At 41.2% G+C, this 55892-nt stretch carries 71 protein-coding genes and 1 pseudogene (1 of these 72 running past the window's edge); 56 read left to right on the forward strand and 16 right to left on the reverse strand.

All coding sequences use genetic code 11. The features are described 5' to 3' along the window. Nucleotides 1-888, reverse strand: the 5' portion of a protein-coding gene (locus BM415_RS01850; RefSeq protein WP_091153970.1) for a M24 family metallopeptidase. The gene continues 204 nt to the left of window position 1, outside the view; the window shows 888 of its 1092 coding nt (coding positions 1-888); its start codon is at nt 886-888; the stop codon falls past the left edge of the window. Between the two features lie 206 nt (nt 889-1094). Between BM415_RS01850 and BM415_RS01855 the strand changes: the two genes are divergently transcribed. From BM415_RS01855 to BM415_RS01865, 3 genes are all read left to right on the forward strand, one after another. Continuing rightward, a complete protein-coding gene (locus tag BM415_RS01855; protein ID WP_091153972.1) occupies nt 1095-2279 on the forward strand; it encodes a PQQ-dependent sugar dehydrogenase in 1185 nt (394 codons plus the stop codon). A 243-nt stretch (nt 2280-2522) separates the two neighbouring features. Continuing rightward, nucleotides 2523-3398 (forward strand): SDR family oxidoreductase, encoded by an 876-nt coding sequence (locus tag BM415_RS01860; RefSeq protein ID WP_091153973.1) that lies wholly within the window; start codon nt 2523-2525, stop codon nt 3396-3398. Between the two features lie 106 nt (nt 3399-3504). Continuing rightward, nucleotides 3505-4011, forward strand: coding sequence for a GNAT family N-acetyltransferase (locus tag BM415_RS01865; RefSeq protein ID WP_091153976.1), 507 nt, complete (start codon nt 3505-3507; stop codon nt 4009-4011). Nucleotides 4012-4146: 135 nt separating this feature from the next. Here BM415_RS01865 and BM415_RS01870 read toward each other — a convergent pair whose 3' ends face one another. The 3 genes from BM415_RS01870 to BM415_RS01880 all read right to left on the reverse strand — a co-directional run bounded on the left by BM415_RS01870 (nt 4147) and on the right by BM415_RS01880 (nt 6507). After that, on the reverse strand, nt 4147-4581 hold the full coding sequence (locus tag BM415_RS01870) for a threonine/serine exporter family protein (protein WP_170862339.1): 435 nt from the start codon (nt 4579-4581) through the stop codon (nt 4147-4149). A gap of 23 nt (nt 4582-4604) precedes the next feature. Continuing rightward, on the reverse strand, nt 4605-5375 hold the full coding sequence (locus BM415_RS01875; protein ID WP_091153979.1) for a threonine/serine exporter family protein: 771 nt from the start codon (nt 5373-5375) through the stop codon (nt 4605-4607). A gap of 214 nt (nt 5376-5589) precedes the next feature. Then, on the reverse strand, nt 5590-6507 hold the full coding sequence (locus tag BM415_RS01880; RefSeq protein ID WP_091153980.1) for an ArsR/SmtB family transcription factor: 918 nt from the start codon (nt 6505-6507) through the stop codon (nt 5590-5592). 372 nt (nt 6508-6879) lie between these two features. On the opposite strand from BM415_RS01880, the gene BM415_RS01885 reads away from it, so the two are divergent. After that, entirely contained in the window at nt 6880-7785 is a 906-nt protein-coding gene (locus BM415_RS01885; protein WP_244533244.1) for an arabinan endo-1,5-alpha-L-arabinosidase AbnA, read from the forward strand. Nucleotides 7786-8006: 221 nt separating this feature from the next. Here BM415_RS01885 and BM415_RS01890 read toward each other — a convergent pair whose 3' ends face one another. The 3 genes from BM415_RS01890 to BM415_RS01900 are packed head-to-tail and all read right to left on the reverse strand — an operon-like array spanning nt 8007 to nt 10667. Next, entirely contained in the window at nt 8007-8861 is an 855-nt protein-coding gene (locus BM415_RS01890) for an SDR family oxidoreductase (protein WP_091158994.1), read from the reverse strand. Nucleotides 8862-8866: 5 nt separating this feature from the next. Beyond that, nucleotides 8867-9964 (reverse strand): mannonate dehydratase, encoded by a 1098-nt coding sequence (gene uxuA, locus BM415_RS01895; RefSeq protein WP_091153985.1) that lies wholly within the window; start codon nt 9962-9964, stop codon nt 8867-8869. A gap of 22 nt (nt 9965-9986) precedes the next feature. Then, entirely contained in the window at nt 9987-10667 is a 681-nt protein-coding gene (locus BM415_RS01900) for a GntR family transcriptional regulator (RefSeq protein WP_091153987.1), read from the reverse strand. 228 nt (nt 10668-10895) lie between these two features. Between BM415_RS01900 and BM415_RS01905 the strand changes: the two genes are divergently transcribed. The 3 genes from BM415_RS01905 (at nt 10896) to BM415_RS01915 (ending at nt 13334) form a co-directional block, all read left to right on the forward strand. Next, nucleotides 10896-11960 (forward strand): NAD(P)-dependent alcohol dehydrogenase, encoded by a 1065-nt coding sequence (locus tag BM415_RS01905; RefSeq protein WP_091153990.1) that lies wholly within the window; start codon nt 10896-10898, stop codon nt 11958-11960. Nucleotides 11961-12102: 142 nt separating this feature from the next. After that, nucleotides 12103-12873, forward strand: coding sequence for a class I SAM-dependent methyltransferase (locus BM415_RS01910; protein WP_091153993.1), 771 nt, complete (start codon nt 12103-12105; stop codon nt 12871-12873). A 173-nt stretch (nt 12874-13046) separates the two neighbouring features. Further along, nucleotides 13047-13334 (forward strand): GNAT family N-acetyltransferase, encoded by a 288-nt coding sequence (locus BM415_RS01915; RefSeq protein ID WP_091153996.1) that lies wholly within the window; start codon nt 13047-13049, stop codon nt 13332-13334. A gap of 110 nt (nt 13335-13444) precedes the next feature. Here the strand turns inward: BM415_RS01915 and BM415_RS01920 are convergent, their stop codons facing one another. From BM415_RS01920 to BM415_RS01940, 5 genes are all read right to left on the reverse strand, one after another. Continuing rightward, nucleotides 13445-14005, reverse strand: a complete 561-nt coding sequence (locus BM415_RS01920; protein WP_091153997.1) for a GNAT family N-acetyltransferase — start codon at nt 14003-14005, stop codon at nt 13445-13447. A 149-nt stretch (nt 14006-14154) separates the two neighbouring features. After that, nucleotides 14155-14223 carry a hypothetical protein gene (locus tag BM415_RS25870; protein ID WP_348272319.1) on the reverse strand — a complete coding sequence of 23 codons (69 nt, stop codon included), beginning with the start codon at nt 14221-14223 and terminating at the stop codon, nt 14155-14157. A 91-nt stretch (nt 14224-14314) separates the two neighbouring features. Further along, nucleotides 14315-14449: an SDR family NAD(P)-dependent oxidoreductase gene (locus tag BM415_RS25320; RefSeq protein WP_211753646.1), complete on the reverse strand. Its 135-nt coding sequence runs from the start codon at nt 14447-14449 to the stop codon at nt 14315-14317. Nucleotides 14450-14474: 25 nt separating this feature from the next. After that, the gene (locus tag BM415_RS01935) at nt 14475-15227 is read right to left on the reverse strand and encodes an SDR family NAD(P)-dependent oxidoreductase (protein ID WP_091154000.1); all 753 of its coding nucleotides are present in this window, start codon (nt 15225-15227) and stop codon (nt 14475-14477) included. A gap of 42 nt (nt 15228-15269) precedes the next feature. Continuing rightward, nucleotides 15270-15725: a MarR family winged helix-turn-helix transcriptional regulator gene (locus BM415_RS01940; protein ID WP_244533113.1), complete on the reverse strand. Its 456-nt coding sequence runs from the start codon at nt 15723-15725 to the stop codon at nt 15270-15272. Between the two features lie 226 nt (nt 15726-15951). On the opposite strand from BM415_RS01940, the gene BM415_RS01945 reads away from it, so the two are divergent. Continuing rightward, nucleotides 15952-16272 (forward strand): hypothetical protein, encoded by a 321-nt coding sequence (locus BM415_RS01945; RefSeq protein WP_091154003.1) that lies wholly within the window; start codon nt 15952-15954, stop codon nt 16270-16272. Nucleotides 16273-16499: 227 nt separating this feature from the next. Here the strand turns inward: BM415_RS01945 and speD are convergent, their stop codons facing one another. Then, on the reverse strand, nt 16500-17372 hold the full coding sequence (speD, locus tag BM415_RS01950) for an adenosylmethionine decarboxylase (RefSeq protein ID WP_091154005.1): 873 nt from the start codon (nt 17370-17372) through the stop codon (nt 16500-16502). A 348-nt stretch (nt 17373-17720) separates the two neighbouring features. After that, nucleotides 17721-18755 (reverse strand): RluA family pseudouridine synthase, encoded by a 1035-nt coding sequence (locus BM415_RS01955; RefSeq protein ID WP_091154007.1) that lies wholly within the window; start codon nt 18753-18755, stop codon nt 17721-17723. A gap of 208 nt (nt 18756-18963) precedes the next feature. Here BM415_RS01955 and BM415_RS01960 point away from each other — a divergent pair, with 208 nt between their 5' ends. The 34 genes and pseudogenes from BM415_RS01960 to BM415_RS02130 all read left to right on the forward strand — a co-directional run bounded on the left by BM415_RS01960 (nt 18964) and on the right by BM415_RS02130 (nt 45912). Continuing rightward, nucleotides 18964-19794 carry a MetQ/NlpA family ABC transporter substrate-binding protein gene (locus BM415_RS01960; RefSeq protein ID WP_091154010.1) on the forward strand — a complete coding sequence of 277 codons (831 nt, stop codon included), beginning with the start codon at nt 18964-18966 and terminating at the stop codon, nt 19792-19794. 239 nt (nt 19795-20033) lie between these two features. Beyond that, the gene (gene recQ, locus BM415_RS01965; RefSeq protein WP_091154012.1) at nt 20034-21914 is read left to right on the forward strand and encodes a DNA helicase RecQ; all 1881 of its coding nucleotides are present in this window, start codon (nt 20034-20036) and stop codon (nt 21912-21914) included. Nucleotides 21915-21958: 44 nt separating this feature from the next. Next, nucleotides 21959-23728 (forward strand): B12-binding domain-containing radical SAM protein, encoded by a 1770-nt coding sequence (locus BM415_RS01970; RefSeq protein ID WP_091154014.1) that lies wholly within the window; start codon nt 21959-21961, stop codon nt 23726-23728. A gap of 232 nt (nt 23729-23960) precedes the next feature. Continuing rightward, nucleotides 23961-25469 carry a peptidase G2 autoproteolytic cleavage domain-containing protein gene (locus BM415_RS01975; RefSeq protein WP_091154016.1) on the forward strand — a complete coding sequence of 503 codons (1509 nt, stop codon included), beginning with the start codon at nt 23961-23963 and terminating at the stop codon, nt 25467-25469. A 202-nt stretch (nt 25470-25671) separates the two neighbouring features. Then, a complete protein-coding gene (locus BM415_RS01980; RefSeq protein WP_091158997.1) occupies nt 25672-26193 on the forward strand; it encodes an NUDIX hydrolase in 522 nt (173 codons plus the stop codon). A 96-nt stretch (nt 26194-26289) separates the two neighbouring features. Further along, nucleotides 26290-26535: a hypothetical protein gene (locus tag BM415_RS01985; RefSeq protein WP_091154019.1), complete on the forward strand. Its 246-nt coding sequence runs from the start codon at nt 26290-26292 to the stop codon at nt 26533-26535. Nucleotides 26536-27150: 615 nt separating this feature from the next. After that, the gene (locus BM415_RS01995; RefSeq protein ID WP_091154023.1) at nt 27151-28161 is read left to right on the forward strand and encodes an FtsX-like permease family protein; all 1011 of its coding nucleotides are present in this window, start codon (nt 27151-27153) and stop codon (nt 28159-28161) included. Nucleotides 28162-28172: 11 nt separating this feature from the next. Then, nucleotides 28173-29351: a hypothetical protein gene (locus BM415_RS02000; RefSeq protein ID WP_091154026.1), complete on the forward strand. Its 1179-nt coding sequence runs from the start codon at nt 28173-28175 to the stop codon at nt 29349-29351. Then, nucleotides 29341-30015, forward strand: coding sequence for an ABC transporter ATP-binding protein (locus BM415_RS02005; RefSeq protein ID WP_244533114.1), 675 nt, complete (start codon nt 29341-29343; stop codon nt 30013-30015). The genes BM415_RS02000 and BM415_RS02005 overlap by 11 nt, the downstream gene beginning before the upstream one ends. Before the next feature lie 363 nt (nt 30016-30378). Then, the gene (locus BM415_RS02010) at nt 30379-30855 is read left to right on the forward strand and encodes a hypothetical protein (RefSeq protein ID WP_091154029.1); all 477 of its coding nucleotides are present in this window, start codon (nt 30379-30381) and stop codon (nt 30853-30855) included. Nucleotides 30856-31084: 229 nt separating this feature from the next. Continuing rightward, the gene (locus tag BM415_RS02015; protein WP_211753647.1) at nt 31085-31447 is read left to right on the forward strand and encodes a GNAT family N-acetyltransferase; all 363 of its coding nucleotides are present in this window, start codon (nt 31085-31087) and stop codon (nt 31445-31447) included. 340 nt (nt 31448-31787) lie between these two features. After that, nucleotides 31788-32285: a hypothetical protein gene (locus BM415_RS02020; RefSeq protein ID WP_091154032.1), complete on the forward strand. Its 498-nt coding sequence runs from the start codon at nt 31788-31790 to the stop codon at nt 32283-32285. Nucleotides 32286-32540: 255 nt separating this feature from the next. Beyond that, the gene (locus BM415_RS02025) at nt 32541-33422 is read left to right on the forward strand and encodes a GNAT family N-acetyltransferase (protein WP_091154034.1); all 882 of its coding nucleotides are present in this window, start codon (nt 32541-32543) and stop codon (nt 33420-33422) included. Nucleotides 33423-33637: 215 nt separating this feature from the next. Next, nucleotides 33638-33979, forward strand: coding sequence for a hypothetical protein (locus BM415_RS02030; RefSeq protein WP_091159001.1), 342 nt, complete (start codon nt 33638-33640; stop codon nt 33977-33979). A 233-nt stretch (nt 33980-34212) separates the two neighbouring features. Further along, nucleotides 34213-34608, forward strand: a complete 396-nt coding sequence (locus BM415_RS02035; protein ID WP_091154036.1) for a barstar family protein — start codon at nt 34213-34215, stop codon at nt 34606-34608. 204 nt (nt 34609-34812) lie between these two features. Further along, nucleotides 34813-35181: a hypothetical protein gene (locus tag BM415_RS02040; protein ID WP_091154038.1), complete on the forward strand. Its 369-nt coding sequence runs from the start codon at nt 34813-34815 to the stop codon at nt 35179-35181. Nucleotides 35182-35492: 311 nt separating this feature from the next. Beyond that, complete coding sequence (locus BM415_RS02045; RefSeq protein ID WP_091154040.1) at nt 35493-35924, forward strand: hypothetical protein; 432 nt, start codon at nt 35493-35495, stop codon at nt 35922-35924. A 411-nt stretch (nt 35925-36335) separates the two neighbouring features. After that, nucleotides 36336-36884, forward strand: a complete 549-nt coding sequence (locus BM415_RS02050; RefSeq protein WP_091154042.1) for a DUF4303 domain-containing protein — start codon at nt 36336-36338, stop codon at nt 36882-36884. A gap of 128 nt (nt 36885-37012) precedes the next feature. Then, nucleotides 37013-37384, forward strand: a complete 372-nt coding sequence (locus tag BM415_RS02055; protein WP_091154044.1) for a hypothetical protein — start codon at nt 37013-37015, stop codon at nt 37382-37384. Between the two features lie 600 nt (nt 37385-37984). Then, nucleotides 37985-38221, forward strand: a complete 237-nt coding sequence (locus BM415_RS02060) for a hypothetical protein (RefSeq protein WP_091154046.1) — start codon at nt 37985-37987, stop codon at nt 38219-38221. A gap of 103 nt (nt 38222-38324) precedes the next feature. Continuing rightward, nucleotides 38325-38420, forward strand: a pseudogene (locus tag BM415_RS25395) (DUF4188 domain-containing protein); the annotation flags it as partial. Nucleotides 38421-38583: 163 nt separating this feature from the next. Beyond that, nucleotides 38584-38949 carry a DinB family protein gene (locus BM415_RS02070; protein WP_244533115.1) on the forward strand — a complete coding sequence of 122 codons (366 nt, stop codon included), beginning with the start codon at nt 38584-38586 and terminating at the stop codon, nt 38947-38949. Nucleotides 38950-39390: 441 nt separating this feature from the next. Continuing rightward, on the forward strand, nt 39391-39891 hold the full coding sequence (locus BM415_RS02075) for an arsenate reductase/protein-tyrosine-phosphatase family protein (RefSeq protein WP_170862340.1): 501 nt from the start codon (nt 39391-39393) through the stop codon (nt 39889-39891). A gap of 2 nt (nt 39892-39893) precedes the next feature. Next, on the forward strand, nt 39894-40415 hold the full coding sequence (locus BM415_RS02080; RefSeq protein ID WP_091154050.1) for a GNAT family N-acetyltransferase: 522 nt from the start codon (nt 39894-39896) through the stop codon (nt 40413-40415). A gap of 42 nt (nt 40416-40457) precedes the next feature. Further along, nucleotides 40458-40958 (forward strand): hypothetical protein, encoded by a 501-nt coding sequence (locus BM415_RS02085; RefSeq protein WP_091154053.1) that lies wholly within the window; start codon nt 40458-40460, stop codon nt 40956-40958. Between the two features lie 126 nt (nt 40959-41084). Beyond that, a complete protein-coding gene (locus tag BM415_RS02090; RefSeq protein WP_091154054.1) occupies nt 41085-41243 on the forward strand; it encodes a GNAT family N-acetyltransferase in 159 nt (52 codons plus the stop codon). A 163-nt stretch (nt 41244-41406) separates the two neighbouring features. Continuing rightward, on the forward strand, nt 41407-41832 hold the full coding sequence (locus tag BM415_RS02095; protein WP_091154057.1) for an NUDIX hydrolase: 426 nt from the start codon (nt 41407-41409) through the stop codon (nt 41830-41832). Nucleotides 41833-41850: 18 nt separating this feature from the next. Continuing rightward, nucleotides 41851-42315, forward strand: coding sequence for a hypothetical protein (locus BM415_RS02100; RefSeq protein ID WP_091154058.1), 465 nt, complete (start codon nt 41851-41853; stop codon nt 42313-42315). A gap of 91 nt (nt 42316-42406) precedes the next feature. Continuing rightward, nucleotides 42407-42952, forward strand: coding sequence for a GNAT family N-acetyltransferase (locus BM415_RS02105; RefSeq protein WP_091154061.1), 546 nt, complete (start codon nt 42407-42409; stop codon nt 42950-42952). 60 nt (nt 42953-43012) lie between these two features. Continuing rightward, a complete protein-coding gene (locus tag BM415_RS02110; RefSeq protein WP_091154063.1) occupies nt 43013-43366 on the forward strand; it encodes a hypothetical protein in 354 nt (117 codons plus the stop codon). Between the two features lie 51 nt (nt 43367-43417). Then, a complete protein-coding gene (locus BM415_RS02115; RefSeq protein WP_091154066.1) occupies nt 43418-43864 on the forward strand; it encodes a GNAT family N-acetyltransferase in 447 nt (148 codons plus the stop codon). 94 nt (nt 43865-43958) lie between these two features. Beyond that, nucleotides 43959-44456: a DinB family protein gene (locus BM415_RS02120; RefSeq protein WP_091154068.1), complete on the forward strand. Its 498-nt coding sequence runs from the start codon at nt 43959-43961 to the stop codon at nt 44454-44456. 36 nt (nt 44457-44492) lie between these two features. After that, nucleotides 44493-44948: a VOC family protein gene (locus tag BM415_RS02125; RefSeq protein ID WP_091159002.1), complete on the forward strand. Its 456-nt coding sequence runs from the start codon at nt 44493-44495 to the stop codon at nt 44946-44948. 568 nt (nt 44949-45516) lie between these two features. Next, nucleotides 45517-45912, forward strand: coding sequence for a VOC family protein (locus BM415_RS02130; protein ID WP_091154071.1), 396 nt, complete (start codon nt 45517-45519; stop codon nt 45910-45912). A gap of 36 nt (nt 45913-45948) precedes the next feature. Here the strand turns inward: BM415_RS02130 and BM415_RS02135 are convergent, their stop codons facing one another. Beyond that, nucleotides 45949-46182: an excalibur calcium-binding domain-containing protein gene (locus BM415_RS02135; protein ID WP_244533245.1), complete on the reverse strand. Its 234-nt coding sequence runs from the start codon at nt 46180-46182 to the stop codon at nt 45949-45951. A gap of 348 nt (nt 46183-46530) precedes the next feature. Here BM415_RS02135 and BM415_RS02140 point away from each other — a divergent pair, with 348 nt between their 5' ends. From BM415_RS02140 to BM415_RS02195, 14 genes are all read left to right on the forward strand, one after another. Further along, nucleotides 46531-47079, forward strand: coding sequence for a GNAT family N-acetyltransferase (locus tag BM415_RS02140; RefSeq protein ID WP_091154076.1), 549 nt, complete (start codon nt 46531-46533; stop codon nt 47077-47079). After that, nucleotides 47042-47587, forward strand: coding sequence for an 8-oxo-dGTP diphosphatase (locus BM415_RS02145; RefSeq protein ID WP_091154078.1), 546 nt, complete (start codon nt 47042-47044; stop codon nt 47585-47587). Before BM415_RS02140 ends, BM415_RS02145 begins: the two co-directional genes overlap by 38 nt. Nucleotides 47588-47980: 393 nt before the next feature. Next, nucleotides 47981-48379: a DUF5071 domain-containing protein gene (locus BM415_RS02150; RefSeq protein ID WP_091154081.1), complete on the forward strand. Its 399-nt coding sequence runs from the start codon at nt 47981-47983 to the stop codon at nt 48377-48379. Nucleotides 48380-48400: 21 nt separating this feature from the next. Further along, nucleotides 48401-48898 carry a GNAT family N-acetyltransferase gene (locus BM415_RS02155; protein ID WP_091154084.1) on the forward strand — a complete coding sequence of 166 codons (498 nt, stop codon included), beginning with the start codon at nt 48401-48403 and terminating at the stop codon, nt 48896-48898. A 458-nt stretch (nt 48899-49356) separates the two neighbouring features. Beyond that, nucleotides 49357-49671: an NIPSNAP family protein gene (locus BM415_RS02160; RefSeq protein WP_244533116.1), complete on the forward strand. Its 315-nt coding sequence runs from the start codon at nt 49357-49359 to the stop codon at nt 49669-49671. A gap of 19 nt (nt 49672-49690) precedes the next feature. Further along, nucleotides 49691-50188, forward strand: coding sequence for a GNAT family N-acetyltransferase (locus BM415_RS02165; RefSeq protein WP_091154086.1), 498 nt, complete (start codon nt 49691-49693; stop codon nt 50186-50188). A 22-nt stretch (nt 50189-50210) separates the two neighbouring features. Beyond that, entirely contained in the window at nt 50211-50486 is a 276-nt protein-coding gene (locus tag BM415_RS25740; RefSeq protein WP_280142838.1) for a GrpB family protein, read from the forward strand. A 59-nt stretch (nt 50487-50545) separates the two neighbouring features. Then, a complete protein-coding gene (locus tag BM415_RS25745; protein WP_280142839.1) occupies nt 50546-50635 on the forward strand; it encodes a hypothetical protein in 90 nt (29 codons plus the stop codon). Between the two features lie 10 nt (nt 50636-50645). Next, nucleotides 50646-50804, forward strand: coding sequence for a hypothetical protein (locus tag BM415_RS25750; protein WP_280142840.1), 159 nt, complete (start codon nt 50646-50648; stop codon nt 50802-50804). Between the two features lie 205 nt (nt 50805-51009). Then, nucleotides 51010-51783, forward strand: a complete 774-nt coding sequence (locus tag BM415_RS02175) for a class I SAM-dependent methyltransferase (RefSeq protein WP_091154088.1) — start codon at nt 51010-51012, stop codon at nt 51781-51783. 186 nt (nt 51784-51969) lie between these two features. Beyond that, complete coding sequence (locus BM415_RS02180) at nt 51970-52953, forward strand: phosphodiester glycosidase family protein (RefSeq protein ID WP_091154090.1); 984 nt, start codon at nt 51970-51972, stop codon at nt 52951-52953. Nucleotide 52954: 1 nt separating this feature from the next. Next, nucleotides 52955-53968: a bifunctional glycosyltransferase family 2/GtrA family protein gene (locus BM415_RS02185; protein WP_091154093.1), complete on the forward strand. Its 1014-nt coding sequence runs from the start codon at nt 52955-52957 to the stop codon at nt 53966-53968. A 136-nt stretch (nt 53969-54104) separates the two neighbouring features. Beyond that, complete coding sequence (locus BM415_RS02190; protein ID WP_091154095.1) at nt 54105-54470, forward strand: DUF4180 domain-containing protein; 366 nt, start codon at nt 54105-54107, stop codon at nt 54468-54470. 42 nt (nt 54471-54512) lie between these two features. Beyond that, entirely contained in the window at nt 54513-55064 is a 552-nt protein-coding gene (locus BM415_RS02195) for a GNAT family N-acetyltransferase (RefSeq protein ID WP_091154098.1), read from the forward strand. Between the two features lie 138 nt (nt 55065-55202). Here the strand turns inward: BM415_RS02195 and BM415_RS02200 are convergent, their stop codons facing one another. After that, a complete protein-coding gene (locus tag BM415_RS02200) occupies nt 55203-55667 on the reverse strand; it encodes a hypothetical protein (protein WP_091154099.1) in 465 nt (154 codons plus the stop codon). Between the last annotated feature and the right edge of the window lie 225 nt (nt 55668-55892).

The following is a 55892-nucleotide window of genomic DNA, read 5'->3' on the forward strand; positions in this document are numbered from 1 at the left end:
GTGACCGAGGCGATGGAGGAAGCGTTCGCCGTAACCTGCATCAATGGTCACTTGTCTTGCTGCCAAGTCGACTGAAGCAAGAGTAGCCCCTGGCTTAACGGCTTTAATCCCCTTCAGATTGGCTGCAAGAACCGTGTTATATATGTTCGTAAGCTCAGGTGACAGCTCGCCAAAAGCGAATGTACGGGTAATGTCAGAAGCATATCCATTCGCATATACCCCCATATCAAACATGAGCAGATCGCCGTATTGCAGCTTGCGGGTGCCTGGAACTCCATGAGGTAGAGCGGTATTCGGTCCTGTTAGCACCATAGTGTCAAAAGACGGACCGGAAGCGCCGAGCTTCTTCATTTGATATTCCATCTCTGCTACAAGCTCGATCTCCGTTACGCCTTCCTTCACATGGGACAAGCCTCTCCGCAGCACTTCCTCAATCATTTGGGCAGCGAACTTCATCCGGTCCACTTCGTGCGGAGCCTTGCGAACACGCAGCTTGCGCAGCAGTGGACCTGCATCGGCATAGCTCTTGGCATTGGCATATTGAACGAGCTCTTCGTAACGAGCGAGCGACAGATTTTCTTTTTCAACCCCCATCGTATCCAAGTGTTGAGGAAGAAACTTCTGCAAGATGAGATACGGATTGTCTGTATCTTGATGTGTCGCAATCTTCTTCACAGAGGAAGCTGCCGCTGCTGCGTCTTCATCGAGGCTAGGTACGATCAGAGTAGGTTCTTCTCCTTTTACCAGCAGTAGCCCAAGAAAGCGTTCGTGTGGATTGCTTGCAAATCCAGTTAAATAATAGACGTGCTTAGGATCTGTAATGAGCACACAGTCGTATCCTTGTTCTGAAATAGCCTGCTCCAGTATAGTAATAGTTTGATTTGTCATAATGGTCCCCCGCTTTTATATTTAGATTATGAGATACCCTTAAAATTTCGTCATCGCTATTTATTATAAAGCTTATGAGGCAAAAACCCAAAAACAAACAAGTGATTCCCATGAGGCAGGTTAAAGCCAGTCATCTGCAGTAAAGATTGGGGAAGTGCCCAACAGGGTAATATTTGAAAAAAATTGGAGAATAGGGAGAGTGAAGAATGAACAAGAAGTACTTGATGATGCCAGGGATCAGTCTCTTGTCGCTGGTAATTGCCGCTTGTTCTAATCAGACAGCTCAAGAGCCGGGTCCAAGCAATCCTGCACCGACTGCACCGGATACTCAGGTGGAACAGCCTGCTTCGGAGGAGGAGCAGGAAGACGGCAGTTCATTTCCTTATGAAATAACGACCTTGGCTGCCGGACTTCATGTGCCTTGGGAGCTTGATTTTTTGCCGGATGGTCGAATGCTGTTTACGGAAAGGCCCGGCACGCTGCGTATGATTGAGAACGGACAAGTGCTGAGTGAACCGGTGCTGGCATTTGACGCTCCTTTTGCAGATGAAGGAGAAGGCGGCCTGTTAGGACTCGCTGTGGATCCTGATTATGAGTCGAATCAATATGTATACGTATATCACTCTTACCGTGAGGGACAAGACATTCTCAACCGGGTGCTCAGACTTAAGCTGACGGATCAAGAGGCAGCGATAGACAAGGTGCTGCTGGATGACATACCAGGCGGTGTGAATCATAACGGTGGCCGTTTAAAGATAGGCCCAGACGGGATGCTGTACATCACGACCGGAGAACGCTATGAGCCCGACATGGCTCAGGATGAAACGATCCTTGGGGGCAAAATCCTTCGTATTCACCTTGATGGTTCGATTCCTGACGATAATCCGATGAAGGATTCGGAAGTATATAGTCTTGGACATCGTAATGCGCAGGGGCTTGCCTGGCATCCTGAAACAGGGCAGCTGTACAGCTCAGAGCACGGACAATCGAATTATGATGAGCTGAATCTTATAGAGAAGGGATCCAATTATGGGTGGCCGTTAATCGAGGGAGATGAGCGGGCGGAGGGGATGACCTCGCCGCTCGTTCACAGTGGAACCGATACATGGGCTCCTTCGGGAATGACGTTCATTACTCAGGGCCCTTGGCAGAACTCGCTCATTGTAGGCGGACTTCGGGGAGAGGCACTGCTCAGATTTGAACTGGATGAAGAAGGCAGGGCAAGTGAAGAGCCTCTACTAGAAGTGCTGTTCGAGAACGAATGGGGCCGGATTCGAAGTGTAAGTGAGGGTCCTGATGGCACGATTTATCTGCTGACGAACAACAGGGACGGAAGAGGAGATCCAGAGGAAGAGGATGATCGAATCATTGCTTTAAAACCTACTGAGTGATAGCTTTTTCCTATTTGATATTTATAAGTTGAATCAATTTCGTATACCCTGAGTTGCTTTTAATCAAGAGGATATATAGATCAAAATGGTACTGTTTGTCTATATATAGTTTCAAATTCTCCGTTTAATGATTTATGAAATAGATTCAGGTATGATATAGGAAGTCCGAATCAACCAACCTCATTATATAAGCTATAACATGAACAACAGCTGCATGTTTCCTGCTGAAAGGATGATTAGCAAATGAAATCAAAAACAGCCATCGTAACTGGAGCCAATTCCGGCATGGGCCTTGCGACGACAATTGAATTAGCACTGCAAGGATATCATGTCATCATGGCGTGCCGAAGCGAAGAGCGAGGACGTAAAGCGCTGAATGAAGCTATAGCCGCAACGGGCTCAAAGCAGATTGAGCTAATGCCACTTGATCTGGGTTCCTTGAACAGCATCCGCCGCTTTGCTGAACAATTCCAATCAGTCCATGAGAAGCTGGATGTGCTTATTAATAATGCAGGTGTGGTCTCACTGAAGAGAGAGGAAACATCGGATGGGTTCGAAATGGCAATTGGCGTGAATCATCTAGGCCATTATTTACTGACAAGACTGCTGCTTCCAAGTCTACTGCATGCGACAGAAGGAAGAGTAGTTAACGTGGCATCAGGTGCCTATAAATTTGGCAAGATCCATCAGGAAGATCCGCATCTAACCAAGGGGTTTAACGTGGTGAAGAGCTACGGTCAGTCCAAGCTGGCCAATGTGCTGTTCACTAGAGAACTGGCCTATCGGCTGGAAGGCACAGGCATCACAGTCAATGCACTTCATCCCGGGGCGGTAGGTACCAGTATCGGTGTTAATCGCAATACGGGCTTCGGTACGAAGATCATGGCCTTTTTAGGGAAGACACCTTTCTTCCTCTCGCCGGAGGAAGGGGCCAGAACCGCCATCTATCTAGCGATTCGTCCAGAAGTGAAAGGGGTTACAGGCGAGTATTTTTATGAGGAGAGGATTCAGGAGCTGAAGCCGCATGCGATGGATGAGGCGACATCCCAGTTCCTATGGAACTGGAGTGCAGAGCAGACTGGGCTGCCTTACGATCTGGAGCTATCCAGCAGGGCTTAAGCATTTTGATGAGGATTCTTTTCTGAAAATGAATCTCTATTGATCATCCTTGGGCTTCTCTGTTATTCTAATCTTTAAAAAATGATTTTAGTGGGGGATAACAGCAGTGAAGGAACCGAACATTACATTCAGCTATGCACAACTAGAGGATTTGCCTGCTATTGTTGCGATCTACAATTCAACCGTTGCAGGGAGAATGGTTACGGCTGACCTCGAACCGGTCACAGTTGAGAGCCGTATACCTTGGTTTGAGGAGCATACACCGGATAAGCGTCCCCTATGGGTGATGAAGTATGATGAACAGATAGCAGGCTGGGTCAGCTTAAGCTCCTTCTATGGAAGACCTGCTTACGACGGTACGGCAGAGGTCAGCATCTACGTTGACGAAGCCTTCAGAGGAACCGGAGCGGGAAGCCGACTCATTGAAAAAGTAATTGAGGAAAGTCCGCGGCTGGGCGTTACGACCATGCTGGGCTTTGTATTCGGACATAATGAACCAAGCCTTCGCTTACTGAAGAAATACGGCTTTGAACAGTGGGGCTACTATCCAGAGATCGCTGTTCTGGACGGTGTAAGGCGTGATCTAGCCATCCTGGGCAAGAAATTGGATTAAACTATTCTGCTTGTTTAAGCTAACACATGTTAATCTGCTGCACACGGTAAATGCCAATATAAAAAGAACTCAGGTCTAGAGGGGTACGGATGTTACACTCCTCAGCAGATCACGAGTTCTTTTTTATAGCTGTAACTAGGCTGGCTTTCTGCGGAAAGCCTGGTTGAGCACCTCGGATAAGATCAGACCGACAGCGATGCTCCCCGCAATCATGAGCGCTTTGGCAGCTAGCTCCACGGCAGCCGTATAATCGTTCTGTACAAAATAACGCATGGCATTGTATGCCATTCCTCCTGGAACGAGTGGAATAATACCCGCTACGCTGAAGATAATGACCGGGTGCTTATAAAGTCTGGCAAAGACTTGACTTAATACACCAATCACCAGTGTTGCCATCAAGGTAGCGGAGACGGCCTCATATCCAGGTTCCATAATATCGTAGATGATCCATCCGAGCATACCGACTATTCCACAGGGGAACAGCATTTTTCGAGGTGCGTTAAAGATGATTCCAAAGGCAAGGGAAGCGATAAAGCTGGTTACAGCTTGTTCCACGATATGAATAAACATAATGTTCGTACCTCAGCTTTCGTTTACATAATAGTGAAGACGACGGCAATTCCAGCACCGATCGCGAACGCCGTCAGAAAAGCATCTGCCCCCTTGGAAAGACCTGACACGAGATGCCCTGCCATCAGATCCCTGACAGCATTCGTGATGGCAAGTCCAGGTACGAGCGGCATGACGGAGCCGATAATAATCTTGTCCAGCTCGTTGCCGACTCGTATGAGGACCATGACAAGAGCTAGAAGACCGATAATAAATGAGGCAGTGAATTCCGCGAAAAAGCGAACCTGTGACAGCCTTTGAAAAAGGCTCACTGCTGCGTATCCGACACCTCCGCACAATACGGCGGGCAGAAAGTCTGTCCATCCACCTTGAAACATGATGGTGAAGCAGCCACTGGCCAGTGCAGCGGCACAGGTGCGCGCGATAACTCGGTACAGTACCGACTCGTTCTCAATATCCTTCAGCAGATGATAAGCTTCTGTAGGACTTGCCTCGCCTCTACCGATTGTGCGGGAAACGTTGTTGACGGCAGCTACCTTATGCAGGTCGGTCGTCCGTTCCGATATGCGGATCAGCTTGGCTGGCTGCAAACCGTCAGTGGAGAAGATGATTCCCGTTGGTGTAACGTAGCTGTGCGAGTTAGACATTCCATATGCAGAAGCGATTCTCATCATCGTGTCTTCTACACGATAGGTTTCAGCTCCGCTTTGGAGCATAATTTTTCCGGCAAGCAGACATACCTCGATAATCTCCATCGTTATGCTGTTCCTATCTGTTGTTATCGAAGGTTCCATCGATTTACGCATCCTTTATCATTAATTTTCCTGACAAATCAGAACTTTTATTCTATCATAACTTCCATTATTTCCATATGCACTATGATGCAGACGATAGGTATTCCCTCTGATACAAGTAATAAAAGCCTGCTAGCTTCGCGAATTATATAATTAGCATCGCGAGTGCTGCAGACCTCAATGGGGTTATGAAGCTTTATAGGATTGTAAAGCTTTATTCGCCTTCGACAGTATACAATACGCGCGCCAGAATGTCCTGACTGTAATTGCCGAAATGCTTGCCGTATACGGTAAGGCCGCCTTTGTTCACAGGATGATCGGTTACCGCGATACGGAACAGAATATCACTCTTGTAGTTAAGCGCGATATCCTTCAAGGTGACATCCGAGATTCGGCATCCGTCAACATAGCTGCCTTCCTCGTTAATTCGAATCAGCTTGAGCATACCATACTGGTTCAGATGCGGAGGCCACCATTCAGGGTTAAATGCTCCTCTCTTATCTCCGAAATCCCCCGGACTCGTCCAGCAGCCCAGCTCAATTCCGTTCAAATAGAAATAGAGATCGGAAGGATAGTTGTTATTAAATCCGGGAGCTTCCGAACCCAGCTCCATCGAGAATTGAATTTCTTTGAACGATTCATTTGATTTGAGGTAATTGGGAATCCGGTATTCGAGAAAGCCTTCCGACAGCCAGATCAGCTCAGCGTCAATTCGCATCGGATCAGCAAAATATCTCGGTTCATCAAAATCGCCCACGATGCTGTCTTTCGTAGCAAGGCCGCAGGTAGGTACAGCCTTATAGTTGCTGTAATGTCCTACTTTGATTTCGGCTTCATATCTGTTATGTATATCCTGACTCCGTATATCGACCATCAGCTTATCGTCATTCAGATAACAGATCTTCTGGATCCCGTGCTTGCCAACAGCAGTATTAATGTTGATCAGGCCGCTCTCCTCAAGCTTCTTGATGTGCATCGTAATTGCACCGTTTGTCAGGTTAAGCCTAGTAGCAATATCATTCAGGTTCAGGCTTTGGTGCTTGGACAGCATATCTATAATTTGTATTCTGACATCCGAACTAAGTGCCTTGAATATATGAATGCCGGACATTAAATCTTTTATGTAGATCATATGTAGAATTCCTTTCCACGAGTAATGAGAGTTTTGTAGATTATGTAGTGAGGCAGCATACAAATTACCAGATAAAATAGCAGACCATGGTAATAATGTAATATTGATGATAATTGCATTCTAAGCTATTTTTGCCAAGCGAACAACATGAAAGAATGAGAAAGGACGAGAAGTGTAAGCGGCACTTCAAAAAAGATGAACAAAATGTAAAATTTTAGTTGCAGCAAAATGTAAACGCTTTTATATTCTTATTGAGTATAAAATGATTTAAATTTATTTAAATTAAATTGAGTGACTCTAATCCATTCATGGCGGTGATATTCAGTGAAAAAGTTAAAGAAGTGGCTGCTTACGGCAGCACTCGCTACATCGGTGTCCGTGTTCGGACTCAGTTCACCCGGCTTTGCAGCTTTTTGGAATTTGACAGGCGATATTGGGGTACATGATCCGAGTATCATTAAGGAAGGGAACAACTGGTATACATTCTCGACAGGGCAAGGCATTCAGGTGTTGAAATCAGACAATGGCACCCATTGGTACCGGGTTCCTCAGATCTTCCTAAGTCCTCCTTCATGGTGGAGCTCCTATGTACCGAATCAAACCCATAACGACGTATGGGCACCGGATATTCATGAATACAACGGCAGAGTATGGCTTTACTACTCTATCTCGACATTCGGCTCCAACCAGTCCGCGATCGGTCTTGCATCCGCTTCCAGTGTAGGGGCAGGGCAGTGGAGAGATGATGGTTTAGTGCTTCGGACTACGACGTCTAACAATTATAATGCGATTGACCCGAATCTCGTCATTGATGCGAACGGCGAACCATGGCTTGCGTTCGGCTCATACTGGAGCGGCATCAAGCTTACGAAACTGGATAAAAACACGATGAAGCCGACGGGCAGCATCCATTCCATTGCTGCGAGACCTTCGAACAATGGAGCTATTGAAGGACCAAGCATTGTTTACCGTAACGGCTATTATTACTTATTCGCTTCGATTGATTCCTGCTGCCAAGGGGTGAACAGCACTTACAAAATTGTATATGGCCGCTCAACCAGCATCACCGGGCCGTACGTGGATAAGAACGGTGTTAATATGTTGAACGGCGGGGGTACAGTACTCGATTCGGGTAATGTGAAGTGGAAGGGACCAGGCGGACAGGACATCTATAGCACCAATGTGATTGTGAGACATGCCTATGATGCGGACGATAACGGGGCTCCTAAACTCTTGATCAGTGATCTGAATTGGCCGGACGGTTGGCCGAGCTACTAATTGTGATTCGTGAGAGTTAGGAATTTTAGATTTAAGTTTAATACTAACTAAAATAAAATGATAAGAGTATTACTAGAACAGAGCTTATCGGAGGCTTGCGAGCGTGGACAGATACGTATGGAGGGATAATACAGGGGATAGATGTCAGTTTGAGCTATTGATTGTAAGAAAGGCCTGCGTATGTACGCAGACCTGAGTATACTTTACTTAGCTCTATGAAACTACACACCCGAATAGGCGTTAAAGCCTCCATCGACCGGTATGACAGTACCTGTAACAAAGCCGGATGCATTATCATCGGCCAGCCACAGCAGCGTACCAAGCAGATCTTCCGGTTTGCCAAACCTGCGCATCGGAGTGTGGGAGATAATCTTATTCGAACGTTCGGTCAAGCTTCCATCTTCATTGAGCAGCAGCTTCTCATTTTGTTCTGTGAGATAGAAGCCTGGTGCAATTGCATTGACGCGGATGCCTGCTTCAGCGAGGTGAACGGCCAGCCATTCCGTGAAATTGCTGATCGCTGCTTTTGCCGCACTGTAGGCAGGAACCTTGGTCATGGGGGAGTAGGCGCTCATCGAAGAAATATTGATAATGGTTGTGCCTTCTCTGCCCAGCATTTGTTTGGAGAATATTTGAGTCGGAATCAGCGTGCCTACAATATTCAGATCAAAGACGCCTCGAAATCCTTCGACTTTCAGATCATAGAAGGAGACGGTATCCTCACTTGTGAGATCCTCAGTCTGAAAAATCTCATTCGTCGTGATGGCCGTCGGACGATTGCCTCCGGCGCCATTGATCAGAATGTCACAGAGGCCAAGCTCTTGTGCAACCGTGTCGGCAGCAGAGATTAAACTCTGTTCGTCCGTTACATCGCAGGCCACCGCAATGGAGGTGCCGCCATTCTGATTAATCTTATCAGCGACTTCGGTTCCCTTCTCCGCCGTTCGGTTCAGAATGGCGACTGCGGCTCCTTGTCTTGCCAGCTCTTCAGCCATTACACGGCACAGCACACCGGAGCCTCCAGTGATAACGGCCACTTTTCCGGCAAGGCTTGCGTGGTTTGGCTGTGATTTCAGGCTGCTCATATACTCTTCACCTGCTCTTCCAGCGTATTTCCTTCTTTAATTCGGGCGTAGGCGTCCCATAGGCCCCACAAATACATAATGCCAAGCGCACGATCATACAGCCCGTAACCAGGTCTGCATTTCTCATCCCATATATGCCGTCCATGATCTGGACGTGCATAACCGGTAAATCCGGTGTCATGGTATGCCTGGACAATTCCCGTAATATCGACCGTTCCATCCTGAGTACGATGGGAGGTCTCCATGAAGTCACCGTTATCAAATACTTTGACGTTGCGGATATGGGCAAATGGAATTCGATCCTTGAATTCGTGGATCAGGGAAACAATATCATTCCCTGGATTTGCGCCGAGCGAGCCGCTGCAGAGCGTAATGCTGTTGTTCGGACTGTTATAAATAGAGAGGAAACGTCGGATGTTGTCCTGACTTGTAATAATCCGCGGCAGACCGAAGATGGACCATGGCGGATCGTCCGGGTGAATGGCCATTCTAATGTCATGAGCCTCAGCAATTGGAATGATCTCATTCAGGAAATATTCCAGATTGGACCACAGGTCTTCCTCCGTTACATTCGTGTAGGCCTCAAATAGAGCGGTCAGGTGCTTCAGGCGCTCAGGCTCCCAGCCAGGCATTGTCAGCTGTGAATCCTGATTGATCTGATGAACCAGATCAAAGGGATCAATGTTGTGGATTCGTGCTTTTTCATAGAAGAGAGCAGTCGAGCCGTCAGGTCCTTCCTTGTATAAGTCAGTCCGCAGCCAGTCAAAAATGGGCATGAAATTATAACAGATCACTTTAACACCAACCTGGGCAAGCTTCTCTATTGTTCTCTTATAATTCTCGATGTACTGATCCCTGGAGGGAAGACCCAGCTTGATATCTTCATGAATGTTCACGCTTTCAACAACATCGAGATGAAGTCCGGCCAGTTCGGCTTGAGACTTTATCTCGAGAATTTTGTCCATCGGCCATTCTTCACCAGCAGGAACATCATGCAGTGCCCATACGATACCTTCGACGCCTGGAATTTGCCTAATCTGATTCAGAGTGACCGTATCGTTGCCTTCGCCAAACCAGCGGAACACCATTTTCATGTTAGCAGCCACCTTTCATTGGTCAAGGTTTGAAATAATTTGGAAATTTTCCTCTTAAGAAACGCTCATCGTGAATAGCCAGGTTCATATGATCCTTCATGAGGGCTACCGCGCGCTTCTCATCCTGTCTGGAAATAGAATCCACCATCTGCTGATGCTGATCATAAATATGCTGCCAGTCCTGATCGGCTGCAAGACGCAGCTTGCGGATTCGATTCATGTGAACATTCATTTGCTGCATGGCGGCCCAAGTATTACTCTTGCTGCATCGTGTAAATAAGGTGCGGTGAAAGGCTTCATCGAGCTCAAACATCGATTTGTTATCCTGTGCTTCCATGGAAGCACGCTGTCTGATAAGCAGCAGCTCAAGCTCCTGGATGTCCACTTCCGAGAATTGATGACACGCAAGACGAACAACGGCGCATTCCAGCTGCTCTCTCATGAAGCGGGCCTCCTCAACGAGGGATAGATCAATGAGAGACACCATCGTACCGCGCTGAGGATACACGTCAAGCAGTCCTTCTCCGGCCAGCCTGAGAAAGCTCTCTCGTACAGGTGTACGGCTGACATTAAAAGCTAATGCAATTTCTTTCTCGGATATGCTTGTTCCCGGAATGAGGTCAAAATTCAAAATTTGGTCCTTCAATGCATCGTACACGGCTTCTCTTGTGGAAGTTGGCTGAGGACGAATATGTAAATCCATTTAAAATTTCACCTCATTTCTTCACCATACTACCATACAAGTATGGTAGTATGAAAGAGGAAGCTGTCTTTTTGTTAAAGAAAACTTGAGAATAAGTTCTGTGGCAGGTTGAAGAAGCTAAGGATATTTAGCTGTACTACCTGATCAACTGGGGAACTGAACCGTAATTATGTAACCGCGTTCATTTTTTAATTCCTTCAATTCATACGATCAAGGAGAGTGTCTATTATGGAGAAACTAAAGTTAATGAAAGCAGCAATTATGGATAAACCAGGTCACATTGAGCTCAAGGAGCTGCCTATACCTGAGGTGAAACCGGACGAAGTGCTGGTCAAGATTATGGCGGTTGGGGTATGTGGTTCAGATGTTCATTATTATGAGCATGGCAGAATCGGAAGATTTGTTGTGGAGAAGCCGATCATTCTGGGTCATGAATGTGCAGGAATTATAATTGAGACTGGAGATCGTGTGAAGCGTGTGAAGACAGGAGACCGAGTAGCCATAGAGCCCGGGGTAACCTGCGGCAGATGCCGTTATTGTAAAGAAGGCAGATATAATCTGTGTCCTGAGGTTGAATTTTTGGCTACTCCTCCTGTAGATGGTGCATTTGTTCAATATTTAGCGATTCGGGAGGATTTCGTATTTCCGATTCCGGATGAGCTCTCTTATGAAGCAGCAGCACTTGTTGAACCGTTCTCGGTGGGAATCCATGCTGCGAATCGCTGTGAGCTTAAACCTGGCGCTACGGTTGCCATTATGGGGATGGGGCCGGTAGGCTTGATGGCGGTGGCTGCCGCTAGATCCTTCGGTGCGAGCCAGATTATCGTTACCGATCTTGAGGATATTCGGCTTCATGCAGCACTTAGGCTGGGAGCCACACATGCCATTAATGTATCGAAAGAGGATGCCAACGCTAAAATTAAGGAGCTTACAGGCGGAATCGGTGTAGATACGGCTTGGGAGACCGCAGGGAGTCCACGGGCGCTGAGTTCAGCTCTGTCTTCGCTGCGCCGAGGAGGCAAGCTCGTCATTGTCGGACTTCCTGCCCAGGATGAAATTCCACTGAACGTTCCGTTCATCGCAGATAATGAGATCGACATTTATGGTGTATTCCGTTATGCCAACACCTATCCGGATGGTATCAAGTTCCTTGCTTCGGGTGAGATTCCAGCCGATTCACTAATTACAGACCGTTATACCTTGGAAGAGACTCAGGAAGCGATGGAGCGGGCTATTCATAACAAGAGCGGGAGTCTCAAGATCATTGTTTACCCGAATGGAATGGAGAATTAACCGGCTGAGTAATAACCTGAACCCTCGCAATCGGTATAGCTCAGGACTATAAGCTCCATAGGAAAAGAGTATTTAAGGTAAGCTCAGCCGCTGTGTCATAATGGGATCATTCTAGAATGTCAGGATGAGGAGTGATTCCCGAATGAATAATGATCAAGTATGGGCTTCAGAGCTGTATGACAGCAAGCTTTCATTTGTATCGGAGCTGGGGAAGGGCGTCGTTAGCCTGCTTGCACCGGTCAAGGGTGAACGGATTCTGGATATCGGCTGCGGGACCGGTGATCTGACGAATGAGATTGCTGGCTTCGGGGCCGAGGTTACGGGGATGGATATGTCTCCAGATATGCTGGCCAAGGCTCGTGACAAATACCCTCATCTTCGGTTTATACAAGGAGATGCGGAGCAGTATATTGGAGATAAAGCCTTCTATGATGCTGTATTCTCCAATGCTGCGCTGCATTGGATGAAGAACGCGGAAGGAGCAGCAAGAAGCATCTATCAGGTGCTGAAGCCTGGAGGGAGATTTATGGCGGAATTCGGAGGCAAGGGTAATGTGCAGATCGTAACCCAGGCAATTTATGAGGTGCTTGAAGAGGAGTGCAGTATCCATGCATCTGAGTTGAACCCGTGGTATTTCCCAAGCATCGGCGAGTACAGTACACTCCTCGAAGCGCTGGGGTTCCATGTAGCATATGCTGTTCATTTCGATCGGCCGACGCCGATGCATGACGGAGATGAGGGGCTGCAACACTGGCTTAGTGGTTTTTCGAGTTCATTTTTTAAAGGGATAGATGCAAGAGAGAAGATCCATATATATCAGAAAATCGCGGACAAGACGAGAGCAGAGTTATTTCATGACGGAGTATGGTATATCGATTATAAGCGGATTCGAATTAAAGCGATTAAATCATAAATTATAGCGCATATTGGCAAGCTAGATATGTGAGACCAACTCACGCAGCCAGAACTATATAGAAGCTGCAATTACCGGAGCGTGCGTCATTCTTGGATGATGTTGTGTAAGAGTATGTAGATAGGCTTGAGGCATGTTAGTCTGAGATCCGGTATAGAGAGGAGTTACATATCATGAGTGAAATATTGCAGGGAGCCAATGAGTTCTACGTAGAGCAGAATGGCGAAAAGGCCGCGACCATTGGATTTGAGCCAGGGCGTGAAGGTGGAGAAGGGCCAGGCGTCATCATGATTACCCATACCTTTGTGTCAGAAGAGCTACGGGGTGAAGGTGTCGGAGTTGATCTGGTGAAGCGGGTCGTTCAATATGCGAGAGATAATCAATTAAAGGTTGTTCCCATGTGTTCTTTTGCCAGCAGTGTAATGGATAAGCATACGGAACTGCAGGATGTGCTGGTTTAACGAACCGGTAGAGGTATGCGACAAAAAAGATAGATATGGCATACACTTTATATGCTGTATCTATCTTTTTTAATATCGTGATATTTGCAAAACCGACTACTCATAGGAGATCAGGATGGCTGGCAAGCTTCCCATTCTTCTCTCAGTAGGCCCATCAAGATTCGATCGTATTTCTGACCTCCGCGCAGGACCGCTTGGCGCATACGGCCCTCTTCCACGAAGCCGGCTTTCTTATAGGCATGATAGGCAATCTCGTTATACGAAATGACATCCAGGCTGACCCGGTTCAAATTCAGCTCGTAAAAAGCGTAGCGCAATATGAGCTGAAGTGCATCACTGCCGTATCCTTTGTTGCGGTCCTTGGCCTTACCGATACCAATGGCAAGTCTGGCCGACTGGTTGTTCCACTCGATGCTGTGCAGAGCGACAAAACCGATTAGGCGGTCTTCATCAATCGTACGCAGCATAAATTCAACGCCGTGATCCATCCGGGCACTCTTGGGTTCATTCTCCTGAACGGTTTGCGGAACAGCATAATCGGTATCCAAATTTCTCAAATATTCATAGTCTTCTGTATAACCTGCAAGTGTTTGCGCATCCTGCTGAATCGCTGCGGCAAGCCGAACCTTATTTCCATGGAACCAGTTGTTCGGGTTCGAAGTATAATCCATGTCTACTCAGCACTCCTCTCGTAATAACACTCATTCTAACCTATTATAGTCTATTTTTGCTGGATAATCTCTGCGTTACAAGAAAAGGCTGTACCTGCCTAATGCAGATACAGCCTTTATGCGAAACTTTTAAATTCGGATACGTCCAATTAAAGTGTAAGACCGCCATCAATCGTCACAATCGAGCCCGTCATGTAACTGGAAGCAGGGGAGGCCATGAAGGAGACGACACCGGATATCTCGTCGGGCGTCCCATTCTCATGTTGGACAGCTCTTCAGGCACGTACCCGCCTTGCTGGAACGATGCAGCTACACTTCTCCGGATTCCGTATTATAATCGACGAGAACAACGGTATAACCGTCCTTCGCCAGCTGGACGCTGCTCGCTCGGCCGATTCCGCTACCCGCACCTGTAATGACTGCGATTTGTTTATGATTAGACATGATATCAGCACTCCCCAGAATAGAATTATTTCGCGAAATATCCTCCGTCGATGGGCAGCTCCACTCCAGTAATATAGGAGGATTCATCCGATGCCAGGAACAATACGCCTCTGGCGATATCTTCCGCTTTACCAAGTCGAGGGAGCGGGGTTTGAGACTGGAACCATTGTGTCATACGCTCGTCCTTGAACATTTCAACAGTCATCGGTGTTTCAATATAACCAGGGTGAACAGAATTGGCACGAATATTGTGCTTCGCATAATCGACTGCTGTCGCTTTAGTCAGCATCCGTACAGCACCTTTACTTGCTGTATAGGGCCCTGCACCGCTGCCGCCTGTCAAGCCGGCGATCGAAGAGATGTTAACGATGGAGCCGCCTCCGGCTTCGATCATATGTGGAATGACATACTTCTGACCCAGGAAGATGCTGGTCACATTGATGGACATGGTCTTCTCGAAGCCCTCAACTGTAAGATCCATATAAGGAGTCGCGTTGGACACACCAGCGTTGTTGACTAGAATATCGATCCTCCCAAACTTGGCAACGGTTTCATTAACAATGTTAATCCAGCCTTCTTCGGAAGTAACATCATGCTTGAATCCGATGGCTTCTCCCCCAGCAGCATTGATCTTGGCTACGACTTCTTGAATTTTGTCTTCTTGAAGATCGGTAATGGCTACCTTAGCTCCTTCCTGAGCAAAAAGAATGGCGTCTGCCTTGCCCATACCACCTGCTGCTCCTGTAATAATCGCTACTTTATTATCTAATCTTCCCATGACTTGTTCCTCCCAAGTAATGAATTTCAATTACAAGCTGCTTTAATCGACAGTTTCTGATCGAGTAGAAGCTGTGTGTTGATCCATGTTCTGATGCTTGATCATCTTCTTATAAGCGGCAATGAGCAGATCGAGCTCTTCTTCTGAGAAATCGGACCACAGTCCATTGGTGAGTTCCTTATATCGATCCAGCATTTGTTGCTCGAATGCCATGCCTTGTTCCGTAATATGCAGCACGATCTTGCGTCTGTCGGACTCAGAACTCCTTCGCTCAATATAACCTTTGCGTACCAGCTTGTTGCTAAGATTCGTAATGGCTGGCATCGTCACATCTAGTGAGCCTGCAAAATAAGTCGAAGTCTGAGGACCTTCCCGAGCAAGTGTCCGAAGGATGAAGTACTGTGAGGACGTTAGCTCGTTGTCCAGAATCTTTGCATATTTCGCCACAAAATTCATCATATAGCCGCTAATTAGCTCAGACAGCAATTCTTGTTTCACAAATCGTTCACCTCGAGATCTGAATATTATTTATAGTGTTTAATTATTAAGAGATCTTAACAACTTTAGTTTAAATAAATTATAAGCTGACGTCAACTTGGTTTATGCTTCCATATAGGCCGAAATTTATACATAGTCTGTGAAACGGGCTTGCTAGTTTTATGGCCAAAGGTTATCGTTAGGGCAAGGAAACTTTTAAGGGATAGAAATGGAGAATCGAATTAGAATGGTACAAATGACATCTAAAAGAGCAGCTGACTTACTTGATCAATGGATTGTATTCCTGGATATGGACAACCCGAAGGCTTGGGATCGTGACGAATATCCTTACATCAAGGAGAGTCTCAGCGTCGTTCGTTCTGTAGTCAAGCTACTTAGAGGTAAAAATGCAGGCAATGCGCCTTCTAAAAAGGAACTGGCGGAGCTGTTAAATGAATTCATAGAGGAAATTGCCTTGGATGATGAGCAGGAGTGGGAGAAGGAAAACCGGGCTTTTGTGCAAGAGGTGCATGAAGCCGCCAAATTTGCTGTGAAATTCATGCGTTAATAAATTGCGCAATTATTTGAGTTGAAGTGATTCAAATATTGCGTCAATAAATTGCGCAATTATTTGAGTTGAAGTGATTCAAATATTGCGTCAATAAATTGCGCAATAAATTGAATTAAAATATATCCATTTGTTGCGTCAATAGAGCAATTTCATCATCTAACAAAAAAAGGATAGCAGACGCCAAAGCTCTAGTCTCTGGCGATGCTATCCTTTTTTCATCCATCTCATGTTTCCATATCAACTGCCCGCTCGTAAATAAAATCTTCTTCTGCATTTTCGTCAATGACGCCAGCATCCATATTGATGCCATAATAAATTTCGTCCATCTCTGTCTTGAGCTGCTCCGTAATTTCCTGTTGCTCCTCTACATTCAGCTTGTCCTTCGTATAGCCAAACAAATAGTTGTTCAGATCAAATTCCTTCAATTTACATTTGGTGTGAAAAATATGATGCTGGTACACATTGATGTCAATCATATCAAATTGCTGCTGGATACTGGCTGGAATGTAGTTCTGAATGGAGCTAATGTCATGATCAATAAACAGCTTGTTTCCGTCAATATCACGGGTAAATCCGCGGACACGATAATCGATCGTCATAATATCGGTATCAAACGAATGAATAAGATAATTCAGAGCCTTCAGCGGTGAAATCTCTCCACAAGTGGATACATCGATATCCGCACGGAAGGTACTGATTCCTTCGTATGGATGGAATTCCGGATAGGTGTGAACGGTAATATGGCTCTTGTCCAAATGCATCACCACATGATCTGGAAGAGGACCGGGTGATTCTTCAAAAGATTCCTCTTCAGCATCGCCTACAGGTCCCTCGGATACGAGCAGGGTTACGCTTGCCCCTTGAGGAATATAGTCCTGCTTCGCCACATTAAGCACATGCGCTCCAATGATGTTGGATACATTCGTCAGAATCTGGGTCAATCGGTCTGCATTATATTGTTCATCGATATATTCAATGTAAGCTTCGCGTTCTTCCTTGGTCTTCGTATAACATACATCGTACATATTGAAGCTGAGGGATTTAGTCAAATTGTTAAACCCGTGGAGTTCAATACGCTGTTCTGGTGTAAGTGCCATTCATGCTTGCCCCCTGTCGCAAGTATCGCTAGTAACATGTACAGTTCTGTACTTACTTTACCCAGAAGAGCATGGAATTAAAGAGACTTTAGATAATTAAATGAAAAATTAGTGCAATGAACCGCGGCTACGCATGGACGCGGTTTCCATTTTATACGAAGGAATTAAGTTTACTCCGGATTACGAATAAAGTATATATTTCGGAGAGTATTATACTCCAGAGAGTCCAGAACAGTAATTATTTGAAGCCTTTGCTCGCTCGAGTATATGTAATTTGTAAAGGCTGTTCCCTGAACCAATGTGAGCATTGGGAAATGGGAACAGCCTTTACAAATAAGAACCATCCAATTATTTAGATGGGAAAGGTCTGAGAAATGCTTTTGGAATCGGTGTCTCGAACCGCATCGGCTTACCTGTTCCCGGATGGGTGAAGGCCAGCACTCTCGCATGAAGAGCGAGTCTGCCAATACCACGGCCTTTTGCACCATACTTCTTGTCCCCTGAAACCGGATGACCCAATTCCTCCATATGAACCCGGATCTGATTCTTGCGCCCAGTCTCGAGCTGTATCTCAAGCAGTGAATAATCACTTCCCGTCAGCAGTGTTTTGTAGTGCGTTATTGCCTTTTGTCCATCATTTGCATAAGGAGTGGAGTACATTTTAAGTGTTTTGCTCTCTTTTAAATAAGAGGTAATTGTTCCTTGGTCCTGCTTCACTTTGCCTTCCACAAGTGCTACGTACGTTCTTTCTTCGACCGTATCGCGCCAAGCATTTTGCAAGGCTTGCTGAATTTCTTCGCTCTTCGCAAACATCATCACACCCGATGTATCTCGATCAAGACGATGAACGATGAAGATTCGGTTAGCAGGATGAGATAAACGCACGTGGGCCATCAGCTGGCGATAAGCTGTGAGCTCCTGTTCCTTATCAGAGGCAACGGATAATAAGCCGGAATCCTTGTTCACGATAATGATATCGTCGTCCTCATGCAGAATCGTCAGTCCGATGAGAGGAGGAGCTTCTTCTTTCTTCTCTTGATCAATCGTAACTCTCATACCTTTGGTTAAAGGATAGTTAAAGGCGGTTACTGCCTTCCCATCAACAGAAATCTGGCCGCGTGACAATAGTGCCTTGACTGCATTACGGCTCTTATTGGACAAGATGGACAGCAGGTAGGCGAGCAGCTCGGAGTTCTCTTGAACGATGTAGGCCTGCAGGGTCGTCTGCTTTACGGAAGCTGACTTGCCCGAAGGGGATTTGGCAGTTCTTTTGAAGCTGGAAGTATGTCCTTTGTTGGCTTTATGTGATCTGGTATTAGAGCTTGACGGCGGACGGTTGCTGTAGCCATCCTCTGTACCTTGGTAATTCGTTTTTTTTCGCATGCCTTAAGGCCTCCTGGTTCGGTTAAAAATACGGCAAATCCATCAAGCGTTTAGTTCTTGATATCCTGGTTAATATACCACACAAGAGGTAAAGTTTGCACGGATCGCCTGAGTTCGGGGAGGTTGCTCGTGCAGACATTATTATGCATAGAATAAGCTCTAGTATGAAACCTTATTAGAGTATGAAGAAAAGGGAGAATAGGACATCATGAATATGAAGAAAAAGAAGTTTCATCTATTAGCACTTCTCGCTATACTTAGCTTGCTGCTCGCCGCCTGTGGTGATCATTTGGTAGAAGAAAACAGCAATGACCTAGGCAAGGAAAGCATCGATGAGGATCAGCAAATCGTGATTGCTGGTAACAGCAAGCCATTTGTAGACAAGACAATCAAGGATCTGTTTGAGAAGCAAGGGTACACCTTGCAGGTAACGGAAATAAAGGATCCTTCTGAGGCAGCAACGAAGCTTGAAGAAGGTACAATTGATGCCTATATTAATACGTTTATGGATAATCGCAAGGAACAGCTTACGACCTTAACAAGTGTTCCGAGTGAGCCGCTTGCGCTGTATTCAAATACTTTTAAAGACGAGGATCAGATTGCAGACGGCAGTACGGTCATTATTCCAGAGGATCCACTCATGCAGGGACGAGCTCTGATGATGCTGGAGGACGAGGATCTGATTGGCATCCGCAAAGGCGCGTCATTATCCGAGATGTCTGTGGAAACAGACGTAACAGATAATCCGAAAAATTTAAAGTTTGAGAAGGCAGCAAATGATCAGCTCGCCGATCGTATCAAGAATGAAGCACTTATTGTTGCACCGCTGCATATTGCTGTGGAGGCAGGGCTTACTGAACAGGATGCACTTGATGTGGAGGATGTTCCGGGTCAATTCTTGGACCAGCTGGTCGTGCGCAGCAAGGATCAAGGGACAAACTTTGCTCGCAGCTTGAAGGAGCATATTCAATCCACCGAGTTTAAGAAGCTGGTGGATGAGCATTTCCCAGGCTATGACGAACCGGAATGGATGGATTGATTAATATATATAATATGTTCAAAAAAGGAAGGAAGTCATCCCCTTGAGATGGCTTCCTTTTTTGTGTTATATGATTAATCTGAAATTGAATTGAGCAGTTTCGAAATGAAATGCATCAGGTATCTTGATGTAGAGCAGGGAAGTTCGGTACACTTAATAGATTGAGAGATGATGTTTTCTTTTTCCTTAAGCAAAGTCAAATTGGGCATATTAGGAAAAGGGTGAGGAGTTAACGGACAATGAGTATACAAGAGCGGACAATGGATGAAGCGCGTGAGCTGCTTCAGACGTATTTCGGCTATCCCGACTTTCGGGAAGGACAGAAGAAAATAGTAGAGAGTTTATTGAGAGGGCAAGACACGCTTGGTATTATGCCGACAGGTGGCGGGAAGTCGATATGTTATCAGATTCCTGCACTTCTGCATCCGGGACTGACCTTGGTGGTGTCTCCTCTTATATCACTTATGAAGGATCAAGTGGATGCGCTGCTCGCGATGGGCGTGCCTGCAGCATATATCAACAGTACACTTACTGGACGTGAGGTGAATGACCGAATTCGGGCAGCACAGCGCGGAGAGCTGAAGCTGTTATATGTAGCGCCGGAGCGTCTTGAATTGGATTGGTTCCGTGATGAGATGGCTGCCCTGCCGATCTCCTGCGTTGCTGTGGATGAAGCACACTGCGTATCCCAGTGGGGACACGATTTTCGGACGAGCTATTTGGCGGTAGCACCGTTCGTGGATTATTTGCCTCAGCGCCCGATCGTGGCTGCCTTCACAGCAACGGCAACACCTGCCGTTATGGACGATATTCTGGAGCTGCTTCGGCTTCGAGAGCCTGAAACATTCGTCACCGGACTTGGACGGGACAATCTGGCGATGCAGGTGCTGCGCGGTGAGAACAAGAAGGAGTATATTATGGATTACACCCGTGAGCATGCGGATGAGGCAGGGATTATCTACGCGGCAACCCGTAAGGATGTGGATGATCTGTACAGCCGGCTCACATCTGCGGGGATTGCAGCAGGGCGTTACCATGCCGGTATGACGGATGATGAACGTGCGGGGAACCAGGAGGCTTTTCTATTCGATGATATAAGAGTCGTTGTCGCTACGAATGCCTTCGGCATGGGGATCGACAAGAGTAACGTAAGGTATGTCATTCATTACAATATGCCAAAAAATATGGAAGCTTATGTACAGGAAGCAGGCCGTGCAGGACGAGACGGCGAGCCCAGCCAGTGCATTCTTCTGTTCAGCGCGCAGGATATCATGACCCAGAAATTCCTCATTGAGCAGGGTGAATTTCAAGATGAGGATCGGAAGCGGAATGACTACCGTAAGCTCCAGCAGATGATTGATTACTGCTACACGACCAAATGCCTTCGCAGTGCACAGCTGGACTATTTCGGCGAGGTTCACGACGGTACAGGCTGCGGCATATGCAGCTCCTGTACGGATGACCGGGAGCAAATCGACATGACCGTTGATGCGCAGAAGATCTTCTCCTGCATACACCGGATGCGTGAAAGGTTCGGCATTACGATGGTATCTCAGGTGCTGAAGGGGTCGCGGAACAAGAAGGTGTTGGAGTATGGGTTTGACCAACTGCCTACGCATGGCGTCATGTCCAATCGCTCAGAGAAGGAAATATCGGAGATTATTAACGTCATGGTGTCAGAGGGATATCTTATGCTATCCGAAGGACAGTATCCCGTAGTAAGATTGCAGCCGCTGGCGGTAGAAGTACTCAAAGGGCAGCGTGAAGTGATGCAGCGTGTTGCCCGCGTAGTAAGTGCGTCAGCGTCCTCTCGCAGCAGCAGGGGCAGCCGTGTGAGCCGGGATACATCGCCTTCGGCAGTCAATGAAACGGTATTCGAGCAGTTAAGGCTGATTCGCAGGGAGCTGGCGGAGAAAGAGCATGTGCCTTCTTATATTATTTTCAATGATGCGACACTACGAGAGATGAGTGTGGTATGTCCGCAAAGCGAACGTGACATGCTGAAGATAAAAGGGGTCGGGGAAGTAAAATTCCGGAAATACGGACAGCCGTTCCTGGATTTCTTCTTGAATCAGGGCGGAGTTCCTCAAGATGAGCCGTACGATGATTATGATTTCTAGACAATGATTAATTATATAACACCTCAAGGAAAAGGTTGTGCAGAATGAAGGTTATTTTATCAACACTCAACGCGAAGTATATCCATACGTCACTTGCCATTCGCTGCTTGAAGGCATACAGCGAGAAAGATTTTGAAATTGAGCTTGCCGAATATACGATCAAGGACCCGGTTATGAACATCGTGTCCGATCTATATCAGCACGGGGCGGATGTCATCGGATTCTCCTGCTATATCTGGAATATCGAAGAGACCATCAAGGTTGTTAATATATTGAAGAAGGTTATGCCCGAGGTCAAAATTATCCTTGGCGGGCCTGAGGTGTCTTATGATGTGGAATACTGGATGGATCGTCTGACAAACGTGGATTTTATCGTTGTGGGCGAAGGGGAAGAGACTTTCCACCAACTGCTGACGGAGATTGAGACGACGCAAAAATACCATTTCGTGTATGGACTTGCCTATCGCAAGGGCGATGAAGTTATTGTCATGCCGGGCAGGCCAAAGGCCGATCTGAATGAACTGCCATCACCACATCGTTTTGCAGAGGATATCCCTGATCTGGGTAAAAGAGTCGTGTATTTCGAAACGAGCCGCGGCTGTCCGTTTAGCTGCCAGTTCTGTCTCTCCAGCATTGAGGTCGGTGTGAGGTACTTCGATATTGAGCGTACCAAGGCGGACATTCTATATCTGATCGATAACGGCGCTAAGCTGATCAAATTCGTGGATCGGACGTTTAATATCAAGCGTGATTATGCGCTCGAAATGTTCCAGTTCCTTATTGAGAACCACAGGGGCTGTGTGTTCCAATTTGAAATCACGGCCGACATTATGCGTCCTGAGGTGCTGGATTATCTGGCTGAGCATGCCCCGCCTGGCATATTCCGGTTCGAAATCGGCGTTCAGTCCACGAATGATCCGACGAACGAGCTCGTGAAGCGCCGTCAGAACTTTACGAAGCTGAGCCGTACGGTGAGCAAGATCAAGGAGAGCGGTAAGATCGATCAGCATCTGGATCTCATCGCCGGACTTCCACTTGAGGATTACGATACGTTCCGTAAGACCTTTAACGATGTATTTGCACTAGGTCCAGAAGAGCTTCAGCTCGGATTTCTAAAAATGCTGCGGGGGACGGGCCTCCGAATTGATGCGGACAAGTACAATTACTCGTATATGGAGCATGCGCCGTATGAGATTTTGGGAAGTGATGTGCTTCCATTCAGCGATATCGTCCGATTAAAACGACTGGAGGATGTACTGGAGAAATACTGGAACGCACACCGAATGGATCATACACTTAAGTATCTGATGGAGCAGGAGTTCTCCTCACCATTTGATTTCTTCCAAGCTTTTGGAGACTACTGGGAAGGACAGGGCTGGCAAAAGATCGGTCACCAGCTGGAGGATTTGTTCACCCGTCTGCGTGCATTCCTAGAGGATCGGGGTACGGCGAACATGGACGTCATTCTTGGTCTGATGAAGCTGGATTACTTCCTTGGACACAAATACAAGCCGCGCAAAATATGGTGGGATCTTACGCTGGAGAAGAGCGATTGGTCAGGGTATATCAAGCGCCTAATCGATCATCCTGAAGAGATTTCTTCGGTATACGAGAGCATGGCACTCAGTGAAAAAGAGCTGCAGAAGCATGCTGTACTGGAGATTTTACCGTTCCATCTGGACAAAGTTCTGGCTGGAGGCACTCCGGGTGCTGCCGAAGGCAGAACATTGCTGCTGGTGGTATATCAACAAAATGAAGCGCAAAAGCCGGTTTATTTTACAATGCCGCTTGGAACGGAAGCTAAGGCTATATAGGCTGTTAGAAGACCTGCGAACGAGTTCATCTATATGACTTGTTCGCAGGTCTTTTTTGATATGATCGGTTGTCAGATTAGTCATCACTAAAGGAATTTAATGAAGTGCAAAAAAACGTAGTCATAACCGCGTTTCTAAAAAAAGAAACTTCCTGCCTAGCAATGTCCCAGGCATTGTTCATACTTCTTTCATAGAATAATAGAATCAAAGATTCTGGAAAGGAAGATGTACGATGTTGTGCAATTCACAGGCGGTAGGAGCATGTTCCACAGCGGAAGGGACCAACACGGTGGCAATCGGTAGCTCGTCACATACAGAAGGGCTGGATACGATAGCAACGCAGACGGCGGCTCACACTGAAGGCTACTTAACGCAAGCGCTGGCAGATGCCTCACATGCAGAGGGAGGAGCATCCATCGCCTCCGGGCTATACTCTCATGCCGAAGGGGAGCAGACCATAGCTGGTGCAGAAGCAGCCCATGCTGAAGGATATTTTACGTCTGCATCTGGATCGGCTTCTCATGCGGAGGGCGGCGGTACGATGGCGCGTGCGCTCTATGCGCATGCGGAAGGCCAAGCCACCATTGCAGATGGGGTCAACTCGCATGCCGAGGGATTTCTAACATCAGCGCTTGAGCAGAACTCCCATGCCGAAGGCGGACTTACGATCGCAGCTGGCATTAATGCACACGCGGAAGGTGAATTGACCATTGCGAGCGGTCTTGATTCGCATGCTGAAGGCTTGGAGACGACTGCATCTGGACAGGCAGCCCATGCTGAGGGCGAGAACAACACGGCAAGCGGCAGATCTTCTCACGCCGAAGGGAACCTGAATCTGGCCAGCGGTGCTTTTACTCATGCGGAAGGACAGCGTACGGTGGCGAGTGGTGACCAGTCTCATGCGGAGGGTAATCAGAGTGTTTCCAGCGGTCAAGCGGCGCATGCCGAAGGAGCAATCACCACAGCTGGTGGACTCGCTTCTCATTCAGAAGGCGTCAATACGGTAGCTGACAGCAACTATGCTCATGCCGAAGGGCAGAGTACTTCCACGAACGGCCTTGAAGGAGTCCACATCATGGGAAGATTCGGCGCAGCCAATGAGCTGGAGTACTCCTGGTACTTGGCGAATGGGACAAGCGCTGAAGCGCCTGGACTGGCTGCCAAGATACTAAGCAATGGAGATGTAAGAATCGACGGTACGGTGAGCAGCCCTGCTGCGGATTATGCAGAAATGTTCGAGACGGTAGATGGGCAGCACATCGAACCTGGTTATTTTATTACCCTGGAAGGGGATCGGGTTAGAATTGCCCGTCCGGGTGATCGATATATCTTGGGCGTGAGCAGTGCGGTTCCTGCTTATCTTGCGGATTCAGGCGAGATGGGCTGGCAGGGTAGATATGTAACCGATGAATGGGGTAGAACGAAATATCATGAAGTAACCATGCCTGCCCTATTGGACAAACAAGGAGCGGTCCTTGCTCCTGAGCGAACAGAGCTTCAGCCCATCCTGAACCCAGCCTGGAATCCGAAGCAAGCGTACATTCCTAGGATGCAAAGACCGGAGTGGGTTGCGGTCGGAATGCTGGGCAAGCTGCGGGTTAGAGATGATGGATCGTGCAAGCCGGGGCAGCTGTGTAATGTTGGTCAGAATGGTATCGCAACCGCTTCGACAGAAGGTTATTATGTGCTGCGGAGAACAGGAGAAGCACAGATTGTTGTGCTGATCGGAAAGACTTTTTAGGATGATGGGGAATGTTGAAGTGATACTTAGTTTCCATCCCATCAAAACCGCAGATATGTACAGCGTCAATATTTTTACATTGTCTGCAGTAATATGTTGTTTCACCAGATTGTAACTCTGTCTGGAGGATGCAAATCTTCTACTTCTGTTATAAGCTTAAGCAAACATAATGAACCAGAAGAGGTGGCCTATATTGAACGAGATGATGCAGCAATTCAAGACACTGAGCGGACCGATTCATTGGGGAGCTGTGACGGCTCATCTGAATATAGAACAGACTCCGGATGAATCGCTGATCAGCAACATCAGTATCATTCCTGTCGTTGGTGATCAGTATGTCGTCATGCAGCTGGAGGATGGCAGATGGGAGCTGATCGGCGGTACACTCGAACCGGGTGAGCATTATATGGACGGTTTAAGACGTGAGCTGATGGAAGAGATCGGGGCGGAGCTGGTGTCCTATCAGCCGTTTGGCCATTTTCAGTGCTCCTCTATGGCCGAAGCTGCCTATCGCCCGCATATCAATCATCCGAATTTTATTCGTCTACTAGGGTATGGTGAAGTGAAGATTGTGGCCAAGCCGCTGAACCCCGAAGATGGAGAGAAGGTATCACTGGTGGAGCTCGTAGATATTGATGAGGCGGTAAGAAGATTTGAGTCGATCAAGCGGTATGATATTGCGGAAATGTATAGGCTTGCCCATATCGTAAGGACAGGGAAGTAAGTGCCCTAAGTTAGTTAATAAGTGACTCAGTCTCACACAAAAAAGTCCAAGGCTGGGTCATCATTTTTATATACTTTTAGAGAAAGTGGGGATCTCATGAAGATTGATTTTGCAACCGAAGCAGGTTATACATACATCGCAGACCGTGATAAGCATATCGCTAAGTCGCTTATAGCCAGCAAGATTAGAGATAATGAGATTTTTATTCTCAGGGATTCCTCTGAGGTCATGGGGTGGATGAGATATGGCTACTTTTGGGATAACATTCCGTTCATGAACTTGATCTGGCTTGTGCTGCTTTATTCTATTTATTGGGTTTCTTTGTATTATCAATTTGTATAATTGACTTAATAAACACAAGCTATTTATTTAGCAATTATAAATTTTTAATCTTAGTTATCATAGTATATTCCATCCTTGTATTAATTGGTAATTGGCTACTCATTACTACCGAAACAAATAGTAAAAAAAAAGGAGAGGATATCAAAGATAAGTGTTTTTTGTATCTTCATAATCTATATGGTTGTATTATGTGGATCATTATTTAAATTTGGAACAGGAGTGAATTACGAATCAGCAGTGGATTATTTTATTCAAAATTCAAACGCAATACCTTTCAAAACAATATCATTCTATATTAGTTCTTACATGAATAATAGTATGAATAAAACTATTATCGTGGAAAATTTATTAGGTAACTTATTATTGTTTATTCCTATGGGAATTTTTTTATGATATTTATTCCGAAATTAACAAAATTGGAATATCTAATTTTTGCCGTTATGATATTTTTAGTAGAAATCATTCAATTGTTAACAAGAACAGGTTTTTTTGATATAGATGATATTATTCTTAATCTAATCGGATTCCTTATCGGAGTGTCGATAATGAAATTGAAACTTGTAAACAAGGTTATTAATGGATTATTTATTCTTAGCACGATAAAAGTGGAGGAGTATGAGAAAAACAATAAGTTTTTTTGACGTTTTAATTAGGCAACTCATTAGTGATATAAAGGTAAATGTTGTAATAGTCTGTACTTTAACAATAACATTTACTTTTATATTTTTGGTTTCTACAGAATTCATTTCAAGAATTTCAGAATACGGTAAATTAAACGAAGGATTAAGAACTTATGAGATAAGATCCTTCTCCGAAAATTCTATAAGTGCATTTGATACTATTTTAAAAGAGTTCGAGAAAAAAAATATCGAGAAAATAACATTCATCAATCTTACAGCAAATAAAAGTGAAGTTCCTTTTTTTAATATTTTTTTTAATAGTGATGAAAAAATATATTTGAATCCTGAGAATATGGAAACAGAAATTTTGCTCGGTAGAGACTTTAGTGAGAAGGAAATCAGCAGTGGTGATAATGTTGTAATATTGAGTGAGAATGATTACTCTTTGTATTATAAAAATTACAACATAGGTGATAATATCAAGATTGCAGACTATGATTTCGAACTTATTGGTATTAGCAATGATAATAATGAAAAGATTAGTTCAGTAATTCCTTTCAATACCTTAGTAAAGTTATCATCTGATAACAAAAATACATTTCATATTAACGAAGCCTTTATAACACTGAATGAAAGAATAAGCAAAAAGGAAATTCGAAACTTAATAAAAGCAGCCAAAGAAAATCTTAATAATGTTGAGTATCATATTAACACTTCATCTTCATGGATGATTCTAAGTAAAATTGAAAATGTCAGAGGGATAATTTTTGCGACAATAACAATTATTGTGTTCTGTATTTTTAACATTATAAATTTGCTGAAAATATTGCACACCAGAAACAAATCAATAATGAAAATATATAGAAATCTTGGTTATGAAGATAAATATATCGCTCTTACATTTGCTTCGGAAGTATTCATTTTGATAAGTATCTCGTGTACCTTGGGATTCTATTTCTATGTTTTTTTTGATCCTATTATTAATGAAGAATTATTTATTCGGTGAAGAGGGGAACGATGATTAAAAAACTTGAATTTACAAAGATTTATATAAGAAACAGCAAAAAAAAATATGTTTACCACATACTTGAACTACTCATTCTTTTTTTGATTTTCCATATTGTATTCTATCAATTTCAGGAAACTAAACAAATAAAACAAACATTGGAAAATATAAAAGCAAGTGAACTTTACCGAGCAGTTTATAAAGTTGAAAATATAAATAGCTTAGATGTAGAGTTAGATAATCTTCAGAAGAACCTTCCAATGGGATTAGAATTAATTTCTCCAATTAAAAACACTGCTTTTACTGATCAAACTTATAAAAGCAAACAAGTTACTTTAAATCTTCTATCGCTAAGTGAGGCTATACAATACAGTTATCCTGTTTCTATAGGTGAAGAATTTAATTTGGATTGGGCACAACAAGATCTTTATCAAGCTATCATACCTAAAGAATTAAGTGCGAAATATCAAATTGGGAAAGAGTATGAGATAGCTATCAAAAAAAATCTAGATACTTTAACATCTATAAAGGTAAAAGTAATAGGCTATCGTCATAGTAACTATATTCTAGATTCATCTCAAGCAAGTGACAATATCTTTAAGAGAGATACAACCATGTTAGTATTCGATAACATTGGGAAACTATCTAGAGAATTCTACGCGGAAATGAATGGATCAATTCCTGTGATTCTAAAGAAAGATAATCTTTCGGGAGAATCTCTAAATTCTTTGTTAGACGAGAGTAATTTAAATAATATAAAAAATCTTGAAGAAAGTATACTTGAACTAACCGAATTAAAATTCAGCGACATTGACCTATATATGACTTTATTATTTGTAATTATTCCTCTAATTATAGTGTCATTAGCAAGTTTCTATTATCTGGAATATCAAAATAAGAAGAGAGAATATATCATTTATATAGCTACGGGATTGTCACCACAATTCTTATTTCAGTCCACATTAATTTTGAACGCAATAGTATTTATTTTCCCTGTACTTTTGCAAGAAATTGTTTGGTATATCATTTGTTTAGCTCGGGATTATGAATTTATATGGCGACAAAGTGTCACTATAATTATCATTTCAATACTCACAACTACATTAATTACATTCATAAATACTTATTTTATTAGTAAGATAAACTACAATGTTAAAACCTTAGACAAGGAGATAACTGGTGAAGAATAGTGATATTATCGTTCTTAAAAACATAACAAAAAGATATGGTGAGCATGAGCTTGCATTAGATAATATAAATCTTTCTATTAAACACGGAGAAATGATTGCAATTGTAGGCGAGTCCGGTTCTGGTAAGTCTACATTATTAAATATCATAGCCGGAAATATAAAAAAATACTCTGGTTCCTATTTGTTCGAAGGGAAAGAATTTAATGCTTTCTCAAAAAAACAAATCGCTGAAATAAAAAATAAAGGAATAGGGTATATTTTACAAGATTTTGGATTGATAGAAGACTTATCTGTCTTTAATAATGTCAAATTACCCTTATTGTTCAATTACAACGTTAAAATGGATCAGATTAGAAACATGGTTCTTAATGTATTGAATAGAGTTTATATACCTAAATACATTGACAAAAAAGTAAAGAATCTTTCTGGTGGTGAAAAGCAAAGAGTTGCTATAGCAAGAGCTATAGTTAATGAACCGCTACTCATTATTGCGGATGAACCGACTGGAGCTCTTGACTCTTCGAATACTGTGAAAATCATGGAATTGATACAGAAAATAAATAAAGACGAAGGTGTTACATTTATTATTGCAACACATGATAACTATGTTGCCGATTTATGTAACAGAGTTATAGTAATTCAAGATGGTAAAATAGTTGGTTAATTTCAGAATTATTATGATAGAAACAAACCAATCTTCTTTCCTCAAGCGTTTTTTGAGATTGAAAAAGTATATGAATAACGTATTTTTTACAAATAGTCAAGAAAGTAAACACGATAGAGAGATTAAACCTTTCTTGCAGGGGACAAGAAAGATTAAGATAGTTTACTAACTGAAGTTTACAGCTATTCATTAAGTCAACAGGCAGGATAGTTGAATAAGAATGTTCCTATCTAAGTTTCTGTCGATTTGCAGCTAGGTAATTACTACAAGGGCTCAAGGTTCTCGGGTTCGTGAATACGAGAGACGTTATGTGAAACCTCCGCAAGGGATTAAGAACAAATTAGAAACAAGGAGAGACGTATAATGAAAAGACTAATATTTATTACAGTTCTAATCCTTTTTATTAACGGATGCAGTAAAGAAGTGAAATTACAATTATTTGAAACGAAAGATCAAGCAATAAAACAATATATTGAGGAACAAAATGTAATGGAGTCTTTTCTCGAGTTAGATTTAGTTACAAACGAGACAATCGTTCTTATCAAACAGGAAAGGGAGATATATTCTTTAGCCGAATTAGCAAATTCAAAAGACAACAAGTACTCATTTTCTAGAATTTCCGCTTGGGTTGATATTGGGAATACAACAGGAGCAATGTGGGAATTTAAAACTAATACAGATAATGTATATACCTTAAAAATATCAAAGAAACAAGAAGATCCTGATTCTATATATAATAATGATTTTGACATTTATATTTCAATAGTCAACGGGAAAAGGACATATAATGACTACAATGTAAGGAATATTATAACTTCAACCAAATTGATAGATATCTAGTATTGCTCTGAAGGCGGAGACATCTTATAACACTATATTCACGTTGCAGGCCGACTGGCGCCGTCCCTTGGTCCACCCGAGGCATTTCGAGAAGCTGAGTGAGGCGGACAACCCTGCGAACCTAACCGCAGTCGCGGCCGGCAGCTGAAACTGCCTTAAGGTTCTCGAGTTCGTGAATACGGGAACGTTATCTGAAACCGGTGGAAATCTCTAAAAAGGAATGAAACCAATGAAAAATAATGTTACTTTAATCGAACCATCGTTTCAATACAAAGATGAATATTTAGATATGGTGTCAGAGTGGAAGAATTCAGGGGAAAAGCTTATTCCTTGGGCTTTACGATTCGATAGTACTAATTTTCAATCAATGATTGATGAACTTACTAGATTAAGAAATGATACAGATCTGGAAGAGAATAAGGTAAATAGATCGACTTTCTGGTTAGCAAATCAAGATAGAAGGTTGTTAGGCGTAGTAAATATTCGACATAGACTTAATAATAATCTATTACATATTGGTGGCCACATTGGATATGGAGTAAGACCTAGCGAAAGACGGATAAGGACAATATTGGATCTGCAAAAACAATAATAAATAACAATGGAGTATTGGATTCAGAAGCAATCATTAATGAAATTGAAATACAAAGATATTGGATTGAAATTAAGAACTCTTGATTGTAACTCGAAGAAGGCACAAGCATCAGATAACGCTATATTCACGCTTCGGGCCATTCGGCCCTCGGTCCGGCAGAGGTCCGATGTGGATTCGATGAGACATTGTAGCTGCAGGGAAGTATTTTTAGCCGGACACACCCGTACCACCTAACCGCATTGCGTCCGGCACCTTAGGTGCCTTAAGGTGGTGGGGCGTCGTGAATACAAGAACGTTATGTGAAATCAGCTTAAATAAGAGAGAAAGAGTGAGATAGATGATTCAAAGCAGATATTTATTTGTATCTCGTACAGGCAAAGTTATAAAGATCGCCCGACCTAAAGATCATAAGCATAAAGCTGTTCCTCAATTAGCAGGTGAGGAAGTACTTGAAGTGATCTTATACTACAGGAATAAAGACAGGAAGCCGCATAAACTACTTATGGTGGAATTTGATAGATTCCATTTAGATCCGGACGGAAATTATAAACAGACAGAAGAAGATAGAAAAAGAGCTATTCATAATTTTCTTTCTTTTGGGATGGCTGATTTGCATGAAAGAATAGAAGTAGAAGATAAGCCACTACCTATACCTGTTGCGCCGATAATTCCGACGACTGCTGAGAAAAAATCATTATACGATTACATAAATGTGAAACTACCCAGTTTTTCAGATGATGCTCCTTATGTAGTAGAAAGTAAAATTATAGCTGCTAAAGAGAAATATGAAGAGTTTAAAAGCATGGTAAAGAAATCAAACAAGCTGTCTAAGTAGTTCGAAGAAGAAGCAGACATCACATAACATAATATTCACGCATCGAATCGCAAGTGATCCTTGGTCCGCCAGAAGCGTTAAGAAGCATAATCACAACAGAGTATTTTCAGTTGCAGAGTAGTTAATTCAGACGGACACATCCTGCGAGGCTAAGTCTTCGACCCGGCAGCAGAGCTGGCCTTAAGCCTCTCGGTGTCGTGAACACGGAAACGTTAGACGAAATACACCTAAAACACAAGATAAGGAGAAGAAAATATGTCGGAATATCAACTAATCAAAAATTATAAAGATCAAGAGAATTACAGATTAAGTTTTAACCATTTAGCCAATCAAATATTTGGAATTGATTTTGAGAATTGGTATCAAAAAAGCTGCTGGAATGATCGGTACATCTGTTACTCATTTCTTCATAGCGATAAGGTAATTGCAAATCTTTCTGTTAGTTTTATGGATATTATTCTTAATAACCAAGTTTACTCAGCCATTCAGATAGGTACAGTGATGACCGATCCTGAATATCGTAATCAAGGACTTTCAAGAAGATTGATGGAGATTGTCATGGAAGAATACCAGACAAGATATAGTTTTATATATTTATATGCAAATAAATCGGTATTAAACTTTTATACGAAATTCGGTTTTAAGAAAGTTATTGAACCTAGTTATTCATTAAAACTTACTGTTACAAGTACAGATAAAACCAAGATTCGAAAAATGGATATTTCTACCAAAGAAGATTGGGAACTACTGATGGAACTGAATTCAGCGAGAAGGCCCATCTCTAATAAATGCGGAATTATGAACGCTGAAGGTATATTTTCTTGGTACTGTTTGAATATATTTTATGACGATATATATCTTATCACGGACTTAAAAACGGTCATTATTTATCAGCAAGAAGGTAATTTACTACATTTGTATGATGTAGTATCCATCAAAGAAGTTAGATTAAATGAATTGATTGAAATGATTCCAATAGAAGGAGTAAGTAAAGTTTTGGTTCATTTTAAACCAGATGAAGAGAATGAAAAGTACATTAGTAAATTTTATGTTGAACCTGATGATACACTTTTTATCTATCCGGTAAGTGAGAGGATTCATTCAGACATGAAACTTCCAAAAATCGCTCAAGCGTAATCAAGGTAAGATATGTACTAACACCGTATTTACGCGTCGGGTCGGCATTCGCCGACCCTCGGTCCGCCCGAGGCATTTCTAGAAGTGGATTCAGGCGGACAACCCTGCGAGTCTAACTGCCAAGCGCAGCCGGCACTTTGTGCCTTAAGACAGACTCTCGGGTTACACAAACGTTATGAGAAATCAGCGGACAAACAATAACAGAGGTGAATACAATAAAGGTCATAACACTATGTGGATCAACAAAATTTAAGAAAGAATTTGAACAAACGAATAGATACTTAACCCTTAAAGGAAATATTGTTATTAGTTTAGCTTTTTTTGAGCAAAGCGAAGGAATTGAAATTACCAAGGAACAGGCAGAATTATTTGAAGAAATCCATTTTCGTAAAATTGATATGTCAGATGAAATATTTGTTATCGATGTTGGCGGTTACATCGGTAGGAGCACAAGAAAAGAAATTGAATATGCAATTGAAAATGGGAAGATAGTTAAGTTCTATTCAAAAAGCGAATTAGTAAAACACGACAAGACAAAAGAATTAATACTGGAATAATATTGGTGGTAGTTCAAAGAAGTAGCTGACATCTCATAACATCATATCTACGCTTCGGGCCGAACGGCCATAGGTTCGTAAGAAGCGGTATGCTATGAAGTGAGTTCAGCTCACAACCCTGCGAGGCTAAGTCTGCCGGACCCGGTCGCGTGCGCTCCCTTAAGCCCCTCGGGTTCGTAGATACAACAACGTTAGATGAAATGGCCTAAAGACATGTAAAGGACGAAAGATCAATGAAAATGTCATTTGTTATTAATGGAGATAACTTCTCCGATTATCAGGGATTTACAAGAGAATTCTCGTTACAAGTGTTATCAAATAAATATATTTGGAATGGCAGTTTAGATGCATTAAACGACATTCTTCGAGGCGGATTTGGTGATATTGATGAAGATGATAAACTTGAGATAACTTGGAAGAATTCTGATAAGTCAATTATTGAATTAGGTTACGAAGAGACCATAAAACGATTGAATGAAAAATATGAAAAATGCCATCCAACAAATAAGGAATTTATATTACAAGAAATTATCCATGCTAAGAACAATAAAGGGCCAACAGTATTTGATTGGATAGTAGAAATAATAAATGAACACGAAAATAAAAACATTACATTAAAACTTGAATAAACGATAATGATTGTTAACTCAAAGAAGAGTACACTTTATCTAACACCGTATCCACGCATCGTGGCATTCGCCGACCCTCGGTCCGCCAGAGGAATTTGTGGCGGAGCCACCCGGCGACTTCGTCGCCTTAAGCCTCTCGGGTTCGTGAATACAAGAACGTTATAGGAAATCAGCCTAAGTTAAAATCAATTATTCGGGAGCTCAATGGAGCGAAAATACCAAGAAATACGAGAATATACCGACCAAGAAATTAAAGAAATTCAAGAAAGGCAAGTAATAGATGAACTGATTTTATTGCCCCTTTCTGTGGGGATGTACCATCATAATTGGAGAATTGCTCAAAACCTATGCTTAGAACTAGCTCAACATGAAATTGCTCATGTTAGAGCAAATGCAGTATTTGGATTGGCCCATATTGCAAGGACAAAGGGAGAACTTGAAAAAAGAGTAGTAAAACCCATTGTACTAAAGGAATTAAGGCATAATGAAGAATATAGAGGAACGATAATAGATGCAATAAGTGATATAAACCTATTTTGGAATTGGAAGTTAGCGAAGAAGCATGATTTATAGATAACTCAAAGAAGTGCTGACATCCTATAACATTATATTCACGCTTCAGGCCTGACGGCCTTCGGTCTCGCTAGAAGCGACCGGCAGGGAAGCAGATTCAGCGGACACATTCGCACCGACTAACCGCATCGCGGCCAGTCACTTCATGACCTTAAGTCGGTGGGACGTCGTGAATACCGAAACGTTATGTGAAAGACCTGCCACAAAAGATTTGAAAGTAACTCAGTCGCAACGTCCTGTTGCTTGATGAATATAAAATTGGTCAAAATGTCAGAAATACGTTAAGATCTTATAGCTTGGGGGATGTTCTCTTGGACAAAAAGAATAAAGAGCAAGACATTCAAAGGTTATACAAAGCACAAAAGTTGGCGTTATATTGGTTACTGGGAATTGTTTATTCAGGATTTATAGGATTGCAGCTTGGTAGGAATCAGGCTATTGCAGATTTTAATTATAATCTCCATGAATTAATGTTCATCCCTTATAATATTGCTTTATTTGTCTCACCTGTTGTGTTCCTAATCTATATTTATTTATTGGTAAAATACCTATTTAAAAGTGGGAAACAAAAGCTAAATTTTAAAAAAGGAATTAAAGCAACCCTAATAATAACTTCTTTCGTCGTTATAATTTCTATAACAACTTACCAATCTTTTGAGGTGTCAACTTCTGGAGTATTTGAAGTAGAAGAAAAAATTCATAAGGATCGGAGATATTATTTATTACTAAACGAAAAAAATTAAGGGTATCTTTTAATGAATTTCAATTAGTTGAAGAGAAAAAACAATATTTAATTAGTTTTGTTTGGAATAAACAGACTCCAAACAAGGGATGGCTTGAAACTATTGAACCAATAAAATAAAAATCTAAAAAACATATGAGAGCCGACGTCCTGTCTCTATTCGAGGAAGCGTGACCGGTCCATCAGATAAAATAACAAAGAGCGTTCACGCTGCGGGTCGGCATGCGTCGGCCCTTGGTCGCATTAGAAGCCGAAAGCAAAGAAGCAGATTCAAGCGACAACCCCTGCGCCGCCTAAGTCTTCGACCCAGCACTACTCGAGCCTAAGATAGGAGCTATCTAAGGCTCGAGCAGCACCTTAAGGCATGGTGGGTAAGGTTATCTGAAATGACCTACAAAGGAGTAAAAATAATATGAAAAGCCCTGATTTCAGTTTATGGAAAAGTACACTATTGAATCATTTTAGAAATAATCTCGAGGAATTTGCAACAACAACTGAAAATAAAGAAGTGTATGCGGTGATATTGGACTGCCATGCTACATATGGGAGTGTAAATATGAAGTGGAATACCGTAGATTCGTTTAAAAAGTATGTGGAAAAATACTATAGCTCATATACTTCTCATGAATTACTCGGATCTAGGGGAGTTGAATACAATGTAGGAGATTTTTCATACGAAGATTCGAAACAACCAGAAGAAATAAATAAATTTGAGCACTTGTATGAAACAATACTTTCAAAATATATTGATAGAGAAGATGAAGAATCATCGAATGAATTAACTCAAAAGTTTATCAATACTCTAGTTGAAATAATCAATGAACTTACCCCGACCTTTTCCAGACTCAATAAGACTGATAACTTTATTTCATTTGTTGTAGAACATGACTCTGATTACTATGAATACATAAATAGGAATGTAACATTAGAAGACTATTATAAAGCTTTTCCTGAAGTTTAAGAATATGATCAATATCTAAGCAATATATTTATTTATTATCAGATGAAGAACAAGTTACCCATTGGTGTAATTTATTACGAGAACTTGTAGTTGGAAACGATACAGATGAAATAAGATCATTTAAACAAATGAACCGAAATAAGCATGATGTGGTGGATGAAATTAAAAAATTGGGAGTAATTGCGGCAAGTAAAGTAGTTACACTTTTTGAGGTGTTTTCCGGATATATTCCATCAGTGGATGGCATATTTATTCGAAGCGAGAGTCATACTCGATGGATGTTCTTGAAAATTATAATAGATATTAAAAATGCAGATATGGAGACAATTAATCGATTAAAGAAAATACTTATAAGAAAGTATGAAATAGATAATGAAATACAAGAATGTATAAATATTGCAAGGACTCTTCATGCTCTTGATTCATCACGTTTTCCTAAAGAGGTTCATGATGAAAATAGACTTAGATTATTAAACTTTGAAGAATACAAGAACAAGTAGTAAATCGAAGCAGTTGGTCATCTCAGATTATGCACTGGATCCTAGCGACTCCTTAATCCCACCAGATGAGATCGGTAGGGATGCCAAATCAGGATATTATTAAAGGATGTCGAATGATTATTAGTCCAAGATACGAAGGCCGATGAGTTCCCTGGGAGAGAGCCATTATATCCTCATAGGGCTGAAAAGCGTTTAGGTAAAGCTAAGATAATAAAGGTATTAAATGAAGAGTGAAAAACGGTTGGGTAACTTAAGATACTTTTGTCTAATAAACATATTCCTTTTTATAGAGAAGCCCCTTGTTCCGTACTAGGATTCAATAACTAACATTCTACAATTCAGTACTTGAAGTCGATAGAGTCTATCCATTCCACTTAGTAATTCAGTATACAAGGTTTATGTCTATAGGTAGTGGTGATCGATATGCTCTCTGCTCTCTATTCAATGAATTCACTATATAATGGGGTATAATAAGAATCATTAAATAAAAGGGATACAGACCTAAAACGTGAACTTGAAAATAAAGTCAGATTTTCAAGTGTAGCAGAAACATATATAAATGACAGCAGAGCCCTAGCAATAAAGTTAGGGCTCTTTCTATTGAAGAGAATTATCTTTACCAACCATGCGAATATAAGATGCAAGCAGCAAGGAATTAACCCTGAATCATTAAAATATGAATTAAGAGATGTTCCAAAATTTAATGGTGAAGTAAGATGGATAACGGCTCATGCAATTGTCAAGCTTGAGAGTAAAGGAAAGAATATTGCTATTGTCAAAACAGTGATTTCAAAAAGGAAATACAAGGATAGTAGAAAATTAAATACAGAAGCTTGACTAAAGCCAATACAAGCACAAAATATATTTTACTCTCACCTAAAAAAGAGGAGTGATCTATGTGTCGGATGTGATTCACGCTAGATATACAGCTGTTCAACCGGGACAATATGAATGTTTTTACGGGAATATGCCTAAATTTGGTTTAGCCAAATCCGGAACGCATATACCAGCAGTCGGTAAAATGGAGACATCGTGACGAAGAATGGGAGGAGATAATAATCCAGCAGTCCCTACTCCTAAAAATTGATAGTATTGCCTGATTTGCAAGGGGCAGCATAGAGTGAAGTTAATTCAACTCACAGACCTGGAAGGCTATACTCGTCTGATTCAGAATTGGAATAAAGGAGGCGTAGAAAGGTATGAATTATAAATCTATTCTATTAGATCAATTAAACGCTTGTTATAACGATAAGAGCTGGTTTATTCCTCTACATGAGATCCTAATAGACTTAAATGCAGCACAAGCTGCTTGGGAGACGGAAAGTAAACCATCAATCTGGTCGATCGTGAATCACCTTATTTTCTGGAATGAGAAATGGCTTGAACGATATAACGCCGGACATTTTGAGTTGGAAAGCTCATTAAATAATGATGATACGTTTTATGTTGATCCACATTCTATAGATGATCTTGCGTGGAAGAAGACCCTTCAGAGACTAGAAAACGTCTTTTATCGCTGGAATAGGCACTTGAGGAAAGCACAGATTCAAAACTTATATCTGTAATCCCATCATATTATAATGCTCCATGGTGGGGAGTGGTATCTAATCTAAGTATTCATAATGCATATCATATTGGACAGATCATGTTACTGAAAAAACAATTGCTAAGTTCAAGGAAATGATGGATCAAAACATGGAAACTCTGAGTATCATTCCTGCTCAACTAGGCGATCAGCAGTAGGGTATGCCTTATACTAGGAAAGAGAGGACATAAATAATAGGGAGAATAAAACCTTCTATATAAGACAGTATTATATCAGTAGGCAATATCGAAGTTAACCCGAGGGGCAGAAGGTTTTGGGAAGAGATCGGATTCAATCCATATTATACAAACATGAGGTTGAATCCGTAAGGATATAGGATTAGCTCAAGAGATCCGGTGTATAACAAGCTAATTATGCTGCGGACCGAAAGAAGCAATTGAATGGAAAGGAAGTGAATATATTGAAGGTTCTATTTTTATGTACAGACAATTATACTCGCAGCATAATAGCTGAGTTTATCTGTAAGGATTATCTGAGGAAGAATCTTATCTCGGATGTACAAGTGGCATCTGCAGGAATAAGAGCAAATAGTGATATTAGTAAATATTCGGATCTTCATTTTAAAATAATGAATAGCATGAATATCGATACATCTGAGTTTAAAAGAACACAATTCGATAATGAAGCATTTCTTAAATATGACATAATCATTGGTATGAGTGAACTACATAAGGAATTTATAAAGAATGAATATAATAAAGACATTTATCTATTCAATGAGATCTATAAAGACCAGAGTACAGCTATAAACATTGGTGCACCCGATAGTGAAGATTTTGAAGAGAAGATGAGAGAGTTAATAATATATTTTATGGATGCAATGCCAGAAGTGATATCGAATCTAAACCATATTCATCCATTCGGTACCAGCCCTTCTATAAATCGAGAGAAAGGGGACTAAAGATGACAAATCCAATATCAATTAGAAAACTTTCAAATGATGAAGAGGTATCCTTATTGGACATAGCATTCTCAAAGAGATATCCAAGGTATACCTCGAATGATTATTTTTTTAATTGTTTAGAAGAGAATTTGGAAGGCAAAAGAGTTACATTACTAGCCTACTATGAAGATACCTTGGCCGGTTGCTGCCACTTATTGTTCGAATCGGACTATTCATATTTTAAACGAGAAAACATACCGGAGATAAATGACCTCAATGTTTTTCAGGAGTTTAGGAGAAAGGGAATCGCAAGTGTGATGTTTGATGAGTTAGAAAGAATAGCATCAAAGAAATCCAAATCTATTGGTCTAGGAGTAGGACTATATAAAGATTACGGGAACGCTCAAATTATGTATAACAAGCGCGGATATGTAATGGATGGCAGAGGAATTGTATATAAGAATATTGAAGTTAAGCCTGGGCATCAAGTGAATGTTGATGATGATCTGCTGATGTACCTAATCAAAGAACTAAGTAAATGATTGATGAATGGAATATCCCAAAGTTATGAGGTGGGTCATTAAATGACAGATTTACTCACTAAAGAAACAAACCTTCTTTACTATAAAAGATATAAAAATAGGGTAACAACTACAGACTATTTGAAGTGGGCTAATTCTTTAGCAGTAGCTGATATTGATTCAATAACTTTATACAAGATCTTATCAATGGATTCTAATGAAAGTTTGTTTAGTTTCGAAGATTATTTCAACAAATTTTTATTTGAATTAGGAATTAGTATTCCTGTTTATGAGGAGTGTGCTAGAACATATTTGTATTACCTTTGCAAGGAAATAATAAGTAATTCAAGGAATACTAATGATATTGTAAAGGATATACTTAAAGTTGTTTCTGAACTGGATTACCCAGAAGATTTGATAACTTGGGTGAACATTGATGAAGACCTTGACCGAATCATGTATGATGATCAGTATCACAAACCAAATGAAGTAGAGGTAAGGAAGCAAATCATATTAGAAGCAAAGAAATACATAGCTAAAGTTGACGTATTAGAAGTTAACTAACTTACACAGAAACCCACCTAATGAAAGCAAAAGCAAATTAGTAGGTGGGTTTTCGGAACGTTAGATGATAACGCAAAAATCATATATTTTGTGAGGTGTGTACTGTGGGAATAGAGTATAAAAGCAATGGCTGATGAAATTATTACGGTAAGAGATGAGGGAAGGCTTGTTGGATTCCTAAGGGCTATAACTGACTATTCTTATTGCTGCTACATATCCGATATTGCGGTAGATAAAGACAATCAGGGACAAGGAATTGGTAAAGAACTAATAAGAATACTTTAGGAGAAGAAAATATTCAATATACTTTAACCTCAGTTCCTAGAGCGGTTGGATTTTACGAGAAGATTGGATTTGAAAGAGCAGATAAGGCATCTGTAATTAAGCGGAAGAATAATTGAATGCTTTGAAGGAACTTATAGAAATTCATATGTGGGGGAGATCAAGGATGAAAAGAATTAATGTAGTTTATTCTCTCATTTTAGATGAGACAAAGACAAAAATATTAATGGTGAAAAATAAAGACAACAATCGGTGGTCTCTTCCTGGTGGAGCAGTTGAAGAGGGAGAATGTTTTGATGAAGCAGCAGTTCGGGAAGTAAAGGAAGAAACGGGGTTTGACATTAATATTCACGGCATTGTTGCGGTTAATGAAGCAAAAATAAGCCATAGTAACGAACATGCGTTATTTATTACGTTTAATGCAGAGATTGTTGGAGGAAATAAAAAAATCATAAGACCTGAAGAAATAACGGATATTCAATGGATTAGTCTTGAAGAGTCTAACAGATTGATGCCGTATTATAAGGAAGGATTAAGTGGATTAGTTCAAAGAAACTCTGAAGTAACTTATTTCAATGAAGGCACTGTATAATCGAAGTGAGGTTAAAGAATGGCAACATCTCAATGGCAAGAAATAAATAATCAAGACGACATAGCGAGATTAATGAGTTTATTTGGTTGGTTTCACGATTCATGTATCAAAGAGCTTTATATGTGGACTGATCATTATGTAAGTAAAGACCTTTCCATGTCAATATCAGCAAACCGTGACCATAGAGTTAGATTACTTATTCAAAGACAAAATACAAGTCCAACTGCGATTGAATTGATATTTGATGAATTGGTTCAATTGTATATTAATCCAAGTCCAGAAAATTACGATTCCATTATCTTTGGTGCGACATTTTTACATAAGGACGGCTTGTTTTATTGGGCAGACGATAGCGGTTGGGATCCTGACGAAGAAAATAAATTTGCTAGAGTAAATTGGATGTGCTCCAAGAAAGTGAAATGGAGAGATGTAAGTGATTGGATGGGAGAGACATTGCGCTATGGGCCTAAAGATAATGAATGAGAGTTAGAAGAAGCACGGAGAACCTCAAATTAGAAGAGAAATAAATATTTGCATGCATCAAATACAAAAGAACTTAGGAGAAGATAAAATCATGTTTAAATACGAAATTGACGACTCTTCTTTTTTATCGTTACTGGAGATTAAAGATGCCCAGCAATTGTATGATTTGATCAATAGGAATAGGGATCACATAGGGAAGTGGTTGAATTTCCCCAATATTACTTTGAGACCGGAAGATTCAAAAACCTTTATCGAAAGGACACGTTTAAGATATGCTAAGGAGGAAGGTTACTGGTTAGGAATATGGAGTAGGGATAAACTAGTGGGCTCTATTGGTTATGTATATTTAGACCAGGATAATAAAAAGACTGAAATTGGATATTGGCTAGGAAAAGAGTATGAAGGTAAAGGTTTAATAACTAAATCTGTTAAATTACTAATAAATCATGCATTTCTTGAACTTAAACTTAACAAAATTGAAATTGGTGTAGCTACCGCTAATACGAAGAGTCGTGCTATTCCAGAGAAATTAGGGTTTAAACCTGAAGGAGAATTAAGAGATTACGAATATATCAATGGAAGATTTCTAGATAGAATAATTTATGGACTGAGAGCCGATGAATGGAGAACGGAGTAGAATATTTCAGCAAAGAGATTTGTGATTATTTGAGTGGAAAAAGAACAGGAGAATAAAATAATGGAGCCTTTTCCTCAAGAACATGAACTAATGGAACTCTTTGAATCAGAACCAACAAAACTTGATGAAGAAGTACCATTTTTTTATAACAACAATACATATAAATTATGTAGACCCAATGGGGAATTATACTTTGAGATCGAACCTAGTCATCGCTGGAGCAGGGTCGTATGGAAACAAGGTACAGCCTCTTTAGTCGATCTAACTTTAGAGAATATTAAGGGAATAGACATTGAAAAACGGTCTGGAATGGAATTTATGAACTTCTATTTTGATGAAGAACAAGGTGTAAGAACACTACTATTAAAGACGAAACCTGCAATATCAGTCATATGGGGAACACTGAGTGATTAATGAGGCTATATCAAAGAACATAATAAATCTATGAAAAGAGTGGATTGAGTTATGGAACTAGAACTTAGATTATTTGATGGAAATGACATCTTACAATGTGTAGATACTTTTATAAATGTTTTTAATCAAGACCCGTGGAATGATGAATGGTCAACAGACACTGCTTATCGATATTTGATAGATTTCACGAATACCCCTGGATTCACAGGCGTTGTTGCTGTAGATGGGGAAGAAATGATTGGTTTTATCTTTGGTGCTTCTAAGCATTGGTGGAGTGGAAAAGAGTTTTTCATAAACGAAATGTGTGTCAGTGTGCAGAAGCAGAAAACCGGTGTAGGATCAGCACTTATGAGATTCCTAATAGAAAAGCTTGAGTCAGATGAGATAAGTAACGTAACGTTGTTAACGGATCGAGGAATACCAGCTGAAGTTTTTTATAAAAAGAATGGATTTACGGAGATAGATAGATTGGTGTTTCTGAATAAGAACTTGAGTTAAGAGAACCAGAAGGGGATATCCATTGTCTAATCGGTATTCAATTCACAGTGCGTGGCTACAGGAACGTTAGTATTTATTATGAAGGGGTGTTCTAATGGATATGGCATCCGAAGTAATTGAAAGTATGTTAGTCAAATTTCAGTCTGAAAGGAAATGGACCCTTCAAGCCATCGAACAACTGTCAGATGAAGATATTACGTGGTCACTGAATGCGGAAAGTAATAGTATTGCTAATCTGGTTGCTCATATTCGAGGTTGTGTTCACTCGCGAATTGAAACAATCCTTTATAATATACCTGATTCAAGGGATAGAGAGAAGGAATTTGAACGTGGACTAATAATGACTAAAGAACAGGCTTACATAATGATAAAGGAAGCATTTGATATCATCATCCAATATCTCGAACACCTCAATGAGAATCAAGAATTGTTGTTATCTCTACCCTTTATCAATCGTCCGCCTCTCACATATAGCCAAGTAAATAATCAAACAACTGTTCTTAACCTAATGATCGCAATGTTAAGAGAGATTCATTACCATACAGGGCAAATAATATATGCAGCAAAGATAAGGAAGGGTCAGTTAGTATAGCATTAAAAGTAAATCAGCATGAAAGGAAATACGGAAATGATTAAAGGATTATTCGAAACACATCTAAATGTGAGTAACTATGAGATTTCTGCAGAATTTTATGAGAGATTGCTAAACATAACTCCACTTCATGAAGATCGGAATCGAAAGTCGAAGTTTTACTGGGTTGGCAAACCTGGAGAGTCTATGCTTGGTATCAGAGAAAATTATCCTACTAGAGACATACAGCGTCAGCATTTTGCTTTTAGAGTTGAACTAGAGGATATCATCAATGCAATGGATTATTTAAATGACCTTGGAATCGAATCCACTAATTTCTATGGCGATCGTTCAGATGATTTAATGGTATTCCCGTTTATGCCCGCTGTTTCAATCTACTTTGATGATCCGGATGGTCACTCCGTCGAATTTATTGCTATGTTAGATGACGAGCCGAGACCTGATCTAGAAATCATGTCTTGGAAGGAATGGGATAGATTACACGAAAGATGATTGATTCCAAAGTTACGTACAAGATCGTTATTTCAAAACATTACCAGCCGCTGAATGCGGTTTTTTTTGTTATACAGTGTCAAGTTATGTCCTAGAAATTAAAGGAAATTACTTGAAAGTATGGAATATTAGATAGTTATACAATCAAGCATAATGAAGTAAGTAAATGAGTGAGAAAGGGTGATCGATCTTGCAAAAAGCCATTGTCGTTTATTTCTTAACAGAAAGAAAAATAATCTAGAAGAGTTGAATCAAATGCTATCCGAAGGCTGGAAAGTTGTTAGTCAATGTGGAATGAGTGGAAGCCAAATGAATGCTCCTTGCTCTTTAGTAATCTTGGAAAAATAGAGTAATAGAATATTCGTCCGATTTATTTGGAGAGGTGATGACGGGATGTCTAAGATCTTAAAAAAGTTTGTAGTAGAAGCTTTACGGAATGTTGATTCTTATACAAAAATATTTGTACAACATGACGAACATCAAATGAAACAAATTCAAGAAATTATGTGAGCAACAAGAAGATATGTTTGTTAGAGAGCTATAGAACGAATCGGAGGTAGTTCTGGCTATGGAGGTTGGAAAAATCCTAGGCATTGCCTACAATGTGATCCCTGTTAAAGATTTAGAAAAATCAGCAAATTGGTTCGTTAAACATTTTGGTTTTAATATTAGAAATCGGAGAGAAGGATATTTAAGTCTTTTTAGGGATAACAGACCAATACTAGACTTGATTCAGAGCGAAAATAATACACGAGCCATGTTTGAAGTGCGCAATCAAAAAAGATGGGTCATCACTTTTTTCACGAATGACATCCTATCATTACATAACTATTTAAAATCAGAGGATGTTAAAGTCGGAAATATTAGTGATGAAGGACAGTATGGGAAGTTCTTTGTATTAGAAGATATTGACGGTAATTTATTTGATGTCTGGGAGCATCATGATTGCGAGTTGATATATTGATAATAAAGGACCTTCGATAGAGAAGGTCCTGCGGTATTATTTTTCACATGCAATAAAATCTTTGTCTCGATCGCTTTTCTTGTTCGCTTCATATAATTTTTTGGATACGTAGGGCTTATATTTAGTTTTCCCGCCTTTGTTCTTAACAGAAGCAGATTTGGCTACCCCGCCTTTATAGACTTTATTTAACTCAGTGCAGTTCTTGTAAGTTACCACCTCAGGTTTGGCAGCGGCAGAACTAACGGATCCAACAAAAAGAGTGGATACCAGCAAAAAAGCGAACGTTTTTTTCAATGGAAAACCCTCCTGCGATATTCAAGTGTCAAACAAAAAGATATGTATAAAAATGTAATAAACAAACTTATGTGCTAATTATGCACAAACATTATCAGAAAGTCGAGCTAAACATTTAAACCTAAGTGAGGTTAATAATGAAACGACTAAAAACAAGCTTGCTTCGCATAGAGCCGGTAATGTTCTAGAGGTAGGTACGGGTACAGGGAGTTTTATCCCAACCCTATTAGATATATTTAATTAAATTGATCAGATGATACGCATTGATATGGACCATGTTTTAATACCCTAAGCAAATAATACATATATAGAGGAGAATTCATAATGCACATGGAGACCTCAAGATTAATGATTCGTGATTTCATCATAGATGATTGGATTGATGTACATAAGTATGCGTCCAACCCTAAAGTAACGGAATATACGCTGTGGGGGCCTAATAATGAAGATGAGACGAAGTCATATGTAAGTCAACAGATTGTATTGCAACAATCTAATGATCGAACAGATTTTGAATTTGCTGTCATTCTAAAAGAAACAAAACAATTAATAGGTGGCTGCGGAATTTATATCAGAGAGAAAAATGCGGAGATCGGTTACTGTTTTAATTCTGAGTATTGGGGCAGCGGCTATGCTAGTGAAGCATCCAACGCATTACTGAAACTAGCATTTGAAAATTTCAATATACATAGAGTCTATGCAACTTGTCGACCAGAGAATGTGGGATCAGAAAAGGTGTTAAGAAAAATTGGAATGAACATGGAAGGTCACTTAAGGGAGCATATATGGGATAAAGGTAAATTTCATGACTCCTATTTATTTTCTATTTTAGAGAATGAATATAGAGAGAGGAGTGAACAGGTTGGCATCTGAAGTAACTCATAAAATATACACGATGTGTATGATACAGGACGGATCGAAGGTCCTATTAATAAATAGACCCGATAAGCTTGGATTTCCAGGATACATAGCTCCCGGAGGAAAGGTGGATTTTCCAGAGAGTATAGTTAATGGTGCAATTCGTGAAGTACGTGAAGAGACGGGATTAATCGTTAAAGACATTATTTATAAAGGTCTCGATGAATTTTGTGAACCGGATAAAGGCTTGAGATATATGGTATTTAATTATCTGGCGACTTCATTTGAGGGTAATCTGCTGGATCATCCTCCTGAAGGGGAATTACGTTGGGTAGAGATTGAAGATGTACCAAAGCTGCCTATACAGGATTGGTTTAAACGAAGATTTCCTTTGTTCTTCGAACAAGGCACCTTTGAAATGAGTTTTATTTGGAATGAGAAAAGCAATGAGACATTAGATAAGACGATCAAGAACTATGGTATTGGCGCTTTTAAAAAAGTTGATTCTAGCAGCTCGCCTTAGTGTCTTCCTGTAGGCTGCCCTCCTAGTTCACCAAGTTGGATTCGCTGTCACAAGTACAGTCGATGAAATTTTTTAGAAGAACATTATTGATTCAATTAGGATATAATGCTCGAAATGAGCATTCTGAATCCAGCGACATTGATATATTAGTTGAATTTACTCGCCCCGTGGGATCTTGCTATACTACAGAATTCATCCAATTTCATGCCAAATGAGTTGACCAGGTGTTAGAGCACTTGGTCTTTATAATATACAAGCTACGCTTTGGTTCAGAAGAGGAGTAATGAAGCGGGTTTCAACTTATACTTCTGCGAGGTTAAGTCCAGTCCGATTGGGGCTATACATCAGTCTTGAGGATGAAACTAAGAAAAATCAAGGACTAAGGTGAGCTGAATGAGTAATCTCCAACAATTAGTTCCAAAACATAAACATGACTTAGAGGTCATTAATAAGCTGAGAGAACTTAAAAATAATGAAGTGGATATTAGTTCTATCATGGATGATCTATTTGATTGGTTGCAGGATATAAACTGGCCTGTGGCACAAGAATTATGTAAAGTACTCCCTAGATACAAAGCGGATGATCTGCTTCCTAGAATATATATGGTATTGAATAGTGACGATGAATGCTGGCAGTATTCATGTATTTACTTTCTTATCCCAAACCTGAATACAGATCTCCTTAATGAAGTAAAAGATGAATTATTGAGAATCATTCAGAATCCAACACCCAATGAAGTATTAAGTGAGATAAATCAAGTGGCTAAAGAGATCTTTGAAAGTATATTCTAAGGAATGGAGCAAAAAAGAGTTATGCAATCATTTCGTTATTACTTAATGACAGAAGAATACGCAGCGTCAATTGCTGGATGGACTTATGAAGAATCCTACTCATTCTATAACATGGATGGCACCGAGGAAACGATCTCTGAGTTAATGAATGGTGAATATTACTACGTATTAAATAGTGATAATGAGCTGTTTGGATTTATTTGTACTGGAGAATCAGCCCGTGTATCAGGAGGGTATGAAGTAGGGATTTACAATGATGATAAGTGTGTTGACCTTGGCCTGGGATTAACTCCTTCACGCACTGGTATGGGCAATGGTGCTAATTTCGTAGTTAGTTCTATCAAGTTTATTACAGAGGAATATCAAATATCTAACATTCAACTCGTAGTCGCTGCATTTAATGAACGTGCAATTAAAGTCTATGAAAGGGTTGGATTTGCAGAATCACAATGGTTCAAAAGTCGAGTAGGAGACGAAGAAGTTGATTTTGTAGCAATGAAATTAACAGTACGGAAATGAACCGGCAGATACATTAATCATGTGAAGTTTGAATAATGTCTTGAAATCCAAGGAAGTACTCGATGAGTATTTTGGAATCCATAATATTAAAAGAGTTCTCATAGTCACTACTTTTTACCATATCAGACGTTGCTACTTAACATTGAAGACCTATATGCCGGAACACATGGAGTACTCATTATGTCCTGCTCTAGATAACAGTACGAGACCCACGAACTGGTGGGAGAGTCGGCAAGGTACTCAAAGAGTAATGAAAGAAGTAGAAGGACTAATATATTACACGAAAACGAATAAAATCATAGATTATGAAATTTAATTCCAAAAAGGCATCTAAATAAATCGATCAAAGTGGGTGTGGAAAATGATCTATCGGAGGAAGACTTACATTGTCGCTAGTTCAATTGTAGATGAGTTTAATTCTTTAGAATCAATTTCATAATACTCCAAGTTGGTTCATTATGAAATTGATTCTATTTAATGATGCCTTGTTACCAACCCAGCTGAAGTACGGAGCAAGACTCATTGGAAGATGGCAAACCACATTGAATGAAGAAACTAGTGAAATCTTTGCTATGTGGGAATATGATTCGTTAGAACAATATGATGAAATTGAGAAGAGGATTAAATCTGATGTAGAGCATGTCAGCAAGGTTCAACAACGGTTGGATGCGATCGGAAGAGATCGACTAAAGGAAGCTTTGCAGGATATTAAACAGGAGTTCTTTACAACAACAGTCAACAGGGAACAAACCATTTTAAAAACTTTGATATAGGTGAAGGTGGTAACGAGCGATGAATTATAGTATCAGACCTATTGAAGCAGGGGACATTAGTTTTTTATGGGATATGTTATACGAATCGCTGTATGTTCCAGAAGGGCAGGTGCCGTTTAGCAAAGAAATTATCCATGATCCGTTCATTTCAAAGTATGTAGAAGGCTGGGGACGGGATGGAGATTTTGGTTTTATTGCAATCCATGAAGAAGGTAAGCCAGTTGGATCAATAACAGCTCGATACTTTAATGAAAGTAATAAAGGATTTGGATTCGTCGATCATGACGTCCCCGAACTAGGAATGGCGATTTTGGAAGATTACAGAGGGATCGGAATTGGAAGTGCTTTGTTGAATGAACTCTTTAAAGAAGCCAGGATGAAGAACATTGGGAGAATCTCATTAAGTGTAGATCCAAACAATGAGGCAGCGATGAGACTTTATCAACGATTTTGCTTTGAGGAGGTAGGCAAAGTAGACACATCGATAACAATGGTTGCAAATGTGAATATAATCTAAATTCCAAGTTGGTGATCTCAGGATGAAAGACCCCGTAATCATAGAGCCTTATAATGATAGCTGGCCCAAATGGTATAATGAAATTCGATGTCAGATTGTAAGTGAATTGGGAAGTACCATACAAAGGATTGATCATATAGGCTCCACAGCTGTAGTGGGATTAGCAGCCAAGCCTATTATTGATGTACAAATTTCAGTGTCGGACTTGGACAATATCGAGGAAGTTATTTCTGGACTCAAAGAGATTGGATATGAATATCGTAAAGACAATCCTGATTTAACTGAATCAATTTCATAAGCAACCAAAGGTATTATGAATTTGATTCGACCAAGAGATATTTTAGAGAAAAAAGTGATATGAGAAGGACTCATATTCATGTACGACAAAGTGGAAGTTGGTCAGAACAACTAAATTTGCTGTTTAGAGATTATTTTGAGAGAGCATGAAGATGCAAAAATGAAGTATGCTGAGGTCAAATATGAACTCGCAAATCTATATAGAGATCAACGGGGAAATTATGTAGAAGAAAAAGCGGAAATCGTATGGGACATTTTAATGAAAGCAAATCTATGGAGTCAAAAGATCGGTTGGAGACCATTCAAAAAGGATTATTAAACACGTTTCTCAGCCAACCATACATAGGTAAGATAACAAACTTAAACAAAGAAGGAGCAGAGTGATGAACCCACCAAAGCATATCGTTTCGGCAGCTGCCATTGTAATCAATGATAATAACGAAATGAAAAAGAGCAACCAATGACCTCGACCGATATCAAGCTATGTATAGTTAAAAGTTAGATCAGGCTGGAGGCGAAGCAGTATGGAGAATAAAGAAACCTTCAATTATATCGTTAATGAATATGAGAGGTTTAGACCAGTTTATCCAAAGGAAATGTTCAATGACATTGCTGATTATTCCAGCCTGAAACAAGGCCAAAAGATCCTCGAAATTGGCTGCGGGACTGGACAGGCGACCGGAGGCTTCGTGGCTAAAGGTTTTACGGATATCACATGTGTTGAGCTTGGTGATCAATTGGCGCAGTTTACTGCAGAGAAATTCAAAGGGTATCCTTCGGTAAAAGTAATTCATACCGCATTTGAAGATTGGAATGGAGAAGGTTCACCTTTTGACCTCGCGATATCGGGAACGGCTTTTCATTTTATTGCGCCTGAATTTGGATATCGGAGAGTGTGGGAGCTGCTTAAACCTACAGGTTCAATGGCATTCTTCTGGACGGTACACGTTCCGATGTATGATGACCTCCATCAGGAGATTCGTCTTCACTACCGTGACCTTGCTCCTCATTTGAATGACGCTGCTCTTCCTTCTCCTGAGGAAATCATTGAAGATAGAAGAAGGATTACTGACAAGTCGGGGCTTTTTAAGAATCTACTTGTAAAAGAGTATAAGGAAATACAGACACTCACCAGCTCAGATTATGTATCCTTACTCAATACAAACTCCAAGCACAGGCAGCTTCCGAAGTCAGTTAAAGATGAACTGTTCCACCGAATCCAGGAGTCCGTTGACCGAGCAGGCGGTACAATCCAAAAGGATCATAGAGTTGCCTTATATTTGGGCAAAAAAGCTTAGACGATAGGAAATATTTAGGTGGTTTTTCTCTATTAAGAGAGAAAGACCATCTTTTTTATACAGTCTCCAAAAATCGAAGTGTAGTTACTACGATAAGATGGGAACTTAGATCTTGATCTTGTTTCAGATTCATTTAAGCAACCCTTTATATACTCTGCCTTAGAACATATGTAAAGGGGACTTCTTATGAAAGCTTATCTGAAGCAAGGTCGAATACGGAAAAGAAAAGGGTTGATCATCTCTTTAATTATCCTGATTATCGTGGGAGCTATATTATATGGGCTTGCCAATCGCTATCTCATTGAACATGTCGAGGTTGTTGTCACGGATGAGATCGCAGATTCCAATCAAATAGCTGAAACAGTGGGAACCGAGCCTGCCGACACCGCTGCATCCACCAGTACTACTGCCGAATATGATGACTGGAACTATACGAGTGATGATATTCAGATTCAGATCGAGCAGGTACAAACCGGATCAGGTGCGTATCAGATTACTTACTATGTAGCTGACGTCGTACTTAAAAATGCGGAGATACTACGCACGGCATTCGCGAACGATAGTTTTGGAACGAATATTATCGAGAATACCTCAAGTATCGCTTCAAGCAAAAATGCGATCTTTGCGATCAACGGAGACTACTATGGATTCCGCAGCGACGGAGTCATTATCCGAAATGGAACGCTATATCGGGACAACCCGGTGAGAGATGCTATGGCACTGTTTACGGATGGGTCCATGCAGACGTATAACGAGACAGAAGTTTCTTCCTCTGAGCTGCTGGCTGACGGGGCAGTCCATACGCTGTCCTTTGGACCGATTCTCATCCAGGACGGTGAAATTGCCGGGGATCTCAGTCATGTCAAGATTGACAACAATTTCGGTAATCGATCCATTCAGGCTGCGAACCCGCGGACCGCGATCGGTATGATTGAACCGAATCATTATGTTTTTGTCGTGGTGGATGGGAGAAAAGAAGGCTACAGCCGCGGAATGACGCTGGACGAGCTTGCAGAGCTGATGGATAGTCTTGGCGTAACAGAGGCTTATAATCTGGATGGCGGCGGCTCCTCAACAATGGTATTCATGGGCAGGGTCGTGAACAATCCTCAAGGTAAAAATGAGGAACGCGGTGTCAGCGATATCCTGTATGTAGCGGAGGGAGATTGAGATGACCATTCTAATTCCTGCCTATGAACCGGATAACCGTCTGCTTGAATTGATTATTCAGCTTCAGCGCTGCGAACTGGGACCGATTGTCGTTATCGACGATGGCAGCGGCCCGGCATATAGCAAGATTTTTGCATTGGTGAAATCTCTGCGATGTACCGTCCTCACCCATGAAGCCAATCTTGGCAAAGGACGCGCATTAAAAACAGGTTTTGAGCATATTCAAAAAAACGGACTCCCCGGTCCAATAATTACGGCTGACAGTGACGGTCAGCATCTTCCGCATGATATACAGCGGATTTATGAGGCAGTACAGAAGCAGAACGCACCGGGCATTGTGCTCGGCAGCCGCCGCTTCAGCGGCAGGGTCCCTTTCCGAAGCCGTTTCGGCAACACAGTAACGAGATCGGTTTTTGCATTGACGACGGGAAATAAAGTGTACGATACGCAGACGGGACTGAGGGGATTCCCATTATCTATGCTGAGCTGGCTATCTGACATCCCCGGCGAACGATTCGAATATGAGATGAACATGCTGCTGACCGCTCACAGAGCCGGCTATCCCATTACGGAGGAATATATTGATACGGTTTATTTGGATGAGAATAAGTCATCTCACTTTCGCCCTGTTGCTGATTCGCTGCGGATCTATTATCCGATTCTGCTGTTCAGCACTTCGTCGATGTTGTCTGCGCTTCTCGATTTTGCATTATTGTTCATCGTTCATTACTTTAGCAGCAGTCTGCTGCTATCGGTGGTCGCCGCAAGGCTGTGCAGCTCTGTGTTCAACTATTCAATGAATCGAAGATATGTGTTTACGGGAGCCCATGCAAAGAGAATTTATCAATCCCTTCCCAAGTACTTTGCGCTTGTCCTGCTTATATTACTGCTGAATTATGGACTGCTTTACTTTTACAATGAAAAATTAATTATCCCTCTGCTCGCAGCGAAGGTGATGACGGAGGCGTCCATCTTTATGTTCAGCTATTGGGCACAACGCAGGTTCGTCTATTAACCGGCTAGCTTAAATGCTTGAAGGGTAGCGGTTGTGGAAAATGAATAAACCGTGTTTAATGAGGATGCGGGGTTAAGCATGCTGCTTGTCTTTTAGTATATAGGAGTTCGTCCTATTGAAGTCGGGAGGAATAATGATGGAGGTATCGACTGTTCATCGCAATGGAGTTGAGATTGCTGTTGTACGTGATCAGAGCTTATTGATCGAAGATGTTCAATCTGCCTTGGATCTTATGGCAACAGTGAAGTATGAGACGGGTTCCAGCCGAATTGTGCTGAATAAATCAGCTATTGCAGAGCCGTTCTTTGATCTGAAGACGAAGCTGGCCGGTGAGATCATGCAGAAATTTGTAAACTATCAGACGGCGATCGCGATCGTGGGGGATTTTTCAATATATGAGAGCAAGAGCCTGAAGGATTTTATATATGAGAGCAATAAGGGCAGACATATCTTTTTCCTGGACAATGAGGAGCAGGCGGTTGAGAAATTAAGCAGGGTTTAACAGTTCGCATAATCGAAAGTCGTGGAGGAAGGGAGCAATCTCTTGAGCAATGTACAAGTAATATCGGTGGCTTCGGTGGATGTCGAGAAGGTTAATTTTGTTTTTGAGAAGACCATACCGGATACGTTTGAAAAAGAAGGCATCGCCCATCTGGAGGAAGATCTTCGCGAGGAAATTGAACTTAAGAAGAAGCTTCTACAGAGGGCGCTTCAATCCGATGCTGAAGATACCCTTTTTCTTGTTGCGATGCAGGATAATACGGTCGTGGGTACCATCTCGTATTCGCCTTGTGGAGAGGATATTAAAGCATGCACCGGGCATGCACTGGATCATGTGGGTGAGTTGGGCAGTTTATATGTACTTCCTAGTCTTCAGGGGCAGGGTATAGGCTCGGCATTGATCAAGGCGCTGCTGATACTGCTGAATGAACAGGGAGTCGATCAGTTCTGTCTGGACAGCGGCTATAAGCTGGCACAGCAGAAGTGGCTGCGAAAATTCGGCAAGCCGTATGCGGTTGTAGAGGATTACTGGGGAGCAGGCTCAGCGCATATGGTATGGCTGTGTCAGGTGAAGGATTTTATAGCTAATCGTTAAAAAGATCACAAAAATTTTATCATGAAGTAAAGCAAATTGCATTCAATATATTAACAATATAGTGAGAAGTTAAGTGTTAAATCTACAAAGAGAAAATCGGCTCTTCAATTAAGAAGAGTCGATTCTCTTTCAAGTCTTTTAAGCAATATCAGCTATTGAAAGATTAATTTGCTGAACAAATTGCTCTGCTTTTTCTTTTTCTAAAATTGACATCTCGATGGAAGAAGTATGTCCTGCGTTATTAGTATAAGATATAGACGCTGTATATGAATTTAATAATGGAATTAGTCCAAGTAATGTAACAATAAGGCCTCCAAAGAACGATCCCCCTAGGATCGAAAGACCAATGAGAGTTATGACCCCTCCAAAAATAAATCTTCTCAGATGAAATTTAGTTGAGACTCCAACACTTGATACATTTTTTAGAGGAAAAGTAACTTCTTTTTTCCCTATTGGAATAAGTCCAAAAAGAGTGTTAGGTTGATGGCCAGCGATTCGCTTTGAGGTTAATGTAAAATCTGTCTTTAACCAAGCTAGAATTAAATTAGTGGTAAACTGTTTCTTATCTACCAAAGATTCTTCTTTACCTAGTACAATACTCATAATTTCAGTGCTCCCTTATATAATAATTAGGTATTGAGTCCTAATCATTCTACAATAAAAGTAAAATTTCTCCAACATTTTTTTTCGGATACTATTGATATCTATACTTTTATTGAATGCTAGTAAATTTACGAGTATAAAGTCATATAGAAGTACTTATTTGTGTTTAAGGCCTTTCATATTTTTAAATTCTGTTAATCGAATAATTTTAATATAAAATTCTTT

Source organism: Paenibacillus sp. 453mf (assembly GCF_900116105.1).
Lineage (GTDB): Bacteria > Bacillota > Bacilli > Paenibacillales > Paenibacillaceae > Paenibacillus > Paenibacillus provencensis.

What these genes read in the sequence shown, in the direction of transcription:
- BM415_RS01855 (WP_091153972.1), top strand. Translation starts at nt 1,095, where the DNA reads ATGAACAAGAAGTACTTGATGATGCCAGGGATCAGTCTCTTGTCGCTG.
- BM415_RS01860 (WP_091153973.1), top strand. Translation starts at nt 2,523, where the DNA reads ATGAAATCAAAAACAGCCATCGTAACTGGAGCCAATTCCGGCATGGGC.
- BM415_RS01870 (WP_170862339.1), bottom strand. Translation starts at nt 4,581, where the DNA reads ATGTTTATTCATATCGTGGAACAAGCTGTAACCAGCTTTATCGCTTCC.
- BM415_RS01875 (WP_091153979.1), bottom strand. Translation starts at nt 5,375, where the DNA reads ATGGAACCTTCGATAACAACAGATAGGAACAGCATAACGATGGAGATT.
- BM415_RS01880 (WP_091153980.1), bottom strand. Translation starts at nt 6,507, where the DNA reads ATGATCTACATAAAAGATTTAATGTCCGGCATTCATATATTCAAGGCA.
- uxuA (WP_091153985.1), bottom strand. Translation starts at nt 9,964, where the DNA reads ATGAAAATGGTGTTCCGCTGGTTTGGCGAAGGCAACGATACGGTCACT.
- BM415_RS01900 (WP_091153987.1), bottom strand. Translation starts at nt 10,667, where the DNA reads ATGGATTTACATATTCGTCCTCAGCCAACTTCCACAAGAGAAGCCGTG.
- BM415_RS01905 (WP_091153990.1), top strand. Translation starts at nt 10,896, where the DNA reads ATGGAGAAACTAAAGTTAATGAAAGCAGCAATTATGGATAAACCAGGT.
- BM415_RS01910 (WP_091153993.1), top strand. Translation starts at nt 12,103, where the DNA reads ATGAATAATGATCAAGTATGGGCTTCAGAGCTGTATGACAGCAAGCTT.
- BM415_RS01915 (WP_091153996.1), top strand. Translation starts at nt 13,047, where the DNA reads ATGAGTGAAATATTGCAGGGAGCCAATGAGTTCTACGTAGAGCAGAAT.
- BM415_RS01920 (WP_091153997.1), bottom strand. Translation starts at nt 14,005, where the DNA reads ATGGATTATACTTCGAACCCGAACAACTGGTTCCATGGAAATAAGGTT.
- BM415_RS25320 (WP_211753646.1), bottom strand. Translation starts at nt 14,449, where the DNA reads ATGTCTAATCATAAACAAATCGCAGTCATTACAGGTGCGGGTAGCGGA.
- BM415_RS01935 (WP_091154000.1), bottom strand. Translation starts at nt 15,227, where the DNA reads ATGGGAAGATTAGATAATAAAGTAGCGATTATTACAGGAGCAGCAGGT.
- BM415_RS01945 (WP_091154003.1), top strand. Translation starts at nt 15,952, where the DNA reads ATGGTACAAATGACATCTAAAAGAGCAGCTGACTTACTTGATCAATGG.
- speD (WP_091154005.1), bottom strand. Translation starts at nt 17,372, where the DNA reads ATGGCACTTACACCAGAACAGCGTATTGAACTCCACGGGTTTAACAAT.
- BM415_RS01955 (WP_091154007.1), bottom strand. Translation starts at nt 18,755, where the DNA reads ATGCGAAAAAAAACGAATTACCAAGGTACAGAGGATGGCTACAGCAAC.
- BM415_RS01960 (WP_091154010.1), top strand. Translation starts at nt 18,964, where the DNA reads ATGAATATGAAGAAAAAGAAGTTTCATCTATTAGCACTTCTCGCTATA.
- recQ (WP_091154012.1), top strand. Translation starts at nt 20,034, where the DNA reads ATGAGTATACAAGAGCGGACAATGGATGAAGCGCGTGAGCTGCTTCAG.
- BM415_RS01970 (WP_091154014.1), top strand. Translation starts at nt 21,959, where the DNA reads ATGAAGGTTATTTTATCAACACTCAACGCGAAGTATATCCATACGTCA.
- BM415_RS01975 (WP_091154016.1), top strand. Translation starts at nt 23,961, where the DNA reads ATGTTGTGCAATTCACAGGCGGTAGGAGCATGTTCCACAGCGGAAGGG.
- BM415_RS01980 (WP_091158997.1), top strand. Translation starts at nt 25,672, where the DNA reads ATGATGCAGCAATTCAAGACACTGAGCGGACCGATTCATTGGGGAGCT.
- BM415_RS01985 (WP_091154019.1), top strand. Translation starts at nt 26,290, where the DNA reads ATGAAGATTGATTTTGCAACCGAAGCAGGTTATACATACATCGCAGAC.
- BM415_RS01995 (WP_091154023.1), top strand. Translation starts at nt 27,151, where the DNA reads ATGAGAAAAACAATAAGTTTTTTTGACGTTTTAATTAGGCAACTCATT.
- BM415_RS02000 (WP_091154026.1), top strand. Translation starts at nt 28,173, where the DNA reads ATGATTAAAAAACTTGAATTTACAAAGATTTATATAAGAAACAGCAAA.
- BM415_RS02010 (WP_091154029.1), top strand. Translation starts at nt 30,379, where the DNA reads ATGAAAAGACTAATATTTATTACAGTTCTAATCCTTTTTATTAACGGA.
- BM415_RS02015 (WP_211753647.1), top strand. Translation starts at nt 31,085, where the DNA reads ATGAAAAATAATGTTACTTTAATCGAACCATCGTTTCAATACAAAGAT.
- BM415_RS02020 (WP_091154032.1), top strand. Translation starts at nt 31,788, where the DNA reads ATGATTCAAAGCAGATATTTATTTGTATCTCGTACAGGCAAAGTTATA.
- BM415_RS02025 (WP_091154034.1), top strand. Translation starts at nt 32,541, where the DNA reads ATGTCGGAATATCAACTAATCAAAAATTATAAAGATCAAGAGAATTAC.
- BM415_RS02035 (WP_091154036.1), top strand. Translation starts at nt 34,213, where the DNA reads ATGAAAATGTCATTTGTTATTAATGGAGATAACTTCTCCGATTATCAG.
- BM415_RS02040 (WP_091154038.1), top strand. Translation starts at nt 34,813, where the DNA reads ATGGAGCGAAAATACCAAGAAATACGAGAATATACCGACCAAGAAATT.
- BM415_RS02050 (WP_091154042.1), top strand. Translation starts at nt 36,336, where the DNA reads ATGAAAAGCCCTGATTTCAGTTTATGGAAAAGTACACTATTGAATCAT.
- BM415_RS02055 (WP_091154044.1), top strand. Translation starts at nt 37,013, where the DNA reads ATGAACCGAAATAAGCATGATGTGGTGGATGAAATTAAAAAATTGGGA.
- BM415_RS02070 (WP_244533115.1), top strand. Translation starts at nt 38,584, where the DNA reads ATGAATTATAAATCTATTCTATTAGATCAATTAAACGCTTGTTATAAC.
- BM415_RS02080 (WP_091154050.1), top strand. Translation starts at nt 39,894, where the DNA reads ATGACAAATCCAATATCAATTAGAAAACTTTCAAATGATGAAGAGGTA.
- BM415_RS02085 (WP_091154053.1), top strand. Translation starts at nt 40,458, where the DNA reads ATGACAGATTTACTCACTAAAGAAACAAACCTTCTTTACTATAAAAGA.
- BM415_RS02090 (WP_091154054.1), top strand. Translation starts at nt 41,085, where the DNA reads ATGGCTGATGAAATTATTACGGTAAGAGATGAGGGAAGGCTTGTTGGA.
- BM415_RS02095 (WP_091154057.1), top strand. Translation starts at nt 41,407, where the DNA reads ATGAAAAGAATTAATGTAGTTTATTCTCTCATTTTAGATGAGACAAAG.
- BM415_RS02100 (WP_091154058.1), top strand. Translation starts at nt 41,851, where the DNA reads ATGGCAACATCTCAATGGCAAGAAATAAATAATCAAGACGACATAGCG.
- BM415_RS02105 (WP_091154061.1), top strand. Translation starts at nt 42,407, where the DNA reads ATGTTTAAATACGAAATTGACGACTCTTCTTTTTTATCGTTACTGGAG.
- BM415_RS02110 (WP_091154063.1), top strand. Translation starts at nt 43,013, where the DNA reads ATGGAGCCTTTTCCTCAAGAACATGAACTAATGGAACTCTTTGAATCA.
- BM415_RS02115 (WP_091154066.1), top strand. Translation starts at nt 43,418, where the DNA reads ATGGAACTAGAACTTAGATTATTTGATGGAAATGACATCTTACAATGT.
- BM415_RS02120 (WP_091154068.1), top strand. Translation starts at nt 43,959, where the DNA reads ATGGATATGGCATCCGAAGTAATTGAAAGTATGTTAGTCAAATTTCAG.
- BM415_RS02125 (WP_091159002.1), top strand. Translation starts at nt 44,493, where the DNA reads ATGATTAAAGGATTATTCGAAACACATCTAAATGTGAGTAACTATGAG.
- BM415_RS02130 (WP_091154071.1), top strand. Translation starts at nt 45,517, where the DNA reads ATGGAGGTTGGAAAAATCCTAGGCATTGCCTACAATGTGATCCCTGTT.
- BM415_RS02140 (WP_091154076.1), top strand. Translation starts at nt 46,531, where the DNA reads ATGCACATGGAGACCTCAAGATTAATGATTCGTGATTTCATCATAGAT.
- BM415_RS02145 (WP_091154078.1), top strand. Translation starts at nt 47,042, where the DNA reads ATGAATATAGAGAGAGGAGTGAACAGGTTGGCATCTGAAGTAACTCAT.
- BM415_RS02150 (WP_091154081.1), top strand. Translation starts at nt 47,981, where the DNA reads ATGAGTAATCTCCAACAATTAGTTCCAAAACATAAACATGACTTAGAG.
- BM415_RS02155 (WP_091154084.1), top strand. Translation starts at nt 48,401, where the DNA reads ATGCAATCATTTCGTTATTACTTAATGACAGAAGAATACGCAGCGTCA.
- BM415_RS02160 (WP_244533116.1), top strand. Translation starts at nt 49,357, where the DNA reads ATGAAATTGATTCTATTTAATGATGCCTTGTTACCAACCCAGCTGAAG.
- BM415_RS02165 (WP_091154086.1), top strand. Translation starts at nt 49,691, where the DNA reads ATGAATTATAGTATCAGACCTATTGAAGCAGGGGACATTAGTTTTTTA.
- BM415_RS25740 (WP_280142838.1), top strand. Translation starts at nt 50,211, where the DNA reads ATGAAAGACCCCGTAATCATAGAGCCTTATAATGATAGCTGGCCCAAA.
- BM415_RS25745 (WP_280142839.1), top strand. Translation starts at nt 50,546, where the DNA reads ATGAGAAGGACTCATATTCATGTACGACAAAGTGGAAGTTGGTCAGAA.
- BM415_RS25750 (WP_280142840.1), top strand. Translation starts at nt 50,646, where the DNA reads ATGAAGTATGCTGAGGTCAAATATGAACTCGCAAATCTATATAGAGAT.
- BM415_RS02175 (WP_091154088.1), top strand. Translation starts at nt 51,010, where the DNA reads ATGGAGAATAAAGAAACCTTCAATTATATCGTTAATGAATATGAGAGG.
- BM415_RS02180 (WP_091154090.1), top strand. Translation starts at nt 51,970, where the DNA reads ATGAAAGCTTATCTGAAGCAAGGTCGAATACGGAAAAGAAAAGGGTTG.
- BM415_RS02185 (WP_091154093.1), top strand. Translation starts at nt 52,955, where the DNA reads ATGACCATTCTAATTCCTGCCTATGAACCGGATAACCGTCTGCTTGAA.
- BM415_RS02190 (WP_091154095.1), top strand. Translation starts at nt 54,105, where the DNA reads ATGGAGGTATCGACTGTTCATCGCAATGGAGTTGAGATTGCTGTTGTA.
- BM415_RS02200 (WP_091154099.1), bottom strand. Translation starts at nt 55,667, where the DNA reads ATGAGTATTGTACTAGGTAAAGAAGAATCTTTGGTAGATAAGAAACAG.